The 56123-nt window shown below is 61.1% G+C and carries 55 protein-coding genes, 1 tRNA gene and 3 pseudogenes; 36 read left to right on the forward strand and 23 right to left on the reverse strand.

The window, feature by feature from the left end; genetic code table 11:
- Positions 1-201: 201 nt before the first annotated feature.
- Positions 202-657 (reverse strand): RDD family protein, encoded by a 456-nt coding sequence (locus NKT36_RS00005; protein ID WP_327051906.1) that lies wholly within the window; start codon positions 655-657, stop codon positions 202-204.
- 151 nt (positions 658-808) lie between these two features.
- Between NKT36_RS00005 and NKT36_RS00010 the strand changes: the two genes are divergently transcribed.
- On the forward strand, positions 809-1273 hold the full coding sequence (locus NKT36_RS00010; protein ID WP_327051907.1) for a DUF3592 domain-containing protein: 465 nt from the start codon (positions 809-811) through the stop codon (positions 1271-1273).
- Positions 1274-1463: 190 nt separating this feature from the next.
- Positions 1464-2525, forward strand: a complete 1062-nt coding sequence (locus tag NKT36_RS00015) for an outer membrane lipoprotein-sorting protein (protein ID WP_327051908.1) — start codon at positions 1464-1466, stop codon at positions 2523-2525.
- Positions 2526-2758: 233 nt separating this feature from the next.
- Here the strand turns inward: NKT36_RS00015 and NKT36_RS00020 are convergent, their stop codons facing one another.
- Positions 2759-3133: a winged helix-turn-helix domain-containing protein gene (locus NKT36_RS00020; RefSeq protein WP_327051909.1), complete on the reverse strand. Its 375-nt coding sequence runs from the start codon at positions 3131-3133 to the stop codon at positions 2759-2761.
- A 148-nt stretch (positions 3134-3281) separates the two neighbouring features.
- On the opposite strand from NKT36_RS00020, the gene NKT36_RS00025 reads away from it, so the two are divergent.
- Positions 3282-3857 carry a response regulator transcription factor gene (locus tag NKT36_RS00025; RefSeq protein ID WP_327051910.1) on the forward strand — a complete coding sequence of 192 codons (576 nt, stop codon included), beginning with the start codon at positions 3282-3284 and terminating at the stop codon, positions 3855-3857.
- Positions 3858-3867: 10 nt separating this feature from the next.
- Here NKT36_RS00025 and NKT36_RS00030 read toward each other — a convergent pair whose 3' ends face one another.
- Both NKT36_RS00030 and NKT36_RS00035 read right to left on the reverse strand, forming a co-directional pair.
- Positions 3868-5409 (reverse strand): bacterio-opsin activator domain-containing protein, encoded by a 1542-nt coding sequence (locus NKT36_RS00030; RefSeq protein ID WP_327051911.1) that lies wholly within the window; start codon positions 5407-5409, stop codon positions 3868-3870.
- 69 nt (positions 5410-5478) lie between these two features.
- The gene (locus NKT36_RS00035) at positions 5479-6489 is read right to left on the reverse strand and encodes a sensor histidine kinase (protein ID WP_327051912.1); all 1011 of its coding nucleotides are present in this window, start codon (positions 6487-6489) and stop codon (positions 5479-5481) included.
- Between the two features lie 501 nt (positions 6490-6990).
- On the opposite strand from NKT36_RS00035, the gene NKT36_RS00040 reads away from it, so the two are divergent.
- Together NKT36_RS00040 and NKT36_RS00045 are read left to right on the forward strand one after the other, a co-directional pair.
- Positions 6991-8241 (forward strand): potassium channel family protein, encoded by a 1251-nt coding sequence (locus NKT36_RS00040; RefSeq protein ID WP_327051913.1) that lies wholly within the window; start codon positions 6991-6993, stop codon positions 8239-8241.
- Between the two features lie 570 nt (positions 8242-8811).
- Positions 8812-10215 (forward strand): permease, encoded by a 1404-nt coding sequence (locus NKT36_RS00045; RefSeq protein ID WP_327053401.1) that lies wholly within the window; start codon positions 8812-8814, stop codon positions 10213-10215.
- Between the two features lie 86 nt (positions 10216-10301).
- Here the strand turns inward: NKT36_RS00045 and NKT36_RS00050 are convergent, their stop codons facing one another.
- Positions 10302-11168, reverse strand: a complete 867-nt coding sequence (locus NKT36_RS00050; protein WP_327051914.1) for a DUF7282 domain-containing protein — start codon at positions 11166-11168, stop codon at positions 10302-10304.
- 250 nt (positions 11169-11418) lie between these two features.
- Between NKT36_RS00050 and NKT36_RS00055 the strand changes: the two genes are divergently transcribed.
- Complete coding sequence (locus NKT36_RS00055) at positions 11419-11763, forward strand: SHOCT domain-containing protein (RefSeq protein ID WP_327051915.1); 345 nt, start codon at positions 11419-11421, stop codon at positions 11761-11763.
- 91 nt (positions 11764-11854) lie between these two features.
- Here the strand turns inward: NKT36_RS00055 and NKT36_RS00060 are convergent, their stop codons facing one another.
- Positions 11855-12220: a multicopper oxidase domain-containing protein gene (locus tag NKT36_RS00060; protein WP_327051916.1), complete on the reverse strand. Its 366-nt coding sequence runs from the start codon at positions 12218-12220 to the stop codon at positions 11855-11857.
- Complete coding sequence (locus NKT36_RS00065; protein ID WP_327051917.1) at positions 12175-13212, reverse strand: multicopper oxidase family protein; 1038 nt, start codon at positions 13210-13212, stop codon at positions 12175-12177. Before NKT36_RS00065 ends, NKT36_RS00060 begins: the two co-directional genes overlap by 46 nt.
- A 358-nt stretch (positions 13213-13570) precedes the next feature.
- Between NKT36_RS00065 and NKT36_RS00070 the strand changes: the two genes are divergently transcribed.
- Complete coding sequence (locus tag NKT36_RS00070; protein ID WP_327051918.1) at positions 13571-13768, forward strand: heavy-metal-associated domain-containing protein; 198 nt, start codon at positions 13571-13573, stop codon at positions 13766-13768.
- A 52-nt stretch (positions 13769-13820) separates the two neighbouring features.
- Here NKT36_RS00070 and NKT36_RS00075 read toward each other — a convergent pair whose 3' ends face one another.
- On the reverse strand, positions 13821-15836 hold the full coding sequence (locus tag NKT36_RS00075; RefSeq protein WP_327051919.1) for a copper-translocating P-type ATPase: 2016 nt from the start codon (positions 15834-15836) through the stop codon (positions 13821-13823).
- Here NKT36_RS00075 and NKT36_RS00080 point away from each other — a divergent pair.
- The 9 genes and pseudogenes from NKT36_RS00080 to NKT36_RS00120 all read left to right on the forward strand — a co-directional run bounded on the left by NKT36_RS00080 (position 15822) and on the right by NKT36_RS00120 (position 23155).
- Positions 15822-16019 carry a hypothetical protein gene (locus tag NKT36_RS00080; RefSeq protein WP_327051920.1) on the forward strand — a complete coding sequence of 66 codons (198 nt, stop codon included), beginning with the start codon at positions 15822-15824 and terminating at the stop codon, positions 16017-16019. The two genes, NKT36_RS00075 and NKT36_RS00080, sit on opposite strands and share 15 nt — an antisense overlap.
- A 1454-nt stretch (positions 16020-17473) precedes the next feature.
- Complete coding sequence (locus NKT36_RS00085) at positions 17474-17758, forward strand: hypothetical protein (RefSeq protein ID WP_327051921.1); 285 nt, start codon at positions 17474-17476, stop codon at positions 17756-17758.
- Between the two features lie 202 nt (positions 17759-17960).
- Complete coding sequence (locus NKT36_RS00090; protein WP_327051922.1) at positions 17961-18800, forward strand: IS5 family transposase; 840 nt, start codon at positions 17961-17963, stop codon at positions 18798-18800.
- Between the two features lie 542 nt (positions 18801-19342).
- Positions 19343-19618 (forward strand): AbrB/MazE/SpoVT family DNA-binding domain-containing protein, encoded by a 276-nt coding sequence (locus tag NKT36_RS00095; protein WP_327051923.1) that lies wholly within the window; start codon positions 19343-19345, stop codon positions 19616-19618.
- Between the two features lie 131 nt (positions 19619-19749).
- Positions 19750-20115 carry a hypothetical protein gene (locus NKT36_RS00100; RefSeq protein ID WP_407652185.1) on the forward strand — a complete coding sequence of 122 codons (366 nt, stop codon included), beginning with the start codon at positions 19750-19752 and terminating at the stop codon, positions 20113-20115.
- Between the two features lie 213 nt (positions 20116-20328).
- Positions 20329-20734, forward strand: a pseudogene (locus NKT36_RS00105) (type II toxin-antitoxin system death-on-curing family toxin).
- Between the two features lie 30 nt (positions 20735-20764).
- Positions 20765-20935, forward strand: a complete 171-nt coding sequence (locus NKT36_RS00110; protein WP_327051924.1) for a hypothetical protein — start codon at positions 20765-20767, stop codon at positions 20933-20935.
- A gap of 311 nt (positions 20936-21246) precedes the next feature.
- Complete coding sequence (locus NKT36_RS00115) at positions 21247-22275, forward strand: LLM class flavin-dependent oxidoreductase (protein WP_327051925.1); 1029 nt, start codon at positions 21247-21249, stop codon at positions 22273-22275.
- A gap of 133 nt (positions 22276-22408) precedes the next feature.
- Positions 22409-23155 carry an MBL fold metallo-hydrolase gene (locus NKT36_RS00120; protein WP_327051926.1) on the forward strand — a complete coding sequence of 249 codons (747 nt, stop codon included), beginning with the start codon at positions 22409-22411 and terminating at the stop codon, positions 23153-23155.
- 179 nt (positions 23156-23334) lie between these two features.
- Here NKT36_RS00120 and NKT36_RS00125 read toward each other — a convergent pair whose 3' ends face one another.
- The 4 genes from NKT36_RS00125 to NKT36_RS00140 form a co-directional block, all read right to left on the reverse strand.
- Positions 23335-24591, reverse strand: coding sequence for an outer membrane protein assembly factor BamB family protein (locus NKT36_RS00125; protein WP_327051927.1), 1257 nt, complete (start codon positions 24589-24591; stop codon positions 23335-23337).
- A gap of 535 nt (positions 24592-25126) precedes the next feature.
- Positions 25127-25447 (reverse strand): 2Fe-2S iron-sulfur cluster-binding protein, encoded by a 321-nt coding sequence (locus NKT36_RS00130; protein WP_327051928.1) that lies wholly within the window; start codon positions 25445-25447, stop codon positions 25127-25129.
- Positions 25448-26851: a selenium-binding protein SBP56-related protein gene (locus tag NKT36_RS00135; protein WP_327051929.1), complete on the reverse strand. Its 1404-nt coding sequence runs from the start codon at positions 26849-26851 to the stop codon at positions 25448-25450. It lies immediately after the preceding gene.
- A gap of 228 nt (positions 26852-27079) precedes the next feature.
- On the reverse strand, positions 27080-28105 hold the full coding sequence (locus tag NKT36_RS00140) for a hypothetical protein (protein ID WP_327051930.1): 1026 nt from the start codon (positions 28103-28105) through the stop codon (positions 27080-27082).
- Positions 28106-28215: 110 nt separating this feature from the next.
- Here NKT36_RS00140 and NKT36_RS00145 point away from each other — a divergent pair, with 110 nt between their 5' ends.
- The 7 genes and pseudogenes from NKT36_RS00145 (at position 28216) to NKT36_RS00170 (ending at position 34889) form a co-directional block, all read left to right on the forward strand.
- The gene (locus NKT36_RS00145) at positions 28216-28641 is read left to right on the forward strand and encodes an SWIM zinc finger family protein (RefSeq protein WP_327053404.1); all 426 of its coding nucleotides are present in this window, start codon (positions 28216-28218) and stop codon (positions 28639-28641) included.
- 104 nt (positions 28642-28745) lie between these two features.
- Positions 28746-29486 carry a transcription initiation factor IIB gene (locus NKT36_RS00150; protein ID WP_327053405.1) on the forward strand — a complete coding sequence of 247 codons (741 nt, stop codon included), beginning with the start codon at positions 28746-28748 and terminating at the stop codon, positions 29484-29486.
- A gap of 107 nt (positions 29487-29593) precedes the next feature.
- On the forward strand, positions 29594-30121 hold the full coding sequence (locus NKT36_RS00155; RefSeq protein WP_327051931.1) for a winged helix-turn-helix domain-containing protein: 528 nt from the start codon (positions 29594-29596) through the stop codon (positions 30119-30121).
- A complete protein-coding gene (locus NKT36_RS19210; protein WP_407652186.1) occupies positions 30122-30571 on the forward strand; it encodes a hypothetical protein in 450 nt (149 codons plus the stop codon).
- 239 nt (positions 30572-30810) lie between these two features.
- The gene (locus tag NKT36_RS00160) at positions 30811-32586 is read left to right on the forward strand and encodes a globin-coupled sensor protein (protein WP_327051932.1); all 1776 of its coding nucleotides are present in this window, start codon (positions 30811-30813) and stop codon (positions 32584-32586) included.
- A 381-nt stretch (positions 32587-32967) separates the two neighbouring features.
- Positions 32968-33414, forward strand: coding sequence for a hypothetical protein (locus NKT36_RS00165; protein WP_327051933.1), 447 nt, complete (start codon positions 32968-32970; stop codon positions 33412-33414).
- A gap of 628 nt (positions 33415-34042) precedes the next feature.
- Positions 34043-34889: pseudogene (locus tag NKT36_RS00170) on the forward strand (IS5 family transposase).
- A gap of 139 nt (positions 34890-35028) precedes the next feature.
- On the opposite strand, the gene NKT36_RS00175 reads toward NKT36_RS00170, so the two are convergent.
- Entirely contained in the window at positions 35029-36285 is a 1257-nt protein-coding gene (locus NKT36_RS00175; protein WP_327051934.1) for an ABC transporter substrate-binding protein, read from the reverse strand.
- Positions 36286-36700: 415 nt separating this feature from the next.
- Between NKT36_RS00175 and NKT36_RS00180 the strand changes: the two genes are divergently transcribed.
- From NKT36_RS00180 to NKT36_RS00195, 4 genes are all read left to right on the forward strand, one after another.
- Positions 36701-37189 carry a hypothetical protein gene (locus tag NKT36_RS00180; protein ID WP_327051935.1) on the forward strand — a complete coding sequence of 163 codons (489 nt, stop codon included), beginning with the start codon at positions 36701-36703 and terminating at the stop codon, positions 37187-37189.
- 96 nt (positions 37190-37285) lie between these two features.
- Entirely contained in the window at positions 37286-37888 is a 603-nt protein-coding gene (locus tag NKT36_RS00185; protein WP_327051936.1) for a hypothetical protein, read from the forward strand.
- 326 nt (positions 37889-38214) lie between these two features.
- Positions 38215-38463, forward strand: coding sequence for an antitoxin VapB family protein (locus tag NKT36_RS00190; protein ID WP_327051937.1), 249 nt, complete (start codon positions 38215-38217; stop codon positions 38461-38463).
- The gene (locus NKT36_RS00195) at positions 38460-38855 is read left to right on the forward strand and encodes a PIN domain-containing protein (protein WP_327051938.1); all 396 of its coding nucleotides are present in this window, start codon (positions 38460-38462) and stop codon (positions 38853-38855) included. The genes NKT36_RS00190 and NKT36_RS00195 overlap by 4 nt, the downstream gene beginning before the upstream one ends.
- A gap of 393 nt (positions 38856-39248) precedes the next feature.
- On the opposite strand, the gene NKT36_RS00200 is transcribed toward NKT36_RS00195, so the two are convergent.
- The 3 genes from NKT36_RS00200 to NKT36_RS00210 form a co-directional block, all read right to left on the reverse strand.
- The gene (locus tag NKT36_RS00200) at positions 39249-39527 is read right to left on the reverse strand and encodes a DUF3006 domain-containing protein (protein WP_327051939.1); all 279 of its coding nucleotides are present in this window, start codon (positions 39525-39527) and stop codon (positions 39249-39251) included.
- Positions 39520-40947 carry a lamin tail domain-containing protein gene (locus tag NKT36_RS00205; RefSeq protein WP_327051940.1) on the reverse strand — a complete coding sequence of 476 codons (1428 nt, stop codon included), beginning with the start codon at positions 40945-40947 and terminating at the stop codon, positions 39520-39522. The genes NKT36_RS00200 and NKT36_RS00205 overlap by 8 nt, the downstream gene beginning before the upstream one ends.
- Positions 40948-41092: 145 nt before the next feature.
- The gene (locus NKT36_RS00210; protein WP_327051941.1) at positions 41093-41950 is read right to left on the reverse strand and encodes a hypothetical protein; all 858 of its coding nucleotides are present in this window, start codon (positions 41948-41950) and stop codon (positions 41093-41095) included.
- Positions 41951-42264: 314 nt separating this feature from the next.
- Between NKT36_RS00210 and NKT36_RS00215 the strand changes: the two are divergent.
- Positions 42265-42906: pseudogene (locus NKT36_RS00215) on the forward strand (DUF955 domain-containing protein); the annotation flags it as partial.
- A gap of 897 nt (positions 42907-43803) precedes the next feature.
- On the opposite strand, the gene NKT36_RS00220 reads toward NKT36_RS00215, so the two are convergent.
- Positions 43804-43878: transfer RNA gene (locus NKT36_RS00220), tRNA-Glu, on the reverse strand.
- Positions 43879-44403: 525 nt separating this feature from the next.
- On the opposite strand from NKT36_RS00220, the gene NKT36_RS00225 reads away from it, so the two are divergent.
- Complete coding sequence (locus NKT36_RS00225; RefSeq protein WP_327051942.1) at positions 44404-44673, forward strand: hypothetical protein; 270 nt, start codon at positions 44404-44406, stop codon at positions 44671-44673.
- Positions 44674-45411: 738 nt separating this feature from the next.
- On the forward strand, positions 45412-46776 hold the full coding sequence (locus NKT36_RS00230; RefSeq protein WP_327051943.1) for an aspartate aminotransferase family protein: 1365 nt from the start codon (positions 45412-45414) through the stop codon (positions 46774-46776).
- A 103-nt stretch (positions 46777-46879) separates the two neighbouring features.
- On the opposite strand, the gene NKT36_RS00235 is transcribed toward NKT36_RS00230, so the two are convergent.
- Positions 46880-48394, reverse strand: coding sequence for an amidase (locus NKT36_RS00235; protein ID WP_327051944.1), 1515 nt, complete (start codon positions 48392-48394; stop codon positions 46880-46882).
- A 260-nt stretch (positions 48395-48654) separates the two neighbouring features.
- On the opposite strand from NKT36_RS00235, the gene NKT36_RS00240 reads away from it, so the two are divergent.
- Positions 48655-49416 (forward strand): LamB/YcsF family protein, encoded by a 762-nt coding sequence (locus tag NKT36_RS00240; protein WP_327051945.1) that lies wholly within the window; start codon positions 48655-48657, stop codon positions 49414-49416.
- An 8-nt stretch (positions 49417-49424) separates the two neighbouring features.
- On the opposite strand, the gene NKT36_RS00245 is transcribed toward NKT36_RS00240, so the two are convergent.
- The 3 genes from NKT36_RS00245 to NKT36_RS00255 all read right to left on the reverse strand — a co-directional run bounded on the left by NKT36_RS00245 (position 49425) and on the right by NKT36_RS00255 (position 51734).
- Positions 49425-49673 carry an acetyl-CoA carboxylase gene (locus NKT36_RS00245; RefSeq protein WP_327051946.1) on the reverse strand — a complete coding sequence of 83 codons (249 nt, stop codon included), beginning with the start codon at positions 49671-49673 and terminating at the stop codon, positions 49425-49427.
- Between the two features lie 211 nt (positions 49674-49884).
- Positions 49885-50850, reverse strand: a complete 966-nt coding sequence (locus tag NKT36_RS00250) for a 5-oxoprolinase subunit C family protein (RefSeq protein ID WP_327051947.1) — start codon at positions 50848-50850, stop codon at positions 49885-49887.
- Entirely contained in the window at positions 50847-51734 is an 888-nt protein-coding gene (locus tag NKT36_RS00255; RefSeq protein ID WP_327051948.1) for a 5-oxoprolinase subunit B family protein, read from the reverse strand. Before NKT36_RS00255 ends, NKT36_RS00250 begins: the two co-directional genes overlap by 4 nt.
- Before the next feature lie 150 nt (positions 51735-51884).
- Between NKT36_RS00255 and NKT36_RS00260 the strand changes: the two genes are divergently transcribed.
- The gene (locus NKT36_RS00260; protein ID WP_327051949.1) at positions 51885-52706 is read left to right on the forward strand and encodes an IS5 family transposase; all 822 of its coding nucleotides are present in this window, start codon (positions 51885-51887) and stop codon (positions 52704-52706) included.
- 219 nt (positions 52707-52925) lie between these two features.
- Here the strand turns inward: NKT36_RS00260 and NKT36_RS00265 are convergent, their stop codons facing one another.
- Positions 52926-53333: a DUF7344 domain-containing protein gene (locus NKT36_RS00265; RefSeq protein WP_327051950.1), complete on the reverse strand. Its 408-nt coding sequence runs from the start codon at positions 53331-53333 to the stop codon at positions 52926-52928.
- Between the two features lie 58 nt (positions 53334-53391).
- Positions 53392-54057, reverse strand: coding sequence for a helix-turn-helix domain-containing protein (locus NKT36_RS00270; protein ID WP_327051951.1), 666 nt, complete (start codon positions 54055-54057; stop codon positions 53392-53394).
- A gap of 191 nt (positions 54058-54248) precedes the next feature.
- On the opposite strand from NKT36_RS00270, the gene NKT36_RS00275 reads away from it, so the two are divergent.
- The 4 genes from NKT36_RS00275 (at position 54249) to NKT36_RS00290 (ending at position 55855) form a co-directional block, all read left to right on the forward strand.
- Positions 54249-54893, forward strand: coding sequence for a helix-turn-helix domain-containing protein (locus tag NKT36_RS00275; protein WP_285928443.1), 645 nt, complete (start codon positions 54249-54251; stop codon positions 54891-54893).
- An 82-nt stretch (positions 54894-54975) separates the two neighbouring features.
- Positions 54976-55332, forward strand: coding sequence for a HalOD1 output domain-containing protein (locus tag NKT36_RS00280; RefSeq protein ID WP_327051952.1), 357 nt, complete (start codon positions 54976-54978; stop codon positions 55330-55332).
- Positions 55322-55507, forward strand: a complete 186-nt coding sequence (locus tag NKT36_RS00285; RefSeq protein WP_207271227.1) for a hypothetical protein — start codon at positions 55322-55324, stop codon at positions 55505-55507. Before NKT36_RS00280 ends, NKT36_RS00285 begins: the two co-directional genes overlap by 11 nt.
- A 135-nt stretch (positions 55508-55642) precedes the next feature.
- Positions 55643-55855, forward strand: coding sequence for a hypothetical protein (locus tag NKT36_RS00290; protein ID WP_327051953.1), 213 nt, complete (start codon positions 55643-55645; stop codon positions 55853-55855).
- Positions 55856-56123: the final 268 nt, after the last annotated feature.

The following is a 56123-nucleotide window of genomic DNA, read 5'->3' on the forward strand; positions in this document are numbered from 1 at the left end:
GTGATGACAGTCACTCCCAGGGACATCGTTCGCTATCGTTCACCCCGATTTTGACACGCATGTGTTATGAACGCAGTGGTGCTCCGTCCCCGCTCGTCGGACGTGAGTACTGCTGTGGAACTGGCTCCGTCGTACGACCGCGACGGAACGCAGCGACGGTTCGGCCGACTCGGTCGAACGGACGTCTCCCATGCGGGCCTCCTACGTCCGGACGACGAGCGTCCCTCCGACGCGGTCACCGACCCGTCTGGGCTGGTCCGACAGGAGGATTGCGGCGATACCGACGCCGTAGAACAGCGGCAGCCAGTCGAGAAGTCGCAGCACGTTCCGGGCGAGCGACGAGCCGAACGACGGGGCCGTCCCGTCGCCGTCCACGACCTGGATACCGACGAGGTACTTCCCGAGCGTCTGCTGGAACCGCCATTCCAGCACCGAGTGGTAGCCGACCGCCAGTCCGAGCCACAGGACCAGCGCCAGCGAAGCGGCAGTTCCCTCGAGGTCGGCGTCGAGTCCGTTCGACGTGGTCGCGAGTTGCCCGGTCGCTGTCGCCACCGCGAAGACGGCAACGAACAGCAGTGCGAACCAGACGAACGCGTCGATTGTCATCGCCACACCGCGTATGCCGACGCCGCTCGCGTCGTCGTGTAGGTCTTGCATGAACAGTTCACGATTGGGACAAGAGACTGATATACCCCTGTGCGGTGTTTCTCGACCAGAAACCAGTGTCTGTAGCATCTGTGCTCTACCGACAATTCAGATCGAGAAACGAGAGTCCACGTTTTAACCGCCCTGAATATGTCTCCCCGATATGGAGTTCAACGGTCCCTCCGGACGGTTCCAGATCGCCCTGATGTTTCTCCTCGGACTCGCGACGATAGGCTACGGCGGATACAGCTACGCCGAACAGTCGTCGGCGCTCGACTCCGCGGTCGAGGTGGACGCCACCATCAGCTCCACTTCGGTGGAGGCGGACGACGCGCGACGCGGTACCGACTACGTCCCGCGCGCGACGTTCAACTACACCTACGAGGGAGAGACCTACACCGCAACGAACGTGTATCCAGGGGAACTGCCACGCGACTTCAGCACCAGAGAGAAGGCAAGGTCCCAGCTGAAGGGGTACGAACCGGGTGACACGGTGACGGCGTACGTGCCGACGGACTCTCCCGGCCAGGCGTTCCTCAAGCACGAGAGCAGCGACAAGCCGTTGCTGGTGGTTGGATTCGGCGTCCTGTTCGTCCTGGCCTCGCTATACTCGTTCCTCACGGACTGACAGAGTCTCTTCGTTGTCCTTCCTCCCCGCGCAGCCCTCGTCTGTACGCGCCCGCGCCGTCGTCCGCTTCCAGAGCCGTATTAAACCTGTCGCCCCGTTTCCGACTCAGCAATCACGGACCAGACATATCTGTCGCTGGTGTCACCTTCCAGCTGCGATGTCGCCCCATAGATTCCCGCGAAGACGCACCTTGACGGCCCTCGCCCTCGTCGCGTTGCTCGTGACGAGCGGCTGCCTCGCTGCCGTCCAGGGGAACATGACCGCCGACGAGATCGGCGAGAAGATAGAACAGAAGCACGCCCAGATCGAGAGCGTCCAGGGGACCCAGGTCGTCACGTACGACGCCCCGAATCGGACGCGAACGGTGACGAAGAACGTCGTCGAGATACCGAACGAGAGCCTGTCGCGCACCGAGTACGTCGGCGACTCCGACCAGGCCGACGACGTCAGGGTCAGCAACGAATCGACGACCTGGCGCTACGACGCGAGCGAGAACACCGCCACCAGGTACGACACCGCCGGCGGCACCTCGCTCACCGGGTACAACTACAGCCGACTGGTCTCGAACCTGCAGGAGGACTACGCCCTCACACACAGGGGGACCGAAACCGTCGCCGGGCGCGAGACCCACGTCGTCGAGTTCACCGCCACGGGGAACGAGACCGTCACCACCAACGGCACGCTCTGGGTCGACACGGAGTACTGGTACCCGATCAAGCAGCGGTCGACGATGACCTACGACGGCGAGACGCGGACGACCACCGTCACGTTCCGGAACGTGACGTTCAACGCCGACGTCGACAGGGACGCCTTCCGGTACGACCCGCCCGCGGACGCCACCGTCGAGGACTACTCGACGAACGACTACACTTACGAGAAGTACGACTCGCGGTCGGCCGCCGCCGAGGACGCTGGCTTCGACCTTCCCGATCCCTCGATGCCCGGTGAGTTCTCCTTCGCCAACGCGTCCGTCATGCACAACGACGAGCAGACCAGCGTGACCATGACCTACACCAACGGCTCCGCCGGCATCACGCTCAGGAAGTACACCACCCACTCCACCCGTAACGGGAGTTCGATCGACGGCGCGACCGAGGTCCAGCTCGACGGGACGACCGGCTGGTACCAGACCAACGACCACTGGTCGACCCTCGTCTGGAACTGCGACGACCACCGCTACACCGTGTACAGCGATGCCGACCTCCAGAAGGACGACGTCGTCGCCATCGCCAACTCGACAGGCTGTCGCTGAGTGCCGCCGACAGCGCACGTACTGCCCTCCGGATCCACCCCCGTTCTATTTGCCGTCGAATCCTCGGACGACAGAGACGTCCCCGTCACGACCGGGTCGCTGACGCAATGATGAGGACCGGTCGCCGGTGCGCGGTCGGAGCCGAACGCCTGAACCACTCTCGCGCGTGGAGACGGTACGAGACGACAGAAGAGCGGTCGCGTCACGCCGACTGCAGCGAGCGACGTGCCCCGTCAGTCAGCGAGGTCGACCGTGGCTTCGATGCGCCCTCCGTCGACCGATATCGCGATGCGGTCGACGATCGCCTCGAATCGTTCGCGGTGGTTCCCGCGATCGCAGAACGCCATCTCCGACCGCACCAGACCCGCGTCGCTGAGCGCGTTGAGGCGACGGTACGCTGTCGGTCGTGAGACGTCGGCGGCGTCGGCGACGGCACGACCGCACCGTGGGCGTTCGGCGACGGCCTCGAACACTCGGCGGGTGTACTCGTCGCCGAACAGGTCGAGAACCTCCTCGGTCGTGGGGCCATCGTCGGCTTCGATCGCGGGGCGCTTCGAGCCAACAATCGTCGAATCTGTCGCCATGGTTCTAGAGGACCGTCCTGCCATACTGGATGCAGGTGCTAGCTATCCGGACACACCTGCAGTGGCGACTCTAGGAGTGCAGAGTCGATCGCGGAATGGAGGGCCGAGTGCCGACCCGAAGCCGACCAGTTATGTGGATTCGGACACGACGGTTGGGTGACACCCGCAACGCATGGCGAACGACGCACCCGACACCGTGACGGTCCTCGTGGTCGACGACGAGAAGGAGGTGGCCGACGCGTACGCTCTCCGCTTGCGCGGCTACTGCGACGTCGAGACGGCGTACGGCGGGCGTGAGGCGCTCTCCATCGTCGACGAGTCCACCGTCGACGTCGTCCTCCTCGACCGACACATGCCGGGCCTGTCCGGCGACGACGTGCTCGCCGAACTCGCCGACCGCGGCTTCGACGGACGCGTCGTCATGGTGACCGCAGTCGACCCCGACTTCGGCGTGCTGGAGCTGCCCTTCGACGACTACCTCTGCAAGCCCGTCGACCGCGAGGACGTCCGCGCGACGGTCGACCAGCAGCGGCGCGTGCTCGCCTACGAGGTGCTCGGTGAGTACTTCAGCGTCGAGTCGAAGCGCGCGGTCGTCGAGTCCGAGACGAGCGCCGTTCGACGACGAGAGCACGAAGCGTACTCCGAGATAGCGGAGCGCGCGAGTCGACTCGAAGAGCGAGCACGCCGACTCCTCGACGACGCTAGCGTCCTCGACCGATTCGATAGCATCGACCGCGAGAGCCTGTGAGCACGGCCACCTACTCGGTCGTCGTGTCGTCCCGTGAGAAGAACGCGTCCAGGAGCTTCCGCTGGCTGGCCCGGAGGTGATAGAGAAGGGTCGACCCCGTTATCCCAAGCGAATCGGCGACCTCTTCGGCCGTACTTCCACGGGGCGACTCGAAGTAGTCCGCGAGATACGCGGTCCGGAGCACGGTCTCTTGCCGCTCCGTCAGTTCGTCGCCGAGTTCGTCGCGCAACTCGCGGGCCGTCGTCACCGGGCGTTCGCGCTCGCGCTTGGCGACGATCTCCGTCTCGTCGTCCCGGCAGACCGCTTCGGCTATCCGGTGGACGTCCACGCCCGGTGGGAGTTCCATGACGAGTCGACCGTCACCGCCCTCGAAGGTCGCCCGCCGGACGGTCGCGCCCAGCGAGAACGCCTCGACCAGCGGTGTCGAGCCCGTGATCTCGATCTCGAACGAGCGCTCCACGTCGGCGTTGTCGATCCGGCGGACGCCACCGACGTTCGCCAGCTCGGCGGCCACCGCCGTCAGGTCCTCTCCCGTTGCACCGTGGACGTCGACGTAGCAGAGGAACGAATCGGTGCCGTGGGAGACGAGCCCGCTGAGCGACACGCTCGCGTCGAGTTCCTCGCTGAGCGCTGCCAGAACGGCGTCGCCGCGAACGTCGAACGCCACCTCGGTGATCGTGTCCGAGAGCAGTAGCTTCTGGTTTCGCGTCGCCGTGATGGCGAAGCCGGCCACCTCGCCGAGGGTCTCGAAGCTCGTCCGTTCGCGGGGGGATAACGCCTCCTGGCCGGCGGCGTAGACGCCGACGACGCCGTGCACGCCCGTCCCGTGGACGAGCGGGATGGCCAGTACCGACTGGATTCCGTCGGCGAATCCGGCGACGCGAACCGACTCCGGCATCTCCGAATCGCTGGCGAGCGGCTGGACGGCCTGTACTCGGCCACTCTCGACGGCGCGCTCTTCCAGCGTGGTGACCGGTCGGTCGAGGCTCTCCCGAACTGCGTCGAACGTCTCGCCGGTCTCGCCCGCCGCAGCGCGAACGACGAGGTCGTCGCTTCCGGCCTCGCGTTCGCCGAGCCACGCGAACTCGTAGAGCTCCGTCTCGCCGAGCCGTTCGCAGATCGTCTGCGCGACCTCGTCCCGGGACGAGGCGGCGACGAGCTCGGCGAGGACGTCCGAGAGCAACTCGTCGATGACGACGAGCCGTTCCCGTTCGTTCCGGTGTCGTGCCAGTGACTTCTCGTGGCGTCGTTGCGTCGTGACGTCCTGGAGGTACACGGTAACAGCGTCGTCCGTCGGGACGACCGAAACGTCGAGCCACCGCTCTAGCTCGGGGTAGTACTCCTCGAACGCCGCGGCGGTCGCCCCGGCACCGTCGAAGGCGTCCACGAGCGAATCTTCCACGGAACGGGGGAAGGCGTCCTCGATCGAAACACCCGTCTGGATGCGGTGTTCGTCCAGCACCTCCCGGGCGACGTCGTTGACGCCCCGCACCGTTCCGTCGGCGGCCACGTCGATCACGCCGACCGGCGCACGCTGGAGTCGTTCGTCCATCTCACGTCCTCCCGGCCACGGCCGTCGGAGTTCCAAGAGCTCCGTCGGCGGTCAGGCGGCAGTTCATCGTCAGAACTCCACCTCGAAGCGGGCGCCACCGTCCCGGCCGGACGTGAGCGTGAGGTCCCAGTCGTGTGCGGCGACGACCTGTTCGACGATGGCGAGACCGAGCCCCGTGCCACCACCGTCGAGGGTGTAGCCCGGGTCGAAGACCGATTCGCGTTCGTCCGGCGGGATTCCCGGACCGTCGTCGGCGACGTAGAACCCGTCTTCGAGTGCGCCGACCGTAACCGTCACCGCCGGGGTGTGCGAAGCGGCGACGCCTTCGCCAGCGGAGTCCGGGTTCGGTCGGTCGTCCGTGGACCCGTGCTCCACGGCGTTCCGGAACAGGTTCTCGAACAGCCGGCGGACGCGGTCGGGGTCGGCGGTCGTCGTCGGCAGGGCGTCGGGGACGTCGAGGGTTGCCCCTGCCGTGTCGACGGAGCACCACGCGTCTTCGGCCGCCGACTCGACCGAGACCGCTTCTGTGGGGTCGACGACCTCCTCTCCCCGGGTGAGCGTGAGGACGTCCCGGACGATCTGGGCCATCCGGTCGTGAGCGGTGGCGACCGCCGCGAAGTGTTCCGGGTCGCCGGTTTCTTCGGCCGCACGGAGATGCGCCTTCGCGACGTCGAGGGGGTTCCGGAGGTCGTGACTGATGACGCTAGCGACGTGACCGCTGCCAGGAGGCTCCGTCACCTCGTCGCATCCGGAGAGGTCGGTGAAGACGAGAAAGCCGGTTCCGGCATCCGTCGGGACCACTCGGGCGAGATACGTCGACCCGGTGCCGACCCCATCGAGATAGATACCGCCGGCATCGCCGTTGACGATGGTCGTCTCCGGGTCGGCGTCGCCGGTCGGTTCGACGGTACCGAACCGGTCGAACACGTCCACGACCGGGTCGCCCTCCTGGCGGTTCTCGAACGTCGCCTCGAAGACGTCGTTCGTCGCGGCGACGACTGGCTGTCCGTCCTCGACGGCGTACTCGAGGACGGGGTCCGGGTGTGATTCGATCGGAATCGCGCTGTTGTCTTCGGTCATTGTCCGTTGTCTCCTACGAGGAACCGTCAGACTGGGCTGGTCTCGGACGCCCTTCGTCCGTCCGCGCTACCGCAGCGGAGACGAACAACCCTGGCGACGTCTCCTGCGTCGTGGACAGCAGGTCGTCCTCGCCCTGCCTCGTCGTCTTCGCCCGGAGACCGACCGGCTGTGGTTCTGACATGCGTCGACGGTAGCAGCGTCCGTCCGCCGAACGTTTAACCTTTCTCTCATTTACTGGTCCTGAAACAGTGTCAGTGATTGCTATCGTCGTATCTGTCGAGTGCGTTTCGTGGACGGGTGCCGTCCGACGGTCGGTACAGTCGATGCGCGAGGGGCGATCGCCAGCAAGCAGGCCGTTGCCGAACTCCCGGAGCCCGTATCACGGTAGTTTGCCGTCTTCCGGGGAACACTAGTCGAACGGGCCGCAGAACCGGGAGAGCTCGGAGCACCCACAGACTGCCGATCAATCCCGTTGGAATCGCCTCCGGTGCTCAGGAAGGGATGCTCACCGATCGACGTTCAGAGCTAACCAGTACCTTTCCGACTGGAAGACGTAGGTACGACGCACCTCAATCGACCGGAGCACCGACGACCGACTGTGAATGGAGCGTCAGAGAGCCGCGACGTGACTACGACGAAGATGCTCAGAACGACCCCACCCGGGATGCGATCAGCAACAGAGAGCGAGAGTCGATCGACCAGCACGTCGAAGTTGCAGGTGACTCAGCCGACACAGTTCGGGAAGAACCGATGAACCCCGTTCCATTGGTCCTGGGTGTCGCCTTGCTCGTCGTCACGGTCACCGACCTCCTCTGGACGACGCTGTGGGTGGAGGGTGGAGCAGGTCCACTGACCACGCGAGTCATGTCGTGGACGTGGCGAACGACTCGAACGGTCGGCGGTCGACGCCCTCGAGTGCTCACCCTCGCCGGCCCTCTCACTCTCCTTCTCGGTCTCGCGGTCTGGATTGGACTCCTCTGGGCAGGATGGACCCTCGTCTTCGCGGGTGCGGAGAACTCGCTCATCGACACGCGCGACACGGGCCCGATCTCCTGGATCGAGCGCCTCTACTTCGTCGGCTATTCGTTGTTCACCATGGGGAACGGCGACTTCACGCCGAAAGACGGTATCTGGCAGATCGTGACTGCCCTCACGACTGCGACCGGAATGCTCTTCATCACGCTGATCGTCAGCTACGTGATCTCTGTCCTCGAAGCTGTCACGCAGAAACGAGCGTTCGCCAGCAACGTCAGTGGCCTCGGCCAGCGAGGTGAGACGATCGTTCGAACCGCGTGGAACGGTGAGACGTTCCGGGGTCTCGAACTTCCGCTGAACTCATTCACGGGCGATATCAACGAGCTCGCGACGAAGCACAAGGCCTACCCGATCCTGCACTACTTCTACAGCGACCAGCGTACGTACGCGACCGTCCTCAGCATCGTCGCCCTCGACGAGGCGTTGACGTTGCTGCGATTCGGCGTGCCAGAAAGCGAGCGACCCAGTAAAGCCGTCCTCGAGAACGCTCGGTCGAGCGTCGGGAACTATATCGAGTTGGTCACGTCGTCGTTCGGTCACACAGCCGGGCAGGCGCCACCGTCTCCCGACCTCGATATCGTCCGTGAAGCAGACGTCCCGACAGTCGCTGACGAGACGTTTGCCAAGGCACTTGCCGAGTCAGCGGAACGGCGAAAGAGATTGCTTGGACTCGTGGAGGCCGATGCTCGTGACTGGCCCCTCTCGGAAGATGATTGACCCGGGTCACCGCTGCACGCACTCCACGCGGCAGCAGGGAGCGCCCATCTGGGGTTTCGCTACTGACGATGATCACGATATCCGGACTTGCTTCGTCCTGCCGTTCCCGCGAGTGGCGACCTGGGCAGCGGTCTGTGCCGGACTCACCCCTGATAGCTCGACTGTCGACGTGTTTCGCGCGACGGAACTTCCGTTCCCCTCTCCTGGGACTGGTGCGTCGCCGTAGAGGACGATAGACGAAGGTACGTTGAGCTAGTTCAACCAGCTTGCTACTCATTATCAATGCCGCCGCCGAGGTGTCGACTTTGACTACTAGACCTTCGAAGCGAAATGGAGTGCTTTCCGGCGAATCCGTGAACGTTTCCGAACCAGTATAGATGTATGAGGGTAGCGACGTGCGCCATAGTACTCACTTGGGACGACGTCTGGTTGAGTATTTGCACGACCCTGGAAATATTCAGTGGTATACCGGAGCAATATTTTGGATGTGAAGGTGTCCTCGGGTAGGGCCTCATCTTCTGAGGAGAAACCGGCAAAGCTGCTCCCGATGTAGGTTTTTGCATGGTCTACATGGAAACCGCCCTCACCAGTGCGGTCCTCGAAGCAGTACGTATCGGGGTCGGTTTCCTCTGGACTGCCGCGTGGGCGATCATCATGGGCCTGCTGGTCACGAGCCTCGTGCAGGTCTACGTGTCGAAAGAACGGATGGCACGACTCCTCGGCGATGATGACTTGAACGGCCTCGTAAAGGCGACCGTCTTCGGCGCGGCCAGTAGCGGTTGTAGCTTCGGCGCCGTCGCGATCGCCAAGGGGCTGTTCAAGAAGGGAGCCCACGTGGTGAACGTCCTCGCGTTCATGTTCGCCTCGACGAACCTCATCGTCGAACTCGGCCTGATGATCTTGCTGCTCCTCGGCTGGGAGTTCCTTCTCGCGGAGATCCTCGGCGGGCTCGTTCTCATCGCGGTGATGGCGCTCATCGTCAGCGCAACGCTTCCCGAAACGCTCTTCGAAGAGGTTCGAGCAGAACTCGACCAGCGCGACCACGAACACGGCATCACCGAGGACCCGACCTGTGGGATGGAGGGAAAAGACGAGTACTCGCTCGTGACCGACGGCGGCGAGACGGTGAAGTTCTGTTCCGCGGGCTGTCTGGAGACCTATCAGCAAGCGGTTGCCAGCAGCGGCGGCTGGCGCGACGAACTGCTGTCGTGGGGTGGCTGGTACAAGGTCGGCAACCAGTACCGCAAGGAGTGGTCGATGATCTGGAAGGACGTCGTCGCCGGATTCCTCATCTCGGGATTCGTCATCGTGTTCGTCCCGCAGTGGGTCTGGAACGGGCTCTTCCTGCAGGGAGACGGGCTGCTCGTCAGCGCGGAGAACGCGGTCATGGGCGTGACGATCGCCGTCCTCAGCTTCGTCGGCAGCATCGGCAACGTGCCGTTCGCCGTTGCGCTGTGGAGCGGCGGTATCAGCTTCGCCGGCGTCATCGCGTTCGTCTACGCCGACCTCATCACGATTCCCGTGCTCAACGTCTATCGCAAGTACTACGGCTGGAAGGTGATGCTGTACATCCTCGGCGTGTTCTTCGTCACGATGGCCTTCACCGGCTTCCTGATGGAGGAGGTGTTCACCCTCCTCGGCATCGTCCCGGACCTCGCCGGCGGGCAGACCGCCACCGAACAGACGTACTTCGCATTCGACTACACGTTCTACCTCAACGTGCTCGCGTTCGCCCTCTCCGGGTTCGTCCTCTCCGTCTATCGACGAGGACTCGGGGCACCCGGCCAGTACCGCGACCCGGTCTGTGGGATGCGTACCGACGGGAGCGGGCCGAGCGCCACTCACGACGGCGAGACGTACTACTTCTGTTCGGACCACTGCAAGCGGTCGTTCGAGGAGCGTCCGGGCGAGTTTTCACACCAACACCCGGCGGTTTCGGCACAGGAGTCGTCCCGGAGCCACGAGTACCATTGAACGACCCGTTGAGTCGCGTTCGCTGCTTGAAGTCGGCGGCGACACGCGGAGCGTTCGAGAAGAGGCGATATTCGGGGTGATCGACGCTAGGCTCGCACCCGCCCGGTGGCCGACACCGGGTCACCGTTCCGCGTGTACGGCTGGTCCGCACCGGGGAACTCGAGCTGGCGGTTGTCGTTGGCGTCTGGGTGGAGCATGGCCGTCAGTGGTCGTGGTGACCGCTGCTGTTGGGTCTGGGCCTGCATCTGGCTCATCAACTGGCGCATCTGTGCGTAGTCCTGCATCTGGTGGCGCATCATCTGGCGCATCTGCTCCTGCTCGCGCGACTCGTCGGCGGCGTGCATCAGCATCTGTCGTTCGCGCATCGTCGTTTGCTCCATCAGTTGCGCCATCTCCTGCATCTGGGCCTGGTGTTGCCCACTTTCCATCATCGACTGCATCAACGCACGCATCCGCTGGCGGTCCTGCATCTGCTGGAACATGAGCGACATCATCTGGTCCATCTGCGTCTGGTTCATCATCCCACCCATCTGATGGCCACCGGATTCGTTCACGGTCCCTTCCCCGGATTCGTTCATGATCTGTTGCATGGCCCCGTGCGGCATCTGCTGTGCCTGCATCGCCATCATCGTCCCCTGCGTCTGCGTATCGGTCAGCAACTGCCGCATCTCCTGCATCTGTGACGACAGCGAGACCGCGCCCGGAGCGGGTTCTATCTCCACGTTCTCGTGCGTTCCCGCGTCGAGATAGTTCGAACGCCCGACGACCGCGCCGCTCTCGTTGTGGATGAGGATGAACCCCCCGTCCGGCAGGGTCGCCGACGCGACCGTCACGGTGGTCCCGTTGGCCGTCTGGTCCTGGAACTCGATCGTCGACTGGACGTTCTGTTGCCGCGCTGCCGTGGCGCTCGTGGCCGCGCCAGCGGTCGCGATCCTGGCGCTCGCGACGAGCACTCCGACCGTCGCGAGTACCAGGCACTGTCTGCGTGTCCTTGGTCGTTTCATTCCCGTCCCCCCCAGAGGACAGCAAGGGTGACGCGAGGTGCACCCTTGATTGTGATTGCCCACGTTGACGACTACCGTCTCGATGGGACGACAGGATGGAGCCGACGGCGAGCTATCGCGGCTTCTGGTCGGGAGGGGTTCTCTTCACCGTTCTCGCATGGTCGGTACGTCTTTGCACTCTGGCGTGGTAGCCGTGCACATGACGACGACAAACCGTGACGACTCGTGGTTGCGACTCATCGTCGTAGTACTCGCCATCGTCCTGCTCGCACCGATGCTGATGATGGTGTTCGCGTTCCCGATGATGGGCGGCTGGATGATGGGGCCCGGATACGGCGGGCAAGCACCACTCTGGGGCTGGGTGATGGCTCTGGTTCCGCTGCTCGTCGTGGTCGGTCTCGGATACGTCCTGTACCGCGCTCTCACCCGTGACGGGACCGGTGGAGACGACGCGCTCGAAGAGCTGCGGATGGCGTACGCCCGTGGCGACATCTCCGAGGAGGAGTTCGAGTCGCGCCGCCATCGCCTCCGGCAAGAACAGTAGCAAGCGCCGTCGCGCGCCGAGTGCGGAGTCCCCTTCGTCATTCCACGGGCTGTCGGATGCAAAATCGGTCGATATCGTATTCACCCTGCCGTTAGACGTACTCGACGACGCGTGCCATCCCCGCCTCCAGGTGGTAGAGGTTGTGGCAGTGGAACAGCCAGTCACCGGGGTTGTCCGCGACGAAGTCGAACGTCACCGACCCCATGTGGCCCGGTACGATGACCGTGTCCTTCATCGCGTCGCCGACCCGGAAGAAGTGGCCGTGGAGGTGCATCGGGTGGATCACCGGGCTCCTGTTCGTCATCCGGACGCGCACGTGCTCGCCCTCCTGCACCTGGAGGGGGTCGGCGTCCGGATACGACTGGCCGTCGACGAGCCAGCCGTACGACCCGCCCATCTCGGGCGACAGCGTCAGGTCGAACGTCCGGTCAGGACTCCCACGGAGGTCCTGCGGCACCTGTTTCGCCTGCAGGTCGCTGTACTCGAGCGTTCGCCCCAGGAGTCGAGGCGCGTCGGCGACGTGTCGCCATCGCCGTACCGGAGTACCGCACTGGCTGGCCGTTCGTTCGCGTCGAGCGGTCGTCCCCGGATCTCCCACGCGCCCGGGTTCGTCGCTTCGACGACGGCGTCGTAGCGTTCGCCGGACCCGAAGACGAACGAATCGACCGTCACTGGGTCGACGGGGCGTCCGTCCGCGTGCGAGACTGTCAGTTCGTGGCCGGCGACGCCGACGCGGAACGCAGTCGCACTGCTCGCGTTGATGAAGCGCAACCGGACGCGATCGCCCTGTTCGACGTCGAACGTGGCCGGGTCAGCCGGAAGGCGACCGTTCACGAGGAGCCCCGCGTACGGTGGACGGCGGTCGCCCATCATTCCACCGCCCATCCCACCGCCACCCTGGCCGTTACCGTTGCCACCCATTCCGCCATCACCGCCGCCCATCCCACTACCACCGCCCATGCCGCCGCCACCGCCACCCATACCGCCGCCACCGCCACCCATGCCGCCGCCACCGCCGCCCGAAGAATCGCCGAGCGGTTCGGGCGGTCGCGTCAGGTAGTCGTCGAACAGGAGCGTGTACTCGCGGTCGTACTCGACGTGTGGGGACTCCTCTTCGATCACGAGCGGCGCGTACAGCCCCCGGTCGAGTTGCAGACCGACGTGGCTGTGGTAGAAGTACGTCCCTGCCGGTTCGGCGCGGAACTTGTACGTGAACGACTCGCCGGACTCGATCGGCTGCTGGGTCACGTTCGGTACGCCGTCCATCGGATTCGGAACGGGAACGCCGTACCAGTGGATCGTCGTCCCTTCGGAGAGGCGGTTCGAGAGGTCGACGCGGACGACGTCCCCCTCGGTGACGCGGAGTTCCTCGCCGGGGAACGCTCCGTCGTACAGCCAGTTCTGAGCTGACGTGCCAGCCGGCGACACCGTACTGGCGTTCGCAGTCAATCGTGTTTTCGTATCTGCTGGTCCCGAAACGGTCGTTCGAGGTGCGGGAGATTCCCTGTCGTTCTCGGACGACGGAATGGCGTCGGAGGCACACCCGGCGAGAGTCCCGAATCCGATCGTCCCGACCCCGCGAAGGAGGTCGCGTCGAGAGAGAGAGTGGAATCTCGTTCTTTCATCGTTCGGGATACGCGCCGGATACCGATAAAGTGCGGTATTGAATATATTATGAAAGACAGTTGCGAGGAGGATGTCGACTGGATGACTAGCGCCCGGCCTTCAAAATCCGAAATCTATCGCTCCGTAATCCCCATAATCGAAGGCGAAACGAGGAAAAATGACCCGCCCGTACGTTGACTGTATGGTCGACGAACTTACCGTCGAAGGGATGAGCTGTGAAGGCTGCGAGCAGTCTGTCGAATCCGCGCTCGAAGAGATGGACGCCGTCGACAGCGCACGCGCCGACAACGAGTCCGACCAGGTCAGGATCGACGGGAACCCGGACGCCGACGCCGTCGCGCAGACGATCGAAGACGCCGGGTACACGGTGCGGCGTTAGTCGTCGAACGCGCCGAGCCGCGATGCTTTCTCGGAAGACAGCGACGCCGGCGTTAGCCTGCCGGCTGCGCCTCTGGAGTGGGAGAGACGCCGGGAAGACTGGGAAGGTCGAGGTCGACCCGGCGGAGGAACTGCGCGTTGATGGCGACGATGACCGTACTGAGCGACATGAGTAGGGCGCCGACCGCGGGCGAGAGCAGGATTCCGACCGGCGCGAGGACGCCAGCGGCGAGCGGCAGCGCTAACACGTTGTAGCCGGCTGCCCACGCGAGATTCTCCTGCATCTTCCGGTAGCTCGCCGTGCTCAGTTTCACGAGCCGGACGACGTCCATCGGATTGTTCTGGACGAGGATGATGTCGGCCGACTGGACGGCGACGTCCGTTCCGGAGCCGATGGCGATGCCGACGTCGGCGCGGGTCAGCGCCGGTGCGTCGTTGACGCCGTCGCCGACCATCCCCACGAGCTTCCCCTGTTCCTGGAGTTCGGTCACCTTCTCGTCCTTGTCGCCCGGCAGCACCTCGGCGAAGACCGTGTCGATGCCCAGCTCGTCGGCGACGGCGTGGGCGACGTCCTCACTGTCGCCGGTGAGCATCGCCACCTCGACGTCGAGTTCGTGGAGCGCGTCGACGACCTGGTAGCTCTCCTCGCGGACGACGTCGGCGAGCGCGAACGCGGCGACGGGCGTCCCCTCCCGAACGAGGTAGACGACTGTCTGTGCGTTCGCTCCCGCGCGTTCCGCGAACGTCGCCAGTTCCGACGGCACGTCCGCGTCGAGATGCGAGAGGAGGTTCGGCCCACCGACGTGGACCGTGTCGCCGTCGACGGTGCCGCGCACGCCACGGCCCTTGAGCGCCTCGAAGTCACTGGCGCGTGGGGCGTCGATCTGTCGGTCCGCTGCGGCCTCGTGGACCGCCTGTGCGATCATGTGTTCCGAATCGCCCTCGACGGCGGCGGCGAGCGACAGCGCCTCGTCCTCGTCGACGTCGCCGACGGTCGCGACGTCCACGACGCCCTGCTCGCCCCTGGTGAGCGTGCCCGTCTTGTCGAAGACGATGGTGTCCAGTTCCCGGGCCCGTTCCATCGCGATCCGGTCGCGGATCAGCATGCCGTTCCGGGCCGCGAGCGACGTGTTGATGGCGACGACGAGCGGGATGGCGAGGCCGAGCGCGTGCGGGCAGGCGATCACGAGTACGGTCACGACCCGTTCGACGACCGTCGCGCCGAACGAGACGGCGACGGTCCAGGCGATCGCGGTCACGACGGCCACCACGAGGGCGACGTAGAAGAGCCAGCCCGCCGCGCGGTCGGCGAGCTGCTGCGTTTGAGATTCGCTCTCCTGGGCTTCCTCGACGAGGCGCATGATGCCCGCCAGCGTCGTCTCGTCGCCCGTCGCGCTGATGCGGACGCGAAGGCTTCCGTCGCCGTTGATGGTCCCGCCGATGACCTCGTCGCCCGGGTCCTTCGACACCGGGCGCGACTCGCCGGTGATCATCGATTCGTTGACGTCGGAATCGCCTTCCTCGACGACGCCGTCCGCGGGCACGTTCGCACCGGGGTGGACGAGCACTAGGTCCCCCTCGGACAGCTCGCTCACCGGAACCTCTTCGGTATCACCGTCGTCGGTGATGCGTTCGGCGGTGTCGGGGAGGAGTCTGGCCAGTTCGTCCAGTGCGCTCGACGCCCGGCGGACCGAGCGCATCTCGATCCAGTGCCCCAGGAGCATGATGTCGATGAGCGTCACGAGCTCCCAGAAGAACGTCGACGCCGTCGGGACGACGACGCTCGCCAGGCTGTAGACGAACGCGACGGTGATCGCCATCGAGATGAGCGTCATCATCCCCGGAGTGCGATCTTCGAGTTCGGGCACCGCCATCTCGAGGAACGGCACGCCGCCGTAGGCGAAGACGACGACCGCGAAGACCGGATTTATCCATTCGCTGCCGGGGAACGCGGGGACCGAGAACCCGAGCCACGCCTGAAGCGTCTCGCTGTAGAGGAGGACCGGTATCGAGAGCAGCGTGGAGACGAAGAACCGCCGGCGGAACATCTGCTCGTGTCCCTCGTGCATGCCACCGTCGCCGTGGCCGTCGTGGGTGGATTCCCCATCGCCGTGTTCGTGCCGAGCTTCGATCTCGTGTTCGGCTTCGTCGGCGTCTTCGGCCTCCTCCTCGAGCATCGATTCCTCTACCCGCGGTTCCTCACGGTCGCCGGTCGCTGGATCGTGACCGTCTACGGGTCCGTCGTGATTTGAGTGGCTGTCCGATGGATGTTCGTCATCAGGCGTGTCCCTTGGGTCACTCATAAGTCATCCTCGTTGGTCACCCTACGCCACCACAGATGAAAGGCCGTACGGCCTTTTTGCTCGGTCGTGAACACGACTGTCTGGGCGTCGTATCCGAAGTTCCGACCGGCGCTCTCACTGCGTCGCCAGTAGCGATCGGATGAATCAGTTGTGTAGAGAACGTCTTTTTCCGGTTGACATCCTCCCCGCCCTGAACGGCGGGGCTTTCTCTTCCCACTTCCGTAACGCAGTCACGTTTCTCGGTCGGTCGTCATGTCCCCTGTCCGATGCGCTTCCCGAGTCCACCGACAGCCCGGCGACACCGCCGGTCAGGATCGACGATTCGCTGCCGACCGCCGCGAGTGCGCGTGCCCTACCTGCGTGGAGAACAACGGCAGGCTCGACCCCTGCGCGCGCTGTCGGTACACCGGCTGCTCGTCTGATTTCGCCCGCTGCGGCCAGGACGCGCCCTCGATGAGTAGCGAGTTAGCAGGATGTTTCGGTTAGGGATGGAGATTCTTGACACCTACTTCGCCGTGCAGATTTACACCCTCTCGAACGCTGTCTGGCTTGCTAGGCCGCTCGTCGCAGTCCCCACTGGAAGCGGATTCAGTAACAGTTCGCAATTCGCCCGAAGGAATGCCCCTCGTGACCTGGTGTACGATTTGGGACTGGCTCTTGGTGCCTGGATTTATGTGCGACGCGGCGGGGGTTTCGCAATTTGGGAGTAGACGGCCTGTAAGTACAGTATAGGGTTTCTGGGGTTGCAGTTTCTTTTGTGGTGAAACGCCGGTTTTGGCTGGAGAATATGGGTGTGTTCGCCGGTTTTCGGTTTGGAGTGCCGATTGAAGGTGTGGTGTCGTATCCGTCTATATGCGAGTTGAGAAGGCTTGTAGACCGCGATTCTTGGAGTACGGGGTGAAGTCTCCTTTGAGCGAATTGCGGGGACTGAAACGGCCGATTTGTCCAGCGAAACCCGAAGTGTACCGGAAAATTCGGTTTCAGCTTGCTATCGTGTCGGGACGAAGCGTCTCTCGGCGGTAGCTATCTGGGCTTGGCTGACGTTCTAAATCTGTTAGAGAGACCGTCTCTCCTGGGGAAATGGCCAGTAGCTGGTCCTGCATTAGTCTCTGATCTACCCTCGAATATTTTGTATCTAGATTCAGCAGTGTACACCCACTATCACGGCCGTTCTTTCTGAATATAGCCGTAGTGTACACGTTTGTTGGCGGGGGAGTTCGGGCTCAACGCCCATGAATTAGCCAGTGAGTATGGGTGTATGATTCAGGCAATTCGGCTCTGTTGAAACCCAATTGCTCGATTCCTTTCCTGTTGAAACAGTATTGGGCAGCGCTAGGTACTGACCTCTGTCCGAGGAACGGCATCGCCACTCTTTTCAAAGTCGCGTCAAGAACAATTGATTGATGCCCTCCAACAAGGCAACAGCCGCGGCACCGATAGCAACCGGCGTCCTCCTCGCCGGGGCGGCTGCACGAGAAGTCGCACAACATGGACTCGAAATCTGGACCGCGCTGGCACTCACTGGCGGCCTCTCCGCGGTCGCTGTTGGGCTCAGCGTTCTGACCGGCCTCAATGGGTTCGATCCCGACTCAGACGACCTCGATGGATCCCGCGACCGGACGACGGTCGCGCTCGCCGGCCTCGCGCTGACCTGTATCGCCGTCGGTGCCGAGGCTGCACTGGCGTAGACGACGCCCACTGACCCACAATTGCTCTCCATCTGACACCCACTCGGCGTATGTTGAGTAGGTACTTCTGGCCCTATTGAAATCCCCGTTCAGTGATAGGTTTGAGAAGCCCTGCTGCATACAGGGCGCGGGCCGTGTTTAGACGCTACCGAGAGGCGGTGTCGCCGAGGAATATGAGTGATTGAAGCGGGAAGAGTCGAGTATGCCCTATCAACTCGCCTGCTTCACTAGCCGTTGTGTCGATTTGTCCAAAAAAGCTGTCACTGGTGAGCCAGCACCGACTGTCAGAAAGGGTGACGGTGGCTACGCTGACTGGGTGATCGTCGCCATTCACGGCCTCAGGGAGTACCTCGACCAGCCGTATCGGCGGTTGCTCGATATACTTCAGGAGGTGCCTCGAATCACTGCCAAACTCGGTCTTTCCGTAGACGAACTGCCGGATTTCACCACCGTGTGCACGCGGAAGCAGGACCTCGAAATGCGAATCTGGCGCGTCCTGCTGCGGTCGTCGGCGTCGCTCCACGACTTCGGCAAGGTGCAGGCAATCGACGCGACTGGCTTCAAACGCCACGACGCGAGCCGTCACTACGTGCTTCGCGTCGGCTACAACTTCGACGATATCAAGACGACGGCGCTGGTCGATTGCGATTCGACGGCGATTCTCGACGTTCATTGCTCGATGAAACAGCCACACGACACCCAGGTTGGACGGCAGGTCCTCCGGAGAAACTTCGGGCAGCTAGAAACAGTCACCACCGACAAAAGCTACGACTGGGACGCGCTACGGCAGGAACTCAGGGACGCTGGTGTCCGCCCGGTCATCAAACACCGGGAGTTTTACCCACCCGATATGGCGCACAACGCTCGCCACGACCAAGATGTCTATCACCGCCGGTCGGTCATCGAAGCGATTTTCTTCGCATTGAAGCATCGGTTTGACGAGACCTTACGGGCTAGAACGTGGTTTGGGCAGTTCAGAGAACTCGTCCTAAAGGCCGCCGCCAGAAACATCGAGCAAGCCGTCAGCGTCTCACACCCATGATCTCACGCGTCTAAACAAGGCCCAGGGCGCGTATCGATTACGGACTGGGGCAGAAGTCGTTTGCTATCGAAGACGTAACTCATGGGTCAATATTTCTCAAACATCTCGATCTGCGCGATATCCGAGGACCGGAGGGGTTTTGTAGCGATAGCAGGAAGAAGGAGTAGACGGCACGGTCAGGCAGTTACCTTTCAGCTCACGTGGTTTCCACGTGTAGTTACCGCTGGCTGGCCTACCCCGTCTCTCTAACAACGACGAGCGATTGCCATTCCATGACTAGAAGTACTGAACTGAGAGCGTGAGATTCGCATATCTATCTACCTACAATATCGTAACTAATCGAAGTGATGAACATACCCTCTCTATTGAGCACGCGATCACGCTGGACGCGATGCCCTGCGATGAGAGGTCGACGACTCCGGGCGATTAACTGGAGGTCGGACGGGCCGCCCCGCTCGCCGTATCAAGCTACGGGTACCCCACTGTACCGATCATCCGGAGAAGAATTTTATCTGTTCTCACCAACGTGGGAAGGAGGAACAATGAGTTCAGACGCTGACGCCCTCCGTATCGATACCAAGGGACGCGTCACGATTCCAAAATCGATTCGAGAGCGTCTCAACATCGAGGCCGGTGAACGCGTCGATATCGAGATCGAGGACGGGGCAGTCGTGATCCGGCCCCAGATCTCCCGCGACGAGTTCATTGCCACCATGGACGGTTGTATCACCGAGGAGAACCGGCGTGAGTCCGCCACGCCCACCGATCCCGAAGAACTGAAAGCCGATTGGACCTCCGACCTCCCGAACTCGTCCTAACGAATGGTGTGTCTCGACGCCAACATCTGGATCTACTATCTTGACTCCGAACTCGACGAACACGCTGCCGTGAGCCAGCCTGTCTCGGACCTCCTCGAGACCCAACCCTGTTTACGACGACCGTCCTGCAGATGGAAGTCGTCCACTACCTGCAAAAGCAGCTTGTCGACAGCCAGACCGCCATCGACCGGTTTCTCCACCTCGAGGATACCAAGGTTGCCGAACTCACGCAGGAAGACATCGTCACTGCAACGGCACTGCCCCAGGACCACGCCAACACCGGTATCGGCGGCCGTGATGCGACCGTCCTCGCAGCGATGCACCGCCACGACGTGACCGAACTCTGGACGCACGACACCGGCCTCAAACGACTCGACGACCGTCTCGACTGGCTCACCGTCGTCGATCCGGTCATCGCCGAAGACCTAGAACCGATCGATATCGGTGAAGAGACCGATGCCGTTGACGAGACGGAGAGACAGCCATACGAGAACTAATGTAGGAACTGACAAGCATCCGTGACGGTGACAGTGACTACGACGCACTAGAGGGCAGAAGTTTCGATCGGCAAGTCTGGCTGGGCCGAAGGCAGCATACCTCGGGGAGTGTTACGCGTCACCTCGCCGCTGTCCATTCAAAATTGGTGTGTGCGGACCAGTACAACACGCTCACCAGAAACGATTATTGAGCGGCGTGAGAGAAGTGCGTGTGTGACTGACGACGTCGTCTATCCCTCCGCCGACCTCGTCCTGTACATGCTCGTCCGAGCAGGTCGTTGCGGAAGGCGACGCGACAGAACCAGGAGTTCGATCGGCGAAGCCAATTGACTCCGCGCTACACTACGTCTCGGAAGGGTTCTACGGCGAGGTACCGCAAACGATTCACGAAAAAGCGGTGCATCTCATCCGACTCCTCGTTGCGGAACATCCGTTCGTCGACGGGAACAAGCGAACAGCGCTCCGAACGGTGGTCGTCTTCTATATGCTGAACGGCTACACGTTCGACTACGGCGACGAAGTACGTGCCCTTTTGCACCGATTCGCGACAGACGAGGCCGCAGTCGACACAGAAACGGCGGTCGTCTACCTCAGAGCGTGCGCTCGTCGCAACTGCTAAGCGAATCCACTGAGTACGTTCAGAGTAGAAATGGCGTCCAGTACCGATTCCTCGGCGGCGGCCGACGAAGAAGTCCGTCAACTGTACGAGCGGTATCAGGCAGCCGAGACCGACGAGGAACGCCACAAGATCGCCCTCGAGATGGGGAAGCTTGACGGACGCCGCCACGCGGACATCTATGCGGCACTCGAAAGCGAGTAACCGACCCTCATTCCTCGTGGACTTGACGCTAACCGACAATTGATGAGGCTACGGTCTGCGCGAGGTTGCACACGACAAGCGAAAGCCCTCGGCATCTCGTGGCCACCCGAGACTACGTCTCATCGGCTCTCGTTTGTGTCGCTCACGGGGAACTCAGCACTCGTAACGGCCCGCTCGCGCTGACGATGGTCATGGATAGACGCCTGCCCCTATTGTCCCACGTGTTACGTGAGTACTCATCCAGCTCGAACGCACTGGCGATGGACTGCTGGTAGCCCAACCGTTATAGCTGGCAGACCCCGAGGCCGGACATGGACCTCTCTGTCGTCGACCTCTCTCCTGTGCCTGACGACGGCACCGCGACCGATGCCTACGCGAACACGATCGAGCTCGCGCAACAGGCTGAACGCCTCGGCTACTCGAGATTCTGGGTGGCCGAACACCACGGGATGGCGGACACCATCGCCGGCACGACGCCTGAAGTCTTGCTCGGCCATCTCGCCGCCGAAACCGAGTCGATTCGCCTCGGGTCAGGGGCGGTGTTGCTCAACCACTACAGCCCGTTCAAAGTCGCCGAAGAGTTCGGCGCGCTGGACGCGCTCGCGCCAGGGCGGATCGACGCAGGGCTCGGGCGGGCGAACGGCTCGCCGGCTGCCGACCAGGCTCTTGGGACGGAACGGCGCGTCGAAAATCCAGACGAAGACCACGCCGAGAAGATAGAGGCGGTCGTGAACCACCTCTACGACGATTACCCTGCCACTCACGCGTACAGCGACCTGCACATTCCTCGCTCCGGCGAGGACGAACCCAGACCGTGGGTGCTCGGGTCGAGCCCCTCCAGTGCCACCATCGCGGGCGAACTCGGGTTACCCTACTGTTTCGCGGCGTTCATCCGGCCGCAGTTCGCGCCAGACGCGTTCGAGACGTACCGCGAGCACTTCCAGCCGTCACGGTTGGCCGGCGGAATCGAAGACCCGCAGGGGATGCTTGCGGTGAACGCCGTCTGTGCAGAGACCGACGACGCGGCGGCGCGACAACGCGCCGTCGCCGAGGCGTCGTACAAGCGGATGCAACGTGGCGTCGTCGGGGCACCCTCGTCCGTCGAGGCGGCCATCGACGAACTCGGTGGGGTCCCCGAGCCGACACCTGCGACACTCGATTCCGGAGAGTGGCCGCGGGCGATGTCCGGGAGCCCCGACACGCTCGCTGGTCTCTTCGAGCAACTCACCGAGCGCGTCGACGTCGAGGAGGTGATGATCCAGCACGTCGTTGCCGACCACGACGACGCGCTCCGGTCCCACGAACTCCTCGCCGAGGGCGTCGGACTCACACCCCGGTGACGAGCCGGCCCGAACCGTGCGCGCCATCTTTTAACACACTGCTGCGCGAAGTGTCTAGCGGCGTCCGCTGCGTCGAATACGTGCAGTCTCCGGCGTCGGTGTTGCAATGGACGCCACCGGAGGGGGACGAACCATGGCAATCACCGACACAGCGTTCGAAATCGCTGACGGCGTCTATCGATGCGGCAGCGACCGCGTCAACTGGTACCTCATCGAGGAGGACGACGCACTCACCGTCGTCGACACGGGCTTTCCAACCCACTGGCAGCAGTTGCTCGACCGTCTCGATGCACTGGGCTACGAACTCGCGAACGTCGACGCCTGCCTGCTGACCCACGCCCACCCCGACCACATCGGATTTGCCGAACGACTCCGTGAGTTCGAAGATATTCCGGTCTGGCTGCATGCGGCCGGCCGACGACGTGCGCGAGCCGGGGGTGACCCGCCGCTCGGCGGACTCGTGAAGAACCTCTGGCGGCCGGCCGTCCTGCGGTATTTCGTCGAAGTCGTCCAGTCAGACGGAACGTCGATTCCCCCCGTGACAGCAGTCGAAACAGTGGCCGATGGGGACGAACTCGACGTCCCGGGGCACCCACGGGTGATCCACGTGCCCGGTCACACCGAGGGCGACGTTGCGTTCTATCTTCCCGACCGTGATGCACTCCTCTGTGGCGATGCACTGGCCACGGTCGACTTCGAAACGTGGCAGGGCAATCGCCCGCAACTCCTGCCACCCTGGCTGAACGTCGACCATGCGCAAGCACGAGCATCCCTCGATCGCTTCGAATCACTTGGCGACGTCGTCCTACTGCCGGGCCATGGCGACCCATGGACCGGACGATTGACCGAGACCATTCGTGCTGAACAGATTCGGTCGTAGCGCGCTGTCGTCACTCACGACGCCGGTGTGACCAGCGCGATTGCGTCAGCCGGGACACTGTTCAGTGCTGCATGAGGGCCCGCTCGCCGCTGCCGCCTCCCGTATTCTTGCTCACTGGCGTCCCGCTCACTGCGTTTGTGGAACTGTCGTCCGCCCGTCTCGCAGGAATGGAGGGTTAGTCAGTCTGACAGCACGACGAGAGTCCCGCCACCGGCGTCGGAACTCCAGGAGACGGGCACGTAGAGCCGTCCATCGGCAGCAATGGCGTCGAAACTGATATTCCCCGGTTGGTCAACGGTCCACCGCGTCTCGCCGGTTCGACGGTCGACAGCGTAGGTCGTCACTCGCTCGTCCAACTGGGATTTCTCCGTCGTCACGATGACCGACCGCTCCGTCACGAGCGGACGCGTTCCGAGATTCACGCTTTCACCGGCAGCGAGGTTCCTGCGCCACTGCTCGGTTCCATCCCTCGTCGCATAGGCGACGAGATCACCTGCCGCAGTAGTGACGAACAGTCGGCTACTGTCAGTTGCGACGCCGGACGCCGCGGTCACTTCGGTCGTCCAGCGGCCGTCACCGGTCGCGACGTCGACGGCATGGAGCCTGTCGAGACTCGGGATATACGCCGACCCATCCGCCACGGTCGGCGTTCCGAAACTGCTGTCGGCCTGGTACACCCACTCCGTATTGCCCACCCGTGGGTCGATTGCGACGACGGTCTCGATGATGCCGGTCGTGTAGAGAACGTAGCCACCGCCAGCAGTCGGTGGAGAGCGAGAGGCACGGTCGGCGCCAGTATGGTAGGCCCACCGAGTGTGCCCGCGCTCGTCGAACGCCAGTAGGTCATCGCCGGTGGAGGCGACGACCGTGTTCTGATAGCCGACCGCGGCATCGTTGACTGAATCGTTCGTCTCGTGTCGCCACCGCGGCCGTCCGTCCCGCGCGCTGAGTGCATATATCCCGTTCCCACCGACATACACCGAGCCGCGATAGACGATCGGCGGACACCCCGAGAACCCCCACCCTCTACTTGGCAAGTCGCGCCGCCACTCCTGGCTCCCGTCGTCCGTCCGGAGTGAGAACACCGCGCTACCAGCGGATCCATCGCTCCCCTCTGACTTCGACGTCCCCCTGCCATGGACGATGACCCGATTGCCGACGACAACCGGTGGCACCATCCCTCCCGTGAGAGTGAACGTCCATTCCTCACTCGGGTCGTCAAGTCTGGTCGCCCGCGCGAAGCCGGTGTGGCGAGGGTTTCGGCCGTACTGGGGCCAACCAGCAGGTTCGTCAGGTAACGGCTCGGTCGTGCCGTCCGCGGTCTTCGGCCAGTCCTCTCCGAGAAGACCGAACCGGTTCGTCGCACAGCCTGCAAGCGACGCGACACCGACCGTTCCGGTCGCGGTAAGAAATTCCCGGCGCGAGTGGAGGGCCATACGCCACATTCAATCAATTTGCGTTAAATGTTGGCCTACGTGAATTTTGTGTTAGCAATGGAGTCAGAATCGACCGCTGTTACAGTGGGTATCCAACCGGCAGGTTCGCTGTTTCCTGCCTGTATTGGGCTGGACGCGAGGCCGACTAACTACTCACGTAGTCGGAGGTCGCAGAGACTGCAGATGTCTCCTCGACCACGATTTGGTATCACTAGGATGCGCTGATGAATTGGCCGTGTAGCACGCTCAGTCCTGACCGCGATAGGGAAGCGTCTCACTCGCCGTCACCGGGTGGTCGACCATCCACTTCCCCGAGCGCGGTCGCTGGTGGGACGAATAGCCAACTGACGCCATTCTTTTTTGCTGTGTGCCGGACCGGACCCAGGCCCTACCGCCCCACCCTCCGCTCCGTGCTCGCTCCATTTCGGAACTGCGCGCGCAGCCACGACCTGGCTAGGATCTGGATCGACGACGGTGAGCGCGCACCTGTGGAGCCCATGCTTCATGAACTCTCGCTCGGATCACGTGACGTCAGTCATTTCCACGGGTTGGGCACGAGGTCGGCCTGAACTCTCGCACCGACCTCGATTCGGCAGTCGGAACGGGGCTCAGCCACACAGAGCAGGACGTAGCCGTCCCGTCGGTGATGCGGTTTCAACGCGCGCGGCCGTTCGACGTGGACGAGGTCACCGTCGAGCAGGCGTCCGATACAGGTTCCACAGGCCCCGTACAGACAGCCATAGGGGACGCCGAGACCCGCGCGCTCGGTGGCATCGATGACGGTTTCGCCCTCCGCGACCGAGAGCACTGCCTCGCGGCCGTCGCGCCATTCCAGTTGTACCTCGTGAGTGACCATCTACTGCCAGACGTCGCTGGTGCAATCGCCGCCCGGCCAGCGGATCTCGTGGGCACGGGCCGGGCCGCCCGGCGCGTCGCCGAAGTCGACGAGGAAGTCTTCGTCGAGTTCCATCCGTCCCTCGTCGGGATAGACGTCCGCCTTCAGCATCACCGATCCGTTCTCGCCGATCTCGGGGTAGAACTGGTTGTCCCACGAGGAGAACAGTGAGGTCGTCCAATAGACGCGCTTCCCGTCACGTGAGAGCTGAAGCATCTGGGGCGCTCCCCTGATCTCGGTGCCCTGGACTTCCTGTCGGTCGCCGAAGTTGCCGCCGGCCCAGATCTGGTCGACCAGCCGCGGATTCCCGAAGTCGCTCACGTCGTACATCCGGACGTCGCCGTGCAGCCAGTTCGAGAAGAAGAGATACTGGTCGTCAAGCGAGAGGACGATGTCCGTCACGAGACCGGGGACTGGCATCTCCCAGTCGGGATGTTCGCGCGGTTCGATGTCGATCACCGTCTCCCAGTCCCAGACGCCGTCGCTTTCCTCCCAGAAGCGAAGGATGTTCGAGGAGAGCGCCGCGCCGACGTACCCCTGGGTTTCCTCCGGGTCGTGCGGCATCCGGATCTCGAGGGGGATCTGTCCGTCTTCGCCAAACGTCAGCGTTTGCTCGTGTTCTTTGGTGTTCCAGTCCCAGATGTGAATGCTGTCACCGTACTTGCCCTCTTCAACCTCGTCAAGGTCGAAGCCGGGATAGTAGGTTTTCGGCGCTGCCCACTCCGTCGAGACCATCACGTCGTGGCGCGGCTGGTACCAGTAGTCGTACTGCATTTCCACGTCTCCGCGGTCGTCCTCCCAGTGACCGTCGATGGAGAAGTCGTCTTGATCGATCTGGAGGAAGCCCCCTGGAAGTTCGCCGTCGGCGTTCCCGAGCATGCTGATGACGATCTTGCCCTCGGGAACACAGTGGACCGTATGCGGCGCTGAGAGGTCGTGTTCGAACACTTCCTCGGGTTCGATGACCGCCTCGATCTCTGAATTGCGTGGGTCGGATGCGTCGATGATGTGGATACGCGAGGATCGCTGTCCGGGGACGATCAGGTGGTCGCGCGTCAACCCTTCGGTGTGACACGAGGAGGAACAGGTGTTCCAGCCGAAGTGGTGGAGCTCATCGCCCTTGTTCGGCATCTCGACGGTGTCGATCAGTTCGCCGTAGGTGTCGGAGTCTGGGTCCACGTCGACGACGCCGACGAAATCGGGTCCGTCGACGTCCATTCCGACCCGGAGTCCCATGACGAAGGCTGTCTTCTCGCGCTCGGACTCGGTGCGCATCGCCGCAGGCGTCGGATACCCTGGCCCCTCCACTTCGTGGTGTTCGTGTCCGTGTCCTTCGGCCGTGGTGTTGGGTTCGTTACTGCTCATTGCAGGAAGAGACATAGACGAGGCCATCATAAATAATGGTTAGGGATGTTTCAGGTCTAGCAACGCCTCGTGTGGTATCGATTCGACGGTAGGACGCTACTGACCACCGCGGCCACGCGGACGATGCTCGAACAGCCGTACCACAGAGATCGACCTCGCGTCCGTTTGAGGTGGCGCCTGATGCACTGGCCCACCTGTCCTGCTTGAATGCGCTTGATTCCGACCCAGCTATTGGTACTGTGGCTCGAATCGGAGCGCCTCCGAGTCAAAGGAGTAGGCTGTAATGCCAGCGTCCTCGCAGCGCTCCTCGAGATCTGCGGGCAGAATATATGGGTCGTCAAATTCCGAGTCGAGAAGATGGTGGAACACTACGCTCACTTCTTCGTCATCCGTATCGACGACGACGGCGAGGTCAGGGTCGTCGTAGTCCGGTTTGATGACGTAGTCACCTGGCGTAAACGGGTAGTCTGCGTGTTCGAGGTTCGTATGCTTGTAAGTGTAGAGCTTGATGTCCTGGTCGTCGCAGTAGGACGCGAGCTTCGCGGGGTGGATCTCACGCCAATTACCAGGGCCATCGTCGAGCATGTTCGGGAAGGCAACGCTGACGGCTTCGCCTTCCATCTCCTGCCCGTAGAGCGTCGCGTTCTCCTCCGGCGGTAGCACCTCCACGACCACAGCCACGGACGCATCATCCTCGCCGGCTTTCACCACGCGGTCACCGGGCCTGAACGGACTCTGTGGTTTCTGGTTCAGGTGGGCTGTGTTCGGGCCGAGGTCGTGGAGTTCGTTCATCGGGCGAGCAGCCAGATGTGCGAGCTTCTCCGGTTCGTCGCCGGAATACTCCTCCTGAGTGTTGACCTTTGATTTGAGCGTCTCCGTGCGTTCCCAGCCGAGGAGGATGAGCGCGTCCTCGTTGTCTCGGTGCCAGGCCATGACGATGATGTCGTCGTCCGGGTCGTTCTCGATGAGGTCGCGCGGGCGGAACGCGGAGACGTCCCGTGATGTTTTCACGTCGATTTCGTAGCCGAACACTTCGAAGTCGTGCCCGGAGAAGCTCTCGGGGTTACAGCGACGGAGGGCCTCTTCGTTCTGCCATTCCCACATCTCGACGGGCAGGTACTCCCGGCAGAACTGCTCGAACGCGAGCTCACCGAGGTTGCCGATCCGTTTGACGTCGACGTCATCCGCTCCCTGGATGACTGCCTGATGGTGTGCTCGCGCTCGGTCTATTTCATCCGGCGTATACAGATACATTATATTATAATTCTCTGATTGTGTGATGTATCTTACCCTTGTACGGCGTCGACCTGAGCAGTTTTTCTGCGCCGCAAGGGGGGCGACGCTCCCACGAGCGCCACCCCACCATGCCCAAATCACTTCTCGACAGACTCGACCCGACGAACCGCATCCTGAAACGCGCCCAGTACGAGGCGTTCGCATTCGCACTGCTCGACGGCGACGTCCAGGTCCGCAACGAGAGTCACTCCGATCCCGACGACCACGAGTATCGCGTCACCATCCAGGACGGCGTCCCGGTCGCCTGCGAATGTCCCGCCGACGAAACGTACGACGGGCCCTGCAAACACCGCGTCGCGGTCGCCATCCGGCCACGCATCCTCGAAGTCGTGGCTACGATACAACTTGTCGCAGACGGCGGCCGGGACGTCGACGACCACACGCCGTCTGCTGACCCAGAACCTGACTCACCCGAGAATTGCGATTGCGACGACCTCGGCGAGTTCCCATGCTGGGAGTGCGTCCGGACTTCCCGGCGTGATCTCCCCGACTGAACCAGATTTAGGAACGACGGTTGCCCGCTAGTCGTCCGCCAGAGTCGTTTTTCACCCCCAGGGAGGGGTGCGGGGTGCACAGCGAGCGCCTCGCAGTTCGACCAATGGCAACGAACCCAGTCTACGAGCGCTGCTTCGACGAGGACGAATCGACCGAAAACAGTGCGGTGTGTCCCGAGTGTAACGGCGAGGTCAGAACGAACAAAGCGGAAACGGTCTGTGCCGACTGCGGACTCGTCATCGACGAGCAGCGAATCGACCACGGGCCGGAATGGCGGTCGTTCAACGACGAACCAACGTCGCGAAAACGCACGGGCGCGCCACTAACGGCAGCGCGCCACGACCGTGGGCTCTCGACGACCATCGGCCACGGCACCGACGCGAACGGCAACACGCTCTCCGGACGCAAGCGAAAGCAACTGGGCCGCCTGCGCCGCGAGCAGTCCCGCGGCCGCTTCCAGTCGAAAGCCGAGCGCAACCTCGCACACGGGATGACCGAGATCCGCCGACTGACGAGCGCACTCGAACTCCCCAAGACGACCCGCGACCAGGCGTGCCAGCTCTTCCGCACGGCGCAGGACGACTACAAGTTCCACTACACCGATTCGAATGGCGTCGATCTCCGGTGGGGAAGCCATCCGCACGCGGATGACTACGTCAACGTGAGTGGACTCGAACACTACCACCCGCCACCGAACGCCTCATCAGACCCACGCGAAGTTGAGGATTCCTGCATCACCCAATCGCCAGTGACGTTGGTGACCCGAGCGGTCCTTACGCTCTGGCGCGCCGCCTACCACTCCGAGTCATTCACGCCCCTCAATGCAGGTCGCAATCCGCCTTGACCACCAGACGAGGAGTGACGGTTGGTGAGTGGGCTCTACCCCATTGCATAATCGCACATATTTGAGCGAGGAGAAGATATATTGAACAGTGCCACGTAGGATTAGCTATGACCGAGTTCGACCCAGCTCCGGATACCGACACCGCTCAGCAACGGTGGCAAGAGGGGACCGACACGTTCGGTCGCGTCTACGATGTCGCCCTCGGCGTCACGTCGCCGACCGCCTACACCGAGATCGCGGAGCTTGCGGACTGCTCGGCGAACGCCGCGAAGAAGCATCTCGAGCGGCTTGCAGAGATGGGCATCGTCCGTGCGGGCCGAGACAGTCGCCCTGCTCGCTACGAACGGAACGAGGGCTATCTTGAATGGCAGGATGCCAGCCGGATCGCGGACGGCCTCACCATCGACGAGATCATCGACCGCGTGCAGACGCTCGAAGACCAGCAGGCGGAGTACGAAGAGCAGTTCGAGACCACGGACCCCTCGGACGTCTCCGTGTTCGACCACGACGACCACCAGACCATCCACGAGCGGATGCGTGCGGTCAGTGAGTGGCAGAGTGTGATCCGGGATATTCGGCTGTATGAACTCGCTCGACAGCTCTCACAGAACGATGGTCATCTGATTCCGGCATAGATGAGTCCGCCACCAGACAGCTCTGGGGCAGGCGCAACTGGGCCACGGGATCGACAGACGTTGCGCCTGCTCGAGCGACACCTCGCGTCGGACTCGCTCGTCGCCGAGACGGCATTCGACCCTGATTCTTACGAGCCGCGACTCCTCGATGTAAGCCTCGATGCTGGACGGTATCCCGAGTCAGTCACTGCTGCCAGACTCGACATTCGGTGGTTCACGACGGGTGACTTCTCGATTCACTACGTCGAAGAACGCGATGGAAACGACCAGTGGGAATGTCGCTGGGATCGCCATCCGAACACGCACGACAGTCGGTTACACTTCCATCAGCCACCGACTGCAGCGTCGATCACTGACCTCTCCCTGTCGTCGCTGCATCCCCTCGACGTTTACTCGACAGTGCTAACTGCGATAGATCAACGTGTCGAGACACTCTGGTCAGACGAGTGACCTCCGGAATATCGTATCAAAATATCTATGATTCTAATAGGGCCTGTCGTTCCCAGGAGGTGTGAGTGTCGGAATCGAGCTCTATGAGATTCCACTGCAGTGATGGTTTAGGGAGTTGTGCAAATAGATAGTGTGTATCTTGGACACAGTCCGTTTGCATATATACGATGTAGCATTAGTAGTATATTATATGTGATAATTGGGCGAAGGACTATATAATAGTGTTTAAATAAATATGTATGTCGCAGCCCTCCTATGGAAGAAGAGACTTTGGCGAAGGCGGATTGAACAAACAATTGAACGTCGATTCACTTCTCCGAGGGATCGACCTCGACCAATCCGAAATCGAATGGCGCAAAGATTTCATTGGCTTCGATCAAGACGACGCCCGCCGCTTGCAACAGTATGAAGACCTCTTTCGGACGAACGCCGACCAAATCGCGGACGATTTCTATGAGAATCTCACTGACTACGAACAAACTGATGATATCATTGGACAGTCCGAGAAAGGAGTTAGCGAGCTAAAACGAACGCAGTCTGCGTATCTCGTGACGCTCGCCACCGGCGAATACGGAGAGGACTACTTCCGTGATCGTGCCCGCATTGGCAAACTCCACGACCTCCTGGATATGCCGATGAAACACTATCTCGGCCAGTACGGCGTCTACTACGACCTCATCCTTCCACTCATCGGTGACCGCCTGACCGACGCACTCACCCAGCGATTGACCGGTGTCGAGACAGATGGCGGAGTAGTCACCCAGCAGACCAGAACCGCTGGCGAATCTTCGACCAAGAGTGAGACCCACGGCACCGACCCGACCGCAGACACGATAGAAGCAGTCATCGAAGAGGAGGTGAACGACACGATTCAGGACCTGCTCGCAATCCTTCGTCTCATCAATCTCGACATGCAGGTCGTCACGGACACGTATATCCACTCCTACAGCCAGCAACTCGAAGATGAGGTCGAACGCAACGAGCAGTTGATGGCACAGGTACAGCAGGAGGTGCAGACCCCCGTCGAAGAGCTGAACACGACGTCCGAGAACGTCGCCGAGAGCGCTGCAGAGATTTCTGAGACGAGTGAGACACAGGCCGAGCAGATGGACGAGATTGCGTCTGAAGTCTCGAACTTCACAGCAACCGTCGAAGAGATCGCATCGACGGCCAATCAGGTCGAAACCACGAGCGAACACGCCGAGCAACTCGCACAGGACGGCACAGCGTCGGCGGACGACGCCACAGAGGTGATGACTGACATCCATGCTGCTGCGGAGACTGCCCGTGATGACGTGCGTCAGCTCCAGGATGAGGTTCAGGAGATCGACGAGTTTGCCGACGCGATCAACGACATCGCCGACCAGACGAACATGCTCGCGTTGAATGCCCAGATAGAGGCCGCCCGCGCTGGCGAGGCCGGCGAGGGCTTCGCCGTCGTCGCCGAGGAAGTAAAGAGCCTCGCCGAAGAGTCCCAGGAGAACGCCGACAATGTCGACCAGCGCATTGCAACCGTTCAGAACCACACCGATGAGACTGTCGAGAGCCTCACCGACATGACCGAGCACGTCGAGCAGGGCATCGACCGGGTGCAGGAGACGATCGAGAACTTGACTGAGATCGCTGAGGCAGTCTCAGAAACTGCTGACGGGATCAGTGAAGTGTCGACCGCAACCGACGACCAGGCGGCAAGCAGTGAAGAAATCGCCGCGATGGTCGACGAGGTTGTTGACCAGGCCGAGCGGGTGGCGGAGGAGGTTGATGACCTGGCTGCAGCAAATCGACAGCAAGCAGCGATGGTGACTGAGGTCGAAGATTCAGTCGAGCAGTTGACAGACGGTGGTACAGCAACGGACGGTGGACGGCCATTGCAGACAGGCGAGGCATCACCTGACGACGTGTCACTACCGGACGACTTGACCGATGAGATACCCGACGTTGTCGTCGACCAACTTGCGGATGAGCAACTCCAGCAGATCGCCCGCGGCGACCTTGAACCAACAGACGTACTGTAACTGTTCAATGGAGAACTGCGGAATCGGTCAGGCACACGAGTGGGAGGCCGGGATTCGAACGAGAGTACGGTGATCCGTTCGGGGTCAAGCTCCGAGGCACTCGGCCTGCTCAGCCTGTAGAATATGGGTCGGGTCCGATAAACGGCGCTAGAATTGCCACTTGTGTGCTGTTTTGCTGAATGCACCCTCTATTGAGCAGCCAAGATATCAGGAAACGTTATCACCAAACTTCCGACCGGAGATGTCAACGGGGCAGAGCCTATAGGATTCAAACGAGAGTTCATCTACCGATTTATTGACAGAGACGTTCAGCATAGGAACAACAGAGTTTGCTGTAAACGCACGGGAAGCGGAAACTTCGTCCTCCACGTCACGGACGAGTTGAGTGATGTCAGCGGCGATCTCTCGGACCACGTCGAATACGCGCAGTACAACGCTGTGTCTCATAAGGAGAGAGCAGAAGAACGGAAGTCCGACGAGTACCTTGCTGCGGCTGTCGTTGACCTGCTCTATGCGTATGCCTACACCTCTGCCATCCCGGTGCTGAAGTCGGCTGACTTCGACGATGTCGATGAGGAGACGCTGGAGGTGGAGCAAGAACTCACCGCCGATCACTATAACCGGCGTGCTACTGGAAACCTGAAGAGCGCAGAGCGGTTACTGATGCGGATGGCAAGTCTGGAATACAACTCCGGCGTCGAATCATTCGGAACTTCCCGAGCGATGGACGACCAGACGGAAGCTGAGCGAGCATATCACCACGCTATTGTTACTGAGGAGTTCCTCAACGCAACAGACACGATCTACGAGAAGTTCAATCTAATTTAATCGGTAGTCTCCGCTTTCTTACTACTTTGGCCCACGGTCCCTCAACAGTATTAACATGATAGCATCGAACAGATGAATTGGTGACTATCACACTTACGTAGGGGTTCACAGTGGTCGAGGTAAGATCTTCTCAAGAAGAACAACTACTGTAGCCTTCTCCCTCGATATGGAGGTCTTCACCCTGCGTGAGCCGCACAACAGGTAGTACACATGAATCACTCTCGTCTGCGAAGAGAGAGAGGTCCTGTGTTGCTGTCTGATCTGAGGTTGTGATTTCGAGCGTGTAGACACCTGGCTTGTCGACTGGCTGCTCGATCACTACCGCTTCATTTGCACTTATGACCCGACTCGCTTTGAAGACAGTTTCCGCTGCCGTGAGCACTTCCACAGTGAATTTGACATCTTTGGGCGCGAGATTTTCGATTTCGATACCAATTATAGACGGTTCGATCGGTTGTTCCTGTTGGAAGCTACATCCAGCTCCAATCACCAGGAGTGCAGAGACAGACGCTTGGAGGTATCGGCGTCGGTGCATACTTCAACTTTTTAATCGTCTAATATATTCTGTTTATTGGGCCTTGTTGAAACCCTTGCTGACAAACAACACTGGTGAGTAGCTGGAGAGGAGATGGATGTTCTCCCGAAGTCACGGCTTCTTCAATTCGTTGAACGTGCGATGGTGTTGGCTCGCCGTGCTGTCACACGGTTTTCGACTCGCTACTCGCGGAAACGATTCACGCTCCGGCAACATGTCGTCCTGCTCTGTCTCAAGATCAAAAAGACGACCACGTACCGTGACCTCGTTGATGAACTCATCGAGATGCTCCGCATTCGAGACGCCCTTGACCTCGATTCCCGCACCCTCGACACTCTGTAAGGCGTTCGACCGCTTGGAGATGGCCGTCTGGCGTGTTCTCCTGAACGTCTCACTCGCGGATCTACCGCTGAACGGTGTCACCGGCATCGATGCATCCGGGTTCGAACGGGCTCATGCATCAACGCACTACACGAAGCGAACGAACCTCACTATCCAGCAATTGAAGACGACGCTGTTGGTCGATACGACGACCAATGCCGTTCTCGATATTCACGTCACGACTACGCGGAAACACGATACGCAAATTGCGCCACAGGTAGTGAAACGGAACGCAGCGTCGATTGTGGTCTTGACCGGTGACAAGGGATACGACGACCAGAAACTCCGGCGGCTTGCCCGTGACCATAATATTCGACCACTGATCAAGCACCGGGAGTTTACCCCACTCCACAAAGCGTGGAATACACGGCTGGATAGCGATCTCTACCATCGGCGGAACATGAACGAGACAGTCAACGCGGCGATCAAACAGAAATTCGGTGCATTCGTACGGTCACGCCTTTGGTGGAAGCAGTTCCGGGAACTCGTCATCAAGTGCGTCGTTCACAACCTCGAACGAGGCCTCGCCATTTCACAAGAGGGGCGCGAATGTCTGTGATTCCGAGAGGAACGGACTGGTGAATATAGAGTACGTATGCAGCAGCTCGTCGCGCTTTGATTCGCACTGGAAGACTGAACATTCCGAAGTGAGGTACGTGTGTATTGAGCGCCGAGAATGGACGTGAGCGACTCCGGAGTTAGATGTCGCCGTTGAGGATGTCGCTGACGCGCTGGCGGTCGAACAGCTGATTCTCTTCGGCAACGTCGAGTGGTGCGTCCAGATCGAGTTCGCCGAACTCCTCGGGATAGAACAGCCGTGCGGTCAGTTCCGTCTGGAAGGCGTTGATGAGCGGCCCCTGTTCCGCAGTCGGTCCCGGAATCACGCGCCCCTCCTGGACCGCGGTGAGCTGGCTCCCGACGTCGTCCTCTTCCATCGGCGTGACGAACTGCTCGCGGAACTGGTCGGCGTCGAACGCGCCGTCGCCGCCGAAGGTCACCGACCCGGTCGTGATGCCCCAGTGGACGACGATGATCTCCGGATCGACTTCCAGCAACGTCTCGTAGTCGGTCAGGCCGTACTGGCCGGTCTCGACGCCGGCGAACGCGTCCGATTCGACAAGGCCGAGGTCTCGGTACGGCTTCATCTCGTAGCCATCGTCCTCCAGATAGAGGACGTAGAACTCCCCGTTCTCGGGGGACGAACCGCTGTTTATCAGGCCGATAGACGGCGTCTCAGGGTCGTCGGGGAGCCGCGACTGGACCTCAGACTGGAGGTCCTCGTGGAGGTCGAGCCACGCCTCGGTCCGCGCTCGCTCGTCCAGCACAGTGCCGACTTTGTCGAACGCCTCCAGCATCGACGGGGCCTGTTCGGGGTAGCCCATCTCCTGCTGCCACTCGTTACGGAAGCGACGGTTCATACACCCAAAGAAAGGCGCGACGTTCGACTCAATCTCCTCGACGTCGGAGTCGTCCCAGTTGTCGTCCCACGCCTGGATCAGGTTCGGATCGATGAGGAACGCGTCTGGATCGTGTTCGTAGAAGACCTCCTTGGGCATCCCGCCGTCCTGCCACAGCGGCGGCCAGTCGTTGTCGTATTCGATGTCGAGCGGGTCGTAGAACAGGGTAGGCCCGCTCAGCCTGTCTGTCTGGAGTTTGTCCGCTTGCCCGAGCGAGATTACCATGTCTGCCCACGCCATCGAGTAGGTCGTGACCGACTCGGGAACGGCCTCGAACTCGACCTCGCCGACGGGGAACATCTCGACCGTGTAGGGTCCGTCGTCCGGCGTGGCCGTCTCAGTCTGGTCGTCCGTCGCAGTTTCCGTCTCGGTGGGCGTCGATTCGGAATCGGACTGTCCCGCACATCCGGCGAGCAGTCCCCCACCGACGACTGCTCCGCCGTACTTCATATAGTCTCTGCGCGTCGGTGCTTCGTGCCTACCGCTCTCTTCAGCCATATGGTTTAGGCTCACCTAAACAATATAACGGCTTCGGTCTTTAGACGGCTTTGCCCAACAGACCCCGTGACCGATATGCGCGCTGTATTCAGCAGGACTGCTGAAACATATCATCTAGTGAGGGTTTCAACAAGGCCGTTTATTGTAACTCATGTGTTAATTACATCGTTGCAGAGCTATTATAGGCTATCTTGGCAACTCAGATAATCGAGGTCCAATCCCAATTTCTCACTTCCCATAACGATACCTGGCATTGATTGCACTTTCGCAGTCCGCTACCAGAACCAGGCCAAACACTTGCTAACGATTACTTTGAATTCGCCTGGCGATGCCGGCACAAGTTTTTTGCGCCGGCGATGGGTGCCGGCGCAGCAGGCAGTGCCGAACTGGTGCGTCGGCAGGACGGTGACACCCGATGCATCAGGTCATCTACACGCTTGTGGAGGCATCGACGCAAGAAGACGCACTGGTCGCTGGCAAGACGGTGTTCGGGCGGCTCATCGGCGCTGGCCCGCACACCGACGCGGTGTTCGACTACTACGTCACCTTCGACGAAGTGCGAGACGGCGTGGGGAAGGACCGGTGGGGAGACCTGCCGGTTGCGGCTCCGGTTGCGTCCGCCGAGGGCTGTGAACTCCTGGAGCGCGGCTGGCAGGCGACGACGAGCGAGTTCGAGCGCCATCTCGACCGGGTACGGGACGTGCTCGACGAGTTCAGCGACGACGAGATTATGCGCAACGAAGACCTCGCCCGCCACGCCTTCCACGAAGTCGGGTCGTACGAGGGGCCCTCGATCTACCTGTACGATCAATACGGCAACGGCATTCGTGATCCAGACCAACTCGACCGCACCCTCGACGAAAGCGACGATCTCTGGATCGTGCCCGCCGACGTTCACTTTTAAAGGAGTGGATGCAGGCTCAACAGCAAAATGCAGTACGTCGTCTGCGAACCCAGAATTCCGACGAAATTAACCTACTCCAACAAGTGTGTCCAACGTATGGCTGGGATCGAGTTACGCGACGGAACATTAGTCGTGGAACGCTCCCCGAACGAATTAGATGAACTGGCGATTTCCTTCTCTCGACTGCTCACGGACCTCGATATCGAACACGTTTACATCTCCGGCTACGTCGCAATCTTGGCCGGCCGTTCTCGTGCAACCCAGGATATCGATATTCTTCTAGAGCGTATTGACGAGCCAACAGTCGAGCGCTTAGTCGAGCGACTGCAGTCGAACGACTACTGGGGTGCATCGATGCCGCTCGACGATATGTATACCATGCTCTCGAATGGCGACAACATCTGGGTTGCCCCTGAAGGTGAGGTGATTCCACATCTTGAGGTGAAGTTCGTCGATGACGAGTTCGACCGTGCGTCATTGAAGAATTCGATCACTGCGGAAATTGGGGATGTAGCGATTCCGATTGGCCCCCTAGAGCTTCAGATTGCCTACAAACTGTATCTTAGCGATAAGACATCGTTCGAGGATGCAGTGCACCTCTACACCCTCTTCGGAGAAAGCCTTAGGAGGTCGGAACTCGAACGCTGGGTTACACGACTCTCCGTTGAGGACGAATATGAGCGACTCAAGCGTACGTGACCAACTCGATGCGAAGCACGAGCGGAACGATGAGCAACGCATCGAGGCAATCAAGCGGTGGGCGTCGTACGTTGAGTCGACACCACCTGAGAAATGGGGCTCACAGCTCAACACGCTCGTGAATTCACAACTCAAAGCAGCGCGGGACGCAAATCTTTCTGCTGAACAGTATCGGCGGGTTTCTGAGGCCGTCTCTCAGGTGGACGAGTAAAAACTCGACCGTAGCCGGGACGGAGTACAATCGTTGGAAGAGACTCCTCTGTGAGGCCGCTCACCTTACCCTGGGGCCAAAGGCAAAGTAGCGTCAACGCCAACGTCAACGTACGATGGGTGTCGCTGACGAACAGATTCGAGTGAGCAAGACGGTGAAACGGAAGATCGAACGACATCGTCGCGAGGGTGAGAGTTACAACGACGTCCTCGAACGACTCCTCGGTGAGAAGGATGTCGGCGACTTCGATGACGGATTCGGCCGCTGGTCCGACGACGAGGCCGACCGCGTCCGTGACGGCCGGCAGAAGGCGAAAGAGAAGCGGAAGCGCCGGATGCAGGAGCGTATCGAGGACGGTGCATGAAGGTTCTCGACGCGACGTTTCTGATCGACTATCTTGACGGCCACGAAGCGACGCGCGAATTCTACGAGGAGAACGGCGGGGCCGAGACTCGCTGGGTTGTCCCAGTCCCAGCGTTCGCCGAGGTTCTCGTCGGCGAAGGCAATCTTCCGAATGGAGACGTCGACGGCGTCCGTGCGGATCTTGCGTGGGTTGACGTCCGCCCCATCGACGAGCGAACCGCCGTTACCGCGGGCCACATCGCGGATGAGATTGCGCCAGGTGGCCCCTATCTGGACGGCCCCGACGCGTTGGTTGCCGCGGTCGGGCGTGAACTCGACGCGCCAGTCGTCTCCGGGGATGGAGACCTCACTCACGAGGCGACGAAACGAGTTGTCGACGTCGAGGAATACTGAGCGTCTCCGTCAACCTTTCAGTCAGTTCGATGAGCGCGTCACTCCGGCTGTGGAAACTCATGGCTACGCCTGTCCGTCTCCGAGTCGGTGACGCGAGATCGAGGTCGTTGTACATCTGGTCGAGCATTGCGAGTGCCGACTGGAACTGCACATAGTGTTCATATACTCCACTGTCGTTGTACTGGGTGCGTGTAGTTGAGTTGATGCCGAGAGAATGCCGACTGTTCTGGCTCTGTTGAAACCCGCAGCGGTTGGTACGAACAGCGTGCTGAATACATACCTCTATTCAGTACGATTCCTGAAACCCAATACTGGTTGAGGGTTTCACCAAGGTCAAACGTAGCCAATCAGAGCTCACGACCTGGAGCGGCATTCGAGGTGGAGTCATCCCGCTCAATCTCTCTCATCGGATGGGGGGCGTTCGGATAATCGCTCGAACCGGTCCTGCACACGCGACTTGCGTTCCTCGGTCTCCTCTGCCTCATAGGAGATTCGCACGACGTCCTCCTCCTCGAGTTCGACGCGAAGCACGGCATCGACGTGGCGGCCGTCTTCGGGGATCTCCCGTTCGTCGACGACCACCTCGTCGACGACCTCCGTGTCGGATTCGAGCAGTATTACGGCCTGATCGCCTTCGAACCTGTCCACTACGCCGGTCATGACGTCACCCATCGTACGAGTCCTCCAGCACGACGTTCCCTTCGGCGCCCTCCACGATAATCGTATCTCCCGCGTTGTTCCAGACTGGTGAGCCAGCGCCCCAGTAGCGGTCCGTTGCAGAATCCGCACCGCTCCCGGTGTGCAGCGTCACCTGCGCACCTGCATCGAGCACGAATCCAACGGGGAACGTGTAGGTGTGGCCTGCCTCGTCGGCCACCGTCCACCCAGATAGGTCGAGCGCCTCACTCCCTGTATTCTCGAGGACGATGTACTCGTCAGTGAGATTCTCGCCATCTCGTCCGTCAGCATCGGCATGAACGGTCGCCACCGACAGCTCACCCGTTCCCGAAGCCGCTGCCGTTGTCGTTCCACCGTCAGCGATGGCTGGCGCACTGGTCGTGCCATCGACAGGGACGACCGTCCGCACCTGCGGTGACGACGACGTTCCGGGGGCGATCGGCTCACCATCGCGGAGTGAGACCGGGTCCGTTGGCGCCGCTGCTTGCGTTGCAACTGTGATTGCTGTTCCGTTTGACTCTAGGCGGATCGTGCCGTGCGTGGCCGTCCAATACGTGCGAATCGACCGCTCGGAGAGACGAGCGAGGACCTCGTCGTGCGGGTGGCCGTACTGGGAATCGTAACCGCTCGAGATCAGAGCTATCTGTGGCGTCACGGTATCGAGGAACGGCGCGGTCGAACTCGAGATGCTCCCGTGGTGGCCCACTGCCAGCACCGTCGAATCCAGTCGTCCGCCGTATTCGTTGCGGAGGTACTGTTCGCTCTCGGCTTCGCCATCGCCAGGCAACAGGAAACTCGCGTTGCCGTGTTGCAGCCGGAGGACGATGCTGTTCTCGTTCGAATCTCCGTTCGCTATGTAGCCGTCTGGCGGTGCCAGGACCCTGGTTGCCACACCCTCGAGCGGAATCTCGTCACCGGCGCGTGTCTCGTAGAGGGTCACGTCGTGTTCCTCGATTGCATCGAGGTAGCTCTCGTACGTCTGCGAACTCGACGTGATTCCGGGGTCCCAGACGGCTCCGACGCCATCGCCCTGGGTTTCGAGATACTCGATGACGTCCGCGTGGCCACCGATATGGTCTGCATCCGGGTGCGTGGTGACCAGATGGTCGATTCGCTCGATGCCCAGCGTCTGGAGTTGGTCAATGACGAATGTCCCGTCGTCGGACCAGTCCCCCGTATCGACGAGCATCGTCTCACCGGTCGGCCCGACGGTGAGCGTGCTCGCCCCCTGCCCGACGTTGAGATGATACACGGAGAGCGTCCCATTCGCTACGGGAACGGAACTGCCGTCAGCCGTGGGTCCTCCATCGATTGTCCCGGTCGTCTCCTCACTGGGGTCGAACACGCCGCCGGTACAGCCAGCCAGAACGACAAGGACGACGACTGCAACTACTCCCAATGTGCGTCGTCGCATCTGTATTCATCTCTACGCACTCACTAGTTAGATGTACTGGATATCATCAGCGATCTGTTTGACGGATCACTGAGCAATCCGGAGGCGGCCCCTCTCGTCTGTAGAACTCAGGGGTGACGACCGCCTTCGAACCCTCCGTCAGAAGTCACCATTCGGCGTAGGTGAGATACTCACTACCCTCGTACTCCACGAGCCAGGTCCCATAGAAATCAGACACACTCAATCCCTCGTGCTCCTGGATGCGGTCGATGACGGACTGGAAGGCGTCACTGTCTTCGAAGTACCCGCCGTCGATTGCTTCCTCGACGACCGTTCGTTCGGCGTCGGACAGCCCTGTCAGTGTGAACAGGTATCGCTCCCGAATCTGATCAGCGAAGGTCTCGACGTCAGGAGCGACCTCCGTCACCGCGTATCGGTACTCGGCCTCGGAGGCAGTTCGGGAGTCGGTCGAAACTCGATATCGCTTCTCACCGTGAACGACAATGTCGTACTGTCGGTCCGGGACGAACACCGAACTGTTCCCCACTTCGTCAGCGCGTCCGTACTCGACGCCCAGATCGTATCCGTCCTGTCCAGACGGGGAATCCTCCGAGAAAACAGGCTCGAGGTGTTGGCGATCAACCGCTGGGAGGTCGTCGTAGTCGATTTCGCCGAGGTCCGGCGTGGAGTCGTCCGGATCGACATCGACGAGGACCTCGTAGACCGTCACCTCGCTACTCGAAAGTCGCGTCTCCGAAACGTTGTAGAAGGTGTCATTAACTCGGACGGTGTTGGTCTGGTCGAACAAGTCGTACCGGCCGCTTCGTGTCGCGGTTCCGTTTTCGCGGGCCGCCGCGACCAGAGTGTATTCCTCAGAATCCGGTTCGGGAGTCATCGAGACTTCGTCGGTGATGTCGTCTGCTGTCGCGGCGTCCATATCGAGAACGACAGAGGGGTGGGCACATCCGGCGATAGCAACGGAGCAGAGGGCGGCTCCGCTGGCGAGGAACTGGCGGCGTCGCATGTCACTGATGGTGAATGGTCAACATGAAAGCTTTCTGGTCTACCTCATGATTCGTGGTGGACTCTGAGTTCTGAATGGACGAATCTCACAACTCAGCAGCTAGCGGCGGCGTTTTTGGTCGATATGGTTACCAGCGCGGTGTTCAACCGTTACGTGACGATACGGAAGCACGCTCCCCCAAATCGCGCTAACGTTGCTGGTACGCAGCGCTTGGTCCAGTACGGTGGTGACCATGTGCTACAGCGAAGCGTTTTTCTGCCCCTGAAGGGTGCGGGGCGCTCCGAACTCGCGAGCGTCGACCGCACTTGCTACTCATGGCTTCGAGCACCGAGTCGGCGGTCGCGTTCAGCGACGCCGACACGCGACGCGACGAAATGCACAGCACGATCGAAGCGTGGATCGACGACCTCGTCGACCACGTCGACGACGCCCAGGCGAGCGACCAGTTCCAGGAGTGGCTGGACGTCCAGAGTCGCTTCCACGACTACTCTCATCGCAACACGCTCCTCATCAAGCTGCAGTGTCCGGAAGCGACGAAGGTCGCTGGCTACCACACGTGGCGAACGGAGTTCGACCGCCACGTCGAGGAGGGTGAACAGGCCATCTGGATCTGGGCGCCCATCATCACCACGCGCTGTCCCGAATGCAAGAACGCGCCGAGCTACCACGACCAGAGCGACTGTGAGTACGACGAGACACCTCCGGAGGAGTGGGCCGAGGGGCTCGTCGGGTTCAAACCGACCGCGGTCTTCGATATCTCACAGACTGAGGGCGAGCCACTTCCCGAATTGGAGACGGCAGCGACGGGCGACGCCGACGAGCTGGTGCCTGCACTCACGGACGCCGCGGACGCCCTCGACGTGACGGTGCGTATCGTCGACGCTGGCGAGTGGGAGCACGGCGACGCCAGGGGTGTCTGCAAGTACCGGCAGCAGGACTGCCAGCCACTCGTCGAGAACGTGATCGACGGCACCCACGCTTCGAGTCCATGCTCGTGTTCACGCCACTTGAACAGCATCTTCACCGCCTTCTGATGATTCGCTTTGTCCACATTGCTCGTATCCTTGTAAGCGAGATAGTCCATGTATGCGTCGGCGTGGTCGTGCGTGACGTCCGAAACGCAGCGCCCGTCCTGCTGCCACACCCAGCGGTAGAACATATCCATCCGATTCGCTCGCGTCCGCACCGTCTCGAATGCGTACCCGTCGGCGTGGGACGGTTTCTTCCCGAAGTGCAACAACCAGCGCAGACACGCAGTCCGTTGGGACCGATAGTCGACGAGTTGCCGTTGATTGAGTTGTTGTTTAGAGACGCCAGAGACGATGGTGAGATCGTCTAAGTCGCTCATTTGGGGGCCTCCAACTTAGAACTCCTCGCACGCCAAGCAGCAGTTGGAGAAGGCAACCAATAGCCATCCACCAAGTGTGGTCGACAGCTGTTGTACCGTGAATCAGGTAGCCAACAGTGGAATCGCTGTTTACTCCCCACACCTGGTGGCGTCCTGCTCTGCTTGCCACGGTCACTACCTACATTGGAATCACTCGTTCGAGTCTCCCAAAAGGAAAGAGTCGATCTTAATTTAAGACCTCTATTCAAACTCAGTGAGGCAGATATTCGGGGTGCGTTTGGCCACGAGTGGGCGATTTCTGGCGTCTCTCGACGATTACTGAGAATCGCCAGACAGCGTTGCCATCGGCGGGATTCGAATCCGGCGAGTCTGGGTGGCGGACAAATTGGTGGAATCGCTATACGGCGACGTGATCGACCGGTCCGAGTTACTTGCTTGCCCTGAGGCGGCATCGAAGTACACCTACTGCCACCGCTCAAAACCAGGAGACGGAATAAGTTTCGAGTGCTCCGTCAGGGATTTGAACCCTGGTCCTTGCCGTGAGAGGGCAAGATGATTGGCCGGACTACACCAACGGAGCGTTCTTCGCATTCAATCGTAGTGGCACGGAATGTTTAACAGTTGCGTTTCGTGGCGGCCTTGTTCCGGTCTGGCACATTTACTACTCGGGATGAGTTATCGAATCGTCGGGTCTGGAGGTGACGAATAGCTCTCCAGAGGGGTCAGAAGTGAAGTGACCACAGTGGTTCTCGGCGAATAGCCAGATTCGTCTTCTGCATTGGATTGCCATCCTGGGGGGCAACAGTAGTCCATGTGCCGGAACGCTTAGCGCGGGGTCAGCACCCCTGTCGGGTCGATGTCGAATGACAGACTCGCCTCGCTGTCGTTGTCAGCTGGATAGTGGTAGACGTGATCGTCGTCGGTGAGGCTCCGGTCGTCTTCGTATGCGCGGTATCGAACATCGAGTCGGATGGGTGCAACCTCCAGGGAGAGGTGAATCCAAGGCCGCGGTGATGCGCTTGGTCAGCGAAGTTTCGAGACCCGTGCTGAATCGCGAATGTCAGTAGACACTACCTTTTTGCTTGTCACCAGAGTAGTTAGCGGTATGACAGTCGTAGATGAATCGAAGACCGCAGACGTGCAGTTCCGGACGCGTCTTGTGAGGGTGGTCGTCTCGGTCGTCGTCTTGACTGGTGTGACCGTCGTTCTCGGATACGGCGGCTGGATCGTCTTGACGCTCACCGCCACGATTGTCGGATACGACCCGGAGACGGCTGACGGCGAATTGCTTCGTGACAGGTTATTGGAGTGGCCCGACCGCAATAGGGAAGTGATGCGCTCGAACGGGAGAACGAGCCTCCCATTGAAACCGTAGCACAGAGGTGGCGCTCTTCGGCTGTACCACTCGACAGCATTCGATCGTAGCGGCCGCCAACAGGGCCACCTCGGAATGGTCTATATCCCGGTCACTGTTTCTCGATCGGTCGTAATGTTGCTCCCCAACCTGGCGACCACTCCGTTACCGACGAACCCACACTGTTACCGCCACTGGACACTGAGGACTCGATACCCGACCGCCGCGAGTGCGACTGACGTGGTTGCGTCGATACCGAAGCCGGGTTCGACTACTGCGCGCGCTGTCGGTACAACGACTGCTCGCCCGACCTCGCCCGCTGCGGCCAGGAGGTCGAGATCGATGAGTAGCGAGGCCGCAGGGAGCCGCGGCGGTGGCGACGGTAGCGGATTGCTCCCGAAGTTCTGGAACGTCGGCGAGTCCTTCCAGGACAATGTCGTCAATCCGACGGGCCACGCGTTCCACCGCCTGGACGCGAGCGCGGACGCGCCCGCCCCTGCCTGTCATGTGACGCCTGTCTATCGTCGCTGGTGGGTCGAAGACCAGGTACGCGCCCACGCCAGGCGGACCGTACTGCGGGATGCCCGTCGACTGTCGCGTCGTCGACCGCAGTATCGTCGAAGTGCTTCTGTGCGGGCTGCGCCGAGGACTATGGCACACTCGGGCGAGCCGACGCATGTCCAGTTCTACTAGCGTTCTGAGAGAACGGCGTTGGGTATATCGGCAACGTACTTTTCGTTGGTTTCCTTATACGTGTGTATGACTCACAGTCCGCCGATCCAGGAGCTACATTTCCCGGATGCACCCGACGTCGACCGCGTCCCCGGCCCACGGTCACAGGAACTGCTTCGAAAACAGGAGGAGATCGACAGCAGCGCCGTCGCCTATCCGAAGAGCATCCCGATCGCCCTCGAAGAGGGGAGAGGAGCGACGGTCCGGGACGTCGACGGAAACACGTTCCTCGACTTCTTCGCCGGCATCGGCGTCCTCAACGTCGGTCACTCGAATCCGTACGTCCTCGACGCGGTGCAGGAGCAGACCGGAAAGCTCGTGCACACGATCGACTTTCCGACCGAGGCTCGACTCGAACTCATCGAGAAGCTGAACGAGATAGCGCCCGTCGACCTGCCGGACGACAATCGGGTCGTCTTCGGTGGGCCCACCGGGAGCGACGCCATCGAAGCGACGCTCAAGATAGCGAAGTACAACACGGGCAATACGGGACTCATCGCGTTCCGTGGCTCGTATCACGGTGCGACGTCCGGGCCACTCAGTCTCGGAGGTGGACGAAAGTACAAGGAGGCGTACGAACCGCTGCTTCCGAACGTGTACCACGCGCCGTATCCGTACCCGTTCCGGCAGGGACTCTCGGACGAGGAGGCGCGTGATCGTGCGCTCTCGAACGTTCGCGAGATGGTCGAGGACCCCTACAGCGGCATCGCGGACCCCGCCGGCATCTGGGTGGAACCGATCCAGGGTGAGGGCGGTATCGTCACGCCACCGGAGGGATTCCTCGGCGGGCTCAAGGAGATAGCGCAGGAGAACGGGATTCCGCTCATCGTCGACGAGATCCAGTCCGGATTCGGTCGCACCGGCGAGTGGTTCGCGACCGAACGGGAGGGCGTGACGCCCGACATCATGCCGATGGCGAAGGCGATCGGTGGAATCGGACTGCCCCTGTCTGCGACGATGTACCGGGAGGAACTCGACACGTGGGAAGCCGGCGGGCACGTCGGCACCTATCGCGGCAACGTGCCGGCGATGCGCGCGGGGACCCGAGCGATCGAGTACATCCAGGAGCACGACCTGCTCGCTCACGCTCGCGAGATGGGGTCGTACATCCGCGGTCGGTTGCGAGACGCTGCCGACGAGACGCCGCGTATCGCGGAGGTTCGCGGAAGAGGGCTCTTCATCGGCGCGGAGTTCGTCGACGACGACGGGCAGTCGGACAAACAGCTGGTGAACGACATCCAGCAACACTGTTACGAGCGCGGCGTCCTGGTCTGGACCGCTGGCAGGGAGGGGAACGTGCTCCGGCTCATCCCGCCACTCGTCATCACGGAAGACCAGGCCGAAACGGGGATGGACGTCGTCGTCGACGCCGTCGAAACCCACACCGGGTAGTAACACCCCCCAATTTCGATAGCAACGGGTCGTCACTCACCGTTCAGGTGGGAGACCGGTTCGGTGAGAGCTCCGGAGTGCGAAACCGAAGATCCGGTGCGTCTCAGTCGTCGGAGTCCAGCGTCGGCGTCGTGTCCGGGACGGCGCGGTGGTCGTCTTGCTGTTCGTACGAGTAGGCGAGTTCGAGCAGCGTCGCCTCGTCGTAGGGTTTCCCGACGAGTTCGACGCCGACCGGAAGCCCGTCGTCGGTCAGGCCTGCCGGTATCGACATGGCACAGCAACCGGCCTGGGAGGCGATGACCGTGTTGGTCGGGAACGTGAGCGTATCGAGTGCGCCGGATTCCACCGCCTCCGCTTTCGGCGGCACGACCTGGACGTCGGGACAGAGGAGTGCATCGAGTCGGTCTTCAGCGAACGCGTCGAGCAGGATGCGCTGGAAGGTGTCCTGGAGGACGATTTTGCGCCAGTAGTCCGGGTCGTCTGCCGGGTCCGCCGGTCCCTCCGCGATTCCCTCGAAGAGGTCGAGCAGGTCGTGGTACTGCCCCTGCTCGTAGAGCTCCTCGACCGATTCGACCGGTGCGTCCGGTCGGCTGGCGAGGAACTCGTCGATGTCTCGCTTCGACTGGACGAGGTAGAGCGAGGTGTCCTCGACGTACTGGAAGACGTCGGGCACCTCGACCGGGTCGACGATCTCGGCACCGGCGTCGTCCATCAGTTCGATCGCGTCTGCGACGAGGTCGTTGACCGGCGCGGCGTCCGCATCGGAATCGTCGCCGAACGCGTCGCGGAGGATGCCGATCCGGGCGCCCTCGAGGCCGTCTTCGGCGAGCTGGTCGACGTACGTCCCGTCGACGTGCGTCAGTTCGTTCGTGACGGTGTACGGGTCGTCCGGATCGTAGCCCGCGAGTACGTCGAGCAACTGCGCGGTCTCTTTCACCGTTCTCGTCATCGGTCCGGGAGTGTCCTGCGAGACCACCAGCGGCGACATCCCGGTTCTGCTGATCAGCCCTGGGGTGACGCGGAGGCCGACGAGGTTCGTGAACGACGCCGGGAGGCGAATCGATCCGCCGGTGTCCTCGCCGATGCCGACCGTCGCGAAGTTCGCGGCCACGGCAGCAGCGGTTCCGCTGCTCGACCCGCCAGGGTCGCGGTCGAGCGCGTACGGGTTCTTCGTCCGCCCGTGAGCGGACGAGAACGCGAACCAGGAGGTGGCCCAGTCGGGGAGGTTCGTCTTCGCGAGGACGATCGCGCCCGCGTCTTCGAGGGCGTCGACGATGGTCGCGTTCTGCTCGGGCACGTAGTCCTCGAAGGCGACGGACCCGAACGTCGTGGTGAGGTCCTCCGTCTCGACCTGGTCTTTGACGACGACCGGGATTCCGTGCAGTGGGCCGACGAACTCGCCGGTGTCGTCCAGTCGCTCGTCGAGGTCGGCGGCCCGCTCTCGTGCATGGGAGTTCGTCGTGATGATCGACCGTATCTCCGGGCCGTCGTCGTCGTAGGCGTCGATGCGTTCGAGATACCGTTCGACGAGTTCTTCGCTCGTGAGGTCGCCCGCCCGGTACGCGTCGTGAATCTCGTCTATCGTCGTTTCCAGGACTTCGAATGGTGGTGCTGACATCGATGTCTTCCGGATACCAGTCGACTCACAGCGACGATAATGTTGCCGTGGATATCGCGGCGTGCACGCTTAGTTCAACCGGGCTGGTGCGGATACGTTCGCGATAGAGCGCTCGACGGGTCTGGCCCTATTCGGTCGAACGGCTTCGACCCTGGCAGAGTCCCGGACGAACTTCGTCCGACGCGGATTGGGCGCGCTGAGACGGACAGACGGGCTTGCGCGCCGATAGATGTAGGCTGATTCGGGTCGAACGCGCTACCATGGCGACGAAGATCGACGTCAACTGCGACATGGGCGAGAGTTTCGGCCACTACACGCTGGGGAGCGACGAGTCCGTGATGCCCTACATCACCTCGGCCAACATCGCCGCCGGGTACCACGCGGGCGACCCGCACGTGATGAACGAGACCGTTCGGTTGGCCGCGGACCACGACGTGAGCGTGGGCGTCCATCCCGGACTCCCGGACAAGATGGGGTTCGGGCGTCGGACGATGGACGCCTCCCCCGAGGAAGTGCGCGACTACGTGACCTACCAGCTGGGGGCGCTTCGCGCGTTCGCCAACCAGCACGACGTTCCGTTCCAGCACGTGAAACCCCACGGCGCGATGTACTCGATGCTCTCGGAGAGCGAGGACCACGCTCGCGCCGTCATCGAAGGAATCCTCGACGTGGACGAGGACCTCATCTACCTCGCGACGGACATGCACATCTACGAGGTCACGGAGGAGTATCCGATCCGCGCCGTCTTCGAGGGATACGTCGACATCGACTACCGGCCCGACCGGAGTCTCATCGTGGAGCAACACAACGAGGGCCGCGACCCCGACCTGGTCGCGGACCGGTTCGTGGACATCGTGACGGAGGGACGGGTCGAGGCAGTGAACGGCGAATACGTCGACGTGCCCGCCGACAGCATCTGCATTCACGGCGACAATCCGAACGCGGTCGAGGTGCTGGCGGAGATCCACGAACGACTCGACGACGAGAACATCGAACTGGCGAGTCTCGACGAACTCGCCTGAGGTACCGCCTAGTCGGGAGCGATCTCGACGACGACGTCGCCTGCCGCGACGTCCTCCTCGTCGTCGACGAGGAACTGCTGGACGGTCCCGGCCTCGCTCGTCGTGATGTCGTTGTACTGTTTCATCACCTCGACGAGTCCGACGGTGTCGCCTGCCTCGACGTGGTCGCCCTCCTCGACGAACGGTTCCTCGTCCGGGTCCGGGCGTCGATAGAACACGCCCGGCATCGGTGCCTTCACTTCGTTGGTGTCGGTCATTGAGTGTGCCTCTCTACTCGCCCCGAAATCACTTCACTGTTGGTTCGCGTCGATGCTGGTCGTCGACGTCCGTTCGCACGTTCGTTCACGGTCGGTTGCACGTTCGGTTCGTTCGTGGTCTGTTGCACGTCCGGTTCGTTCGTGGTCTGTTGCACGTCCGGTTCGTCCGTGGGTCGTGGCGCGCCCGGGTCGGTCGTGGTCCGTCGCGCGGTCACAGCGACGAGCGGATCGCGTCGAGTCGTTCCTCGTGCGCGTGCCGTGCTTCGTGGGCCGCCTCGACGGAGACGGCCTCGAAGTGGACGGACTGGTTCGTCTGTCGCTGTGCCAGCCGGTTGCGGTCGACGCTGATGACGGTGCCGACGGTGACGTACCCGCCACCGGTCACGGCATCGCGCATGAGGACGATTGGCTGTTCCGGCACCTGGATCGACCCGACCGGGTAGCCGAGGTCTACCACGTTCGACGGATTTGTGCCGGCACCGAACGGCTGCTCTCGCGGTTCGAACTCGATGTCCGGACCCTCCAGCCGGTAGCCGACGCGGTCGGCTTCGGCGGAGACGGTCCACTCGGAGTCGAGCAGCGCGGTTCGCCCGTCGTCCGTGAGACGGTAGTCACAGAGCCCCGTCACGACGCGGATGGGCTCGGACGGGTCGTACGTCGGTCGACGGTCGTCGGGGACCGACCGGCCGTCGACGGCCGTCGAGTCGACGCTCGACGCACCGACCGGGAGTCTGTCACCTGCTTCGAGGGCGCGCCCCTCGTGGCCGCCGAGGGAGACGAGGGTGTACGTCGAGCGACTCCCCATGTACTCCGGGACGTCGATGCCGCCGGCGACGGCGAGGTAGGTGCGCGCGCCATCCTCGGCGAAGGCCAGCGACAGTTCGCTCCCCGCGTCCACGGCGTGCGCGGTCCACAGCGACAGGTCCTCGCCGTCGAGCGTCGCTCCCATGCTCGCGCCGGTGATGGCGACAACTGCGTCCTCGGTGAACTCGAGCGTCGCTCCCTGGTAGGTCATCTCGAGAACGGCCGCGTCGTCGTCGTTGCCGACGAGCACGTTCGCGACGCGCCCGGCGAACTGGTCCATCGTCCCCGACGGCGGCATCCCGATGTGGTAGTGGCCGTGTCGCCCCAGGTCCTGGACGGTCGTGGACAGGCCGCCGTCCGTGACTTCGATCATGCTGTCATCTCCTGTAGCTCCCGGTTGTAGCCCTCCGGGTCGGCGTAGAACTCCGACGGTTCGAACTCCGTCGTCTCGTACGTGTACTCGAAGGCGTCGTCGTCGACGTCTTCGCGGATGGCGTCGTACTCCTCGCGGTCGATGGCCCGGAAGTTCAGCACGTCTCCGGGATTCGGGAAGACGATGGAGTCCTGGAAGTCGGGAAGGGACTGGTCGCCGTCGAACACCTCGACCGGCGTCCGGCCGAACAGCTGGTAGCCGCCCGCCCCCTTGACGGGATAGATCGCGGTGAACGCCCCGCCGAAGCCGACCGCCCGCGACGGGGTCTCGGTCCGCGGCTGGACGTACTTCGGAACCTCGATCTGCCGGTCGCGAGACACCATCTGGAAACACCACGGCAGCCCCGGCACGAACCCGATCATCGTCACCATGTGGGGCGCGCCCGTGTGGGCGTCGACGAACTCCTCGACGGAGTCGAAGTCGTTGATGCGGGCGGCGTACTCCAGGTCGGTCGAGTCGGGGTCCTGGTGGCGGTCTCGGAACTGCATCAGCGTCTCGTGGGTCCACGGGTCGTCGTAGAGGATGGGCACGTCGATGACGCGAGCGTCCCACGTGTACTCCGTGGTGTCGATCTCCTCGTCGAGTGCCTGCAGCTTCTCGATGAGGGTCGATGGGTCGAGGACGTCGGGGTCGACGTGGACGAGATACGACGCGTTCGCGGGACAGACCTCCGTGACGCCGTCGAGGTCTTGCTGGCGTAACTGTTTCGTTATCGACATCGCCTTGAAGTTGGCTTCGAGGCTCATCTCCTGGGCCAACTCGACGAACACGTAGTCGTCTGCTCCGTGTTCGTACCGTGGCTCTGGCAGGGTCGTCCGCTCCATCGTTAGTCAACTCCTAACATGGTATACGGTAATAAGGGTTGAACGGCCGCATATACCTTACCGCTACGCAAACGCCAGGAGGGCGAATCAGTCGAACCGGCTCTGTTGAAATCCTTAGTGAGTTACAGGTTCAGTCGGTAGTTTGAGTAGATGCAGACCCTCCCAAAGTCTCGGTTGCTCCGATTTGTCGAGGAAGCATTTCAATTAGCACAACGTGCCGTAGCTCGATACTCTTCGAAGTTCTCGAAACAACGCTATACGCTCCATCAGGACATCGTTCTCCTCTGTCTCAAAGTTCGAAAGGATACAACGTATCGAGCACTCCTTGACGAACTCATCGAAATGCCCCGCATTCGGAGCGGGATTAATCTCACTGAACTGCCTGCCCCACCAACACTGTACAAAGCGTTCGATAGACTCGATATAGCTGTCTGGCGAGTGCTGCTCAATCTATCTGTTTCACTGCTCCCGACTAACGGCGTTGCGGGGATTGATGCTTCGGGATTCGACCGCAGTCACGCCTCAAAACACTACACGAAACGAGCCAAACTCACGATTCAGCAACTCAAAGTAACACTGCTAGTCGATTCCAAAGTGAATGCAGTCCTTGATTTACACGTGACGACGACACGAAAACACGATAGCCAGATCGCTCCGTCGTTGATCAAACGCAACCCCGAGACTATCGACATCCTGCTCGGGGACAAAGGCTACGACGACCAGAAAATCAGACAGCTTGCCCGTCAACACGAGATTCGTCCACTAATTAAGCATCGTGAGTTCACATCGCTTCACCAGGCATGGAATGCACGCTTAGACGCCGATCTCTACGGCAAACGGAGTCAATCAGAGACAGTCAACTCGACGCTCAAGCGGAAGTACGGCGCGTTCGTCCGTTCACGACGTTGGTGGAAGCAGTTCCGTGAACTCACTCTTGCGTGTATCGTCCACAATCTTGACCAAGCAATCTAACGACCATTAAAGGGCAAGTAATGATCGGTAAGTGTGCCTCTTACCAGATGTTCGTCAGAAGTGCCGTGCAAGATACGATGCGCGAATACAGTATCGGACCAACTTTCGATTCGGGTCAGTCAAATCGGTCAGTACCGAGAATGAAGACGACGAACAATACAAATTCGTACAATACGGCTGATTTAGGTCGAACGAAGGAGAAGTCGATCCGATATTCTGTCACTCGTAGGCCTCGTACGGCTCGACCAACGTCAGGAGATCTTGTTCCAGTTCACCGCCAACAAACCGGACGTGCCCCGTTTCAGCCTCGTAGTCGATTATCCGAGCCTCCTCCAGTTTTGGAAGATGAGTATGGTGAAGTGCGATTCGGACGCGTTGTTGGTGTTCGTCTGACTCCCGTCTCGGGTCTTCGTTCCGAACCCGGTCTGCAACGCGACCTACGAGCGCATCGTATTCCAGTGTCTTCTCAGAAGCGTTGTCCAACGCGTTAAGGGTGGCGCGTCGGTGTTCGTTCGCTACTGCCGACAGAATCGTATCGGGGGAGAGCGATCTCTCACGCCCCGAAGAACCGGCACCCTCATCAATTGACTGTATATCACGTGTCCCCAGCTCTCGACTCTCATCCATACTCACATAGCGTGGTCCCATCTGCCTGGCTCTGTCCCATGGTGCATAATGGAAACAGTCAGTCCATTTCCGCTGTTGATTCGGGCGTGAGAAGTGCGTACCTCCCGAACGTCCCAATGGCACGACGCAGTCGCTCCGTCACTGCTTGATCGGAAATTCCGAGTTCGTCAGCTAACTCTGCGGTCGTACACCCTCGTGGAATGTCGTAGTATCCCCTTCGAATGGCAAGCGTCAACGCTTCCCGTTGGGGCTCACTCAGGCCGTGCCACGAACCAGCATCGGGGTCCGTCGGATTGTATATACGGGTCAATTCCAGGGAGATGTGCGCATCCTCACAACAGGTCTGGCATTGACTAAACGCTTCGCGGTTTGAGAATCGTATCTCGAAATTCCACCCTTCCGACGATCCAGTCGCACCCAGTATCTGCCCGTCGTGTTCCAGGATGCACTGAAAAAGGTGGTCCTGGCTTGCATCCCAGTCGAGCCTGAGCAACGTCCGGTCGTCGAACACGTCCACCTCCGTGACGCTATTAACCGTTGGATAGCGCTCGACCGTTTCGAGAAACCCGTTTCCGACCGGTTCGTAGACCCAGAAGAGCGGCACGGTGACGTCCCCACTCGGGACGAGCGTTTCGAGTTCGATTGCCGACGCATCCTCTAGACTGAGGATTTGCCCGAGTTCAAAAGCATCGGATGGGATGCGAATCTCCGTTATTACACTCATGCTCGCTTGTGCGACTAGATTGTCCGGTTGCACAAAAGGAGATGACATGGTGCACCATGGCCATCCGGGTGCCAGAGGTGCACCCCGCTCGCAGCGCACACCATCTCGGCCAGCAACGGTGCGTTGACTCGTCTCGAAGCCATGGTACACCACCCATGCCGGTTATTCGTCTGCCAGACGAAGTCTTCCGCATGGCGACTGTGATGGAGTTTACGAGTCCGGTAGCGGAGTTTCCGCTGGGAAGTGTGTTCGAGAACCTGCCGGGTGTGACCGTTGAACTGGAGCGATTGATTCCACACGAGACGCTGATTATCCCGTACTTCTGGGTGCGTGATGTAGAAACGGAGGATATCGAAGCTGCGTTCGAGGCACATTCCGGCGTGAGTAACATTCGAGTGGTCGATAGCGTCGAAGACGAGTATCTCATGCGTGCCGAGTGGGAGTCGGAGTACTTCGGCATCCTGAGCGCGCTTGCCAAGGCCAACGTCGTCGTGCTTTCCGGGATTGGAACGAAAGAGGAATGGCGGTTCGAGGTACGCGGTGAGAGTCAGGAGACGCTCGCTGAGTTTCGAGAGTACTGCCAGGAAAACGATATTCCGATAGCAATCACCGCCGTCCACGCCATGCTTCCGATCCAGGGAGAGGGGTACGAGTTGACCGAGACCCAACGCGAGGCGCTGGTACTAGCCTACGAACGGGGCTACTTCGACTCCCCACGCGAGGCGTCGCTCGAAGAGATTGCCGACGAGCTCGGTATCACCCAGCAGTCACTATCGTCACGACTCCGCCGGGGACATCGACGCCTCATTGGAGCGACACTCAGCAGTTCGTCGTGACCGTTCGGATGGTCTGCCTTTTAAACATGCTGTATTATCAGCATCCCTGTTGAACCGACTCAGACGGCTAGAATCAGGCTAGATGGGTACAACGATATCTGGGGTTGGAGTAGAAGCGGTTGAGTACGCTCAGGAATCTGGGACTGTTCGCACCCAGTTCGATCAGGAGAAGACACCAGCGAGCATGGCTGTTGTCGCAACGCTGGCGGACGTAATGGATACTGATCCTGTAGAACTCGACCTGCTCCATTCCACTGTTGACGCCGACGAATTAGATGCGCTCGTCCGCGTTCGCAACGGGACAAACGGGGATACCCACGCTGCATTCACGCACGAGGGGCACGCAATAACCGTACACAGCTACGGTGTGATCACTATCACACCAGAACACGAACTCACAGTGGAGAAACACGAGAGGGGGCGGGAAGATGACGTCTGAGGAGACCTCGCTTGCGTCGAAGGAAGAATTAAACGCGGAACTGAAAGACCTCCTTCGCAGGGCCTACGAGAGTGGAATCGATGTGGAAGGCGGATTCGAATGTCGGAATGGGGTCGAACATCCTGACTGGGACGTGATCGTCACCGAAGTCGAAAAGAACGAGCATTCGGAGTGAACGACTTCGAGCGTGGCCGGATCGGTAGCAACTACTTGACCTGTGAGTGACGAACGCTGTAACCAAGATCGCATCAAACGGGTACTCTCAGCGCAACAGCGGCGAGTATTACGTGCGCTCCTCGACGAGAGTTCGATGTCTGCTGACCCGATTCTTCGTAAGGGAGAGACTCTCAACTCCGGGGAGTACCTCACGATTTGTTACGAACTCCATCACGTCCTACTTCCCGAATTATCGGATGAGGGGTTCATCGAGTTCGACAGGTTCGAAGACAAGGTACGGCGAGGAATGAAATTCGACGAGGTACGTCGGTTTCTTGAACAGATCGATGACGACCATGACGAGTGACCTGGTCCTGTAATCGATTTGCTGCTGAATGCGCGCTTTGGGCTTGCACGACTACTTGAACAACTATCAGAACTGGCAGAACCCTCAGCGATCGATACGCACGCATACATAACGGATGCTTCGTCGTTGAGTATCTGAAACGAACAGTGTTCGGCTGCTGCATCCACCCTCTGAGTCTTGCATACCAGTACGAGTATTATTTCTACCTGGTAGTTTCTTCAGCACTCAGTTCGCACGTGTAGCGTTCAGTTGATTCACGTAAACAATT

Source organism: Halomicrococcus gelatinilyticus, from assembly GCA_024227995.1.
Classification (GTDB): domain Archaea; phylum Halobacteriota; class Halobacteria; order Halobacteriales; family Haladaptataceae; genus Halomicrococcus; species Halomicrococcus gelatinilyticus.

Excerpts from the sequence above, each read along its gene's own strand:
- NKT36_RS00005 (WP_327051906.1), bottom strand. The coding sequence starts at position 657 with ATGCAAGACCTACACGACGACGCGAGCGGCGTCGGCATACGCGGTGTG.
- NKT36_RS00010 (WP_327051907.1), top strand. The coding sequence starts at position 809 with ATGGAGTTCAACGGTCCCTCCGGACGGTTCCAGATCGCCCTGATGTTT.
- NKT36_RS00020 (WP_327051909.1), bottom strand. The coding sequence starts at position 3,133 with ATGGCAGGACGGTCCTCTAGAACCATGGCGACAGATTCGACGATTGTT.
- NKT36_RS00025 (WP_327051910.1), top strand. The coding sequence starts at position 3,282 with ATGGCGAACGACGCACCCGACACCGTGACGGTCCTCGTGGTCGACGAC.
- NKT36_RS00030 (WP_327051911.1), bottom strand. The coding sequence starts at position 5,409 with ATGGACGAACGACTCCAGCGTGCGCCGGTCGGCGTGATCGACGTGGCC.
- NKT36_RS00035 (WP_327051912.1), bottom strand. The coding sequence starts at position 6,489 with ATGACCGAAGACAACAGCGCGATTCCGATCGAATCACACCCGGACCCC.
- NKT36_RS00040 (WP_327051913.1), top strand. The coding sequence starts at position 6,991 with ATGCTCACCGATCGACGTTCAGAGCTAACCAGTACCTTTCCGACTGGA.
- NKT36_RS00045 (WP_327053401.1), top strand. The coding sequence starts at position 8,812 with ATGGAAACCGCCCTCACCAGTGCGGTCCTCGAAGCAGTACGTATCGGG.
- NKT36_RS00055 (WP_327051915.1), top strand. The coding sequence starts at position 11,419 with ATGACGACGACAAACCGTGACGACTCGTGGTTGCGACTCATCGTCGTA.
- NKT36_RS00070 (WP_327051918.1), top strand. The coding sequence starts at position 13,571 with ATGGTCGACGAACTTACCGTCGAAGGGATGAGCTGTGAAGGCTGCGAG.
- NKT36_RS00075 (WP_327051919.1), bottom strand. The coding sequence starts at position 15,836 with ATGCACGAGGGACACGAGCAGATGTTCCGCCGGCGGTTCTTCGTCTCC.
- NKT36_RS00085 (WP_327051921.1), top strand. The coding sequence starts at position 17,474 with ATGCCCTCCAACAAGGCAACAGCCGCGGCACCGATAGCAACCGGCGTC.
- NKT36_RS00090 (WP_327051922.1), top strand. The coding sequence starts at position 17,961 with ATGCCCTATCAACTCGCCTGCTTCACTAGCCGTTGTGTCGATTTGTCC.
- NKT36_RS00095 (WP_327051923.1), top strand. The coding sequence starts at position 19,343 with ATGAGTTCAGACGCTGACGCCCTCCGTATCGATACCAAGGGACGCGTC.
- NKT36_RS00100 (WP_407652185.1), top strand. The coding sequence starts at position 19,750 with ATGGAAGTCGTCCACTACCTGCAAAAGCAGCTTGTCGACAGCCAGACC.
- NKT36_RS00110 (WP_327051924.1), top strand. The coding sequence starts at position 20,765 with ATGGCGTCCAGTACCGATTCCTCGGCGGCGGCCGACGAAGAAGTCCGT.
- NKT36_RS00115 (WP_327051925.1), top strand. The coding sequence starts at position 21,247 with ATGGACCTCTCTGTCGTCGACCTCTCTCCTGTGCCTGACGACGGCACC.
- NKT36_RS00120 (WP_327051926.1), top strand. The coding sequence starts at position 22,409 with ATGGCAATCACCGACACAGCGTTCGAAATCGCTGACGGCGTCTATCGA.
- NKT36_RS00125 (WP_327051927.1), bottom strand. The coding sequence starts at position 24,591 with ATGGCCCTCCACTCGCGCCGGGAATTTCTTACCGCGACCGGAACGGTC.
- NKT36_RS00130 (WP_327051928.1), bottom strand. The coding sequence starts at position 25,447 with ATGGTCACTCACGAGGTACAACTGGAATGGCGCGACGGCCGCGAGGCA.
- NKT36_RS00135 (WP_327051929.1), bottom strand. The coding sequence starts at position 26,851 with ATGAGCAGTAACGAACCCAACACCACGGCCGAAGGACACGGACACGAA.
- NKT36_RS00140 (WP_327051930.1), bottom strand. The coding sequence starts at position 28,105 with ATGTATCTGTATACGCCGGATGAAATAGACCGAGCGCGAGCACACCAT.
- NKT36_RS00145 (WP_327053404.1), top strand. The coding sequence starts at position 28,216 with ATGCCCAAATCACTTCTCGACAGACTCGACCCGACGAACCGCATCCTG.
- NKT36_RS00150 (WP_327053405.1), top strand. The coding sequence starts at position 28,746 with ATGGCAACGAACCCAGTCTACGAGCGCTGCTTCGACGAGGACGAATCG.
- NKT36_RS00155 (WP_327051931.1), top strand. The coding sequence starts at position 29,594 with ATGACCGAGTTCGACCCAGCTCCGGATACCGACACCGCTCAGCAACGG.
- NKT36_RS19210 (WP_407652186.1), top strand. The coding sequence starts at position 30,122 with ATGAGTCCGCCACCAGACAGCTCTGGGGCAGGCGCAACTGGGCCACGG.
- NKT36_RS00160 (WP_327051932.1), top strand. The coding sequence starts at position 30,811 with ATGTCGCAGCCCTCCTATGGAAGAAGAGACTTTGGCGAAGGCGGATTG.
- NKT36_RS00175 (WP_327051934.1), bottom strand. The coding sequence starts at position 36,285 with ATGGCTGAAGAGAGCGGTAGGCACGAAGCACCGACGCGCAGAGACTAT.
- NKT36_RS00180 (WP_327051935.1), top strand. The coding sequence starts at position 36,701 with ATGCATCAGGTCATCTACACGCTTGTGGAGGCATCGACGCAAGAAGAC.
- NKT36_RS00185 (WP_327051936.1), top strand. The coding sequence starts at position 37,286 with ATGGCTGGGATCGAGTTACGCGACGGAACATTAGTCGTGGAACGCTCC.
- NKT36_RS00190 (WP_327051937.1), top strand. The coding sequence starts at position 38,215 with ATGGGTGTCGCTGACGAACAGATTCGAGTGAGCAAGACGGTGAAACGG.
- NKT36_RS00195 (WP_327051938.1), top strand. The coding sequence starts at position 38,460 with ATGAAGGTTCTCGACGCGACGTTTCTGATCGACTATCTTGACGGCCAC.
- NKT36_RS00200 (WP_327051939.1), bottom strand. The coding sequence starts at position 39,527 with ATGGGTGACGTCATGACCGGCGTAGTGGACAGGTTCGAAGGCGATCAG.
- NKT36_RS00205 (WP_327051940.1), bottom strand. The coding sequence starts at position 40,947 with ATGCGACGACGCACATTGGGAGTAGTTGCAGTCGTCGTCCTTGTCGTT.
- NKT36_RS00210 (WP_327051941.1), bottom strand. The coding sequence starts at position 41,950 with ATGCGACGCCGCCAGTTCCTCGCCAGCGGAGCCGCCCTCTGCTCCGTT.
- NKT36_RS00225 (WP_327051942.1), top strand. The coding sequence starts at position 44,404 with ATGACAGTCGTAGATGAATCGAAGACCGCAGACGTGCAGTTCCGGACG.
- NKT36_RS00230 (WP_327051943.1), top strand. The coding sequence starts at position 45,412 with ATGACTCACAGTCCGCCGATCCAGGAGCTACATTTCCCGGATGCACCC.
- NKT36_RS00235 (WP_327051944.1), bottom strand. The coding sequence starts at position 48,394 with ATGTCAGCACCACCATTCGAAGTCCTGGAAACGACGATAGACGAGATT.
- NKT36_RS00240 (WP_327051945.1), top strand. The coding sequence starts at position 48,655 with ATGGCGACGAAGATCGACGTCAACTGCGACATGGGCGAGAGTTTCGGC.
- NKT36_RS00245 (WP_327051946.1), bottom strand. The coding sequence starts at position 49,673 with ATGACCGACACCAACGAAGTGAAGGCACCGATGCCGGGCGTGTTCTAT.
- NKT36_RS00250 (WP_327051947.1), bottom strand. The coding sequence starts at position 50,850 with ATGATCGAAGTCACGGACGGCGGCCTGTCCACGACCGTCCAGGACCTG.
- NKT36_RS00255 (WP_327051948.1), bottom strand. The coding sequence starts at position 51,734 with ATGGAGCGGACGACCCTGCCAGAGCCACGGTACGAACACGGAGCAGAC.
- NKT36_RS00260 (WP_327051949.1), top strand. The coding sequence starts at position 51,885 with ATGCAGACCCTCCCAAAGTCTCGGTTGCTCCGATTTGTCGAGGAAGCA.
- NKT36_RS00265 (WP_327051950.1), bottom strand. The coding sequence starts at position 53,333 with ATGGATGAGAGTCGAGAGCTGGGGACACGTGATATACAGTCAATTGAT.
- NKT36_RS00270 (WP_327051951.1), bottom strand. The coding sequence starts at position 54,057 with ATGAGTGTAATAACGGAGATTCGCATCCCATCCGATGCTTTTGAACTC.
- NKT36_RS00275 (WP_285928443.1), top strand. The coding sequence starts at position 54,249 with ATGGCGACTGTGATGGAGTTTACGAGTCCGGTAGCGGAGTTTCCGCTG.
- NKT36_RS00280 (WP_327051952.1), top strand. The coding sequence starts at position 54,976 with ATGGGTACAACGATATCTGGGGTTGGAGTAGAAGCGGTTGAGTACGCT.
- NKT36_RS00285 (WP_207271227.1), top strand. The coding sequence starts at position 55,322 with ATGACGTCTGAGGAGACCTCGCTTGCGTCGAAGGAAGAATTAAACGCG.
- NKT36_RS00290 (WP_327051953.1), top strand. The coding sequence starts at position 55,643 with ATGTCTGCTGACCCGATTCTTCGTAAGGGAGAGACTCTCAACTCCGGG.